This is a genomic window from Salinilacihabitans rarus (genome assembly GCF_024296665.1).
GTDB classification, from domain to species: domain Archaea; phylum Halobacteriota; class Halobacteria; order Halobacteriales; family Natrialbaceae; genus Salinilacihabitans; species Salinilacihabitans rarus.
Window position 1 is genome coordinate 1,607,136 of sequence record NZ_CP100762.1, and the last position, 54,390, is coordinate 1,661,525.

General features: G+C 65.2%; 60 protein-coding genes (2 of these 60 running past the window's edge). 32 read left to right on the top strand and 28 right to left on the bottom strand.

Features of this window, described 5'->3' with window-relative positions:
- Window positions 1-231, bottom strand: the 5' end (the start) of a protein-coding gene (locus NKG98_RS08405) for a deoxyhypusine synthase (RefSeq protein ID WP_254769208.1). It extends 855 nt beyond the left edge of the window; only the first 231 of its 1,086 coding nucleotides appear in the window; its start codon is at window positions 229-231; its stop codon lies beyond the left edge, outside the window.
- Between the two features lie 310 nt (window positions 232-541).
- Window positions 542-1,507: an alpha/beta fold hydrolase gene (locus NKG98_RS08410; RefSeq protein WP_254769209.1), complete on the bottom strand. Its 966-nt coding sequence runs from the start codon at window positions 1,505-1,507 to the stop codon at window positions 542-544.
- Window positions 1,508-1,691: 184 nt separating this feature from the next.
- Between NKG98_RS08410 and NKG98_RS08415 the strand changes: the two genes are divergently transcribed.
- Entirely contained in the window at window positions 1,692-2,135 is a 444-nt protein-coding gene (locus tag NKG98_RS08415; protein WP_254769210.1) for a hypothetical protein, read from the top strand.
- On the opposite strand, the gene NKG98_RS08420 is transcribed toward NKG98_RS08415, so the two are convergent.
- Window positions 2,108-2,875 (bottom strand): Nif3-like dinuclear metal center hexameric protein, encoded by a 768-nt coding sequence (locus NKG98_RS08420; RefSeq protein WP_254769211.1) that lies wholly within the window; start codon window positions 2,873-2,875, stop codon window positions 2,108-2,110. The genes NKG98_RS08415 and NKG98_RS08420 overlap by 28 nt on opposite strands.
- Before the next feature lie 91 nt (window positions 2,876-2,966).
- Between NKG98_RS08420 and NKG98_RS08425 the strand changes: the two genes are divergently transcribed.
- The 5 genes from NKG98_RS08425 (at window position 2,967) to NKG98_RS08445 (ending at window position 7,256) form a co-directional block, all read left to right on the top strand.
- Entirely contained in the window at window positions 2,967-3,875 is a 909-nt protein-coding gene (locus NKG98_RS08425; protein ID WP_254769212.1) for an acetamidase/formamidase family protein, read from the top strand.
- A gap of 149 nt (window positions 3,876-4,024) precedes the next feature.
- Window positions 4,025-4,948: an ABC transporter substrate-binding protein gene (locus tag NKG98_RS08430; RefSeq protein ID WP_254769213.1), complete on the top strand. Its 924-nt coding sequence runs from the start codon at window positions 4,025-4,027 to the stop codon at window positions 4,946-4,948.
- Between the two features lie 7 nt (window positions 4,949-4,955).
- Window positions 4,956-5,702: an ABC transporter permease gene (locus NKG98_RS08435; protein ID WP_425504401.1), complete on the top strand. Its 747-nt coding sequence runs from the start codon at window positions 4,956-4,958 to the stop codon at window positions 5,700-5,702.
- Window positions 5,699-6,475, top strand: coding sequence for an amino acid ABC transporter ATP-binding protein (locus NKG98_RS08440; protein WP_254769214.1), 777 nt, complete (start codon window positions 5,699-5,701; stop codon window positions 6,473-6,475). Before NKG98_RS08435 ends, NKG98_RS08440 begins: the two co-directional genes overlap by 4 nt.
- 40 nt (window positions 6,476-6,515) lie before the next feature.
- Entirely contained in the window at window positions 6,516-7,256 is a 741-nt protein-coding gene (locus NKG98_RS08445; protein ID WP_254769215.1) for a TOBE domain-containing protein, read from the top strand.
- On the opposite strand, the gene speB is transcribed toward NKG98_RS08445, so the two are convergent.
- From speB to NKG98_RS08480, 7 genes are all read right to left on the bottom strand, one after another.
- Complete coding sequence (gene speB / locus NKG98_RS08450; protein WP_254769216.1) at window positions 7,253-8,143, bottom strand: agmatinase; 891 nt, start codon at window positions 8,141-8,143, stop codon at window positions 7,253-7,255. The genes NKG98_RS08445 and speB overlap by 4 nt on opposite strands.
- Complete coding sequence (locus NKG98_RS08455) at window positions 8,143-8,517, bottom strand: translation initiation factor IF-5A (protein WP_254769217.1); 375 nt, start codon at window positions 8,515-8,517, stop codon at window positions 8,143-8,145. The genes speB and NKG98_RS08455 overlap by 1 nt, the downstream gene beginning before the upstream one ends.
- A gap of 144 nt (window positions 8,518-8,661) precedes the next feature.
- Entirely contained in the window at window positions 8,662-9,759 is a 1,098-nt protein-coding gene (locus NKG98_RS08460; protein WP_254769218.1) for an aminotransferase class I/II-fold pyridoxal phosphate-dependent enzyme, read from the bottom strand.
- Between the two features lie 61 nt (window positions 9,760-9,820).
- On the bottom strand, window positions 9,821-10,885 hold the full coding sequence (locus NKG98_RS08465) for a hypothetical protein (RefSeq protein WP_254769219.1): 1,065 nt from the start codon (window positions 10,883-10,885) through the stop codon (window positions 9,821-9,823).
- Window positions 10,886-10,934: 49 nt separating this feature from the next.
- On the bottom strand, window positions 10,935-12,545 hold the full coding sequence (locus NKG98_RS08470; RefSeq protein ID WP_254769450.1) for an ABC1 kinase family protein: 1,611 nt from the start codon (window positions 12,543-12,545) through the stop codon (window positions 10,935-10,937).
- Between the two features lie 76 nt (window positions 12,546-12,621).
- On the bottom strand, window positions 12,622-12,999 hold the full coding sequence (locus tag NKG98_RS08475; RefSeq protein ID WP_254769220.1) for an Hsp20/alpha crystallin family protein: 378 nt from the start codon (window positions 12,997-12,999) through the stop codon (window positions 12,622-12,624).
- 85 nt (window positions 13,000-13,084) lie between these two features.
- Window positions 13,085-13,921: a GIDE domain-containing protein gene (locus NKG98_RS08480; RefSeq protein WP_254769221.1), complete on the bottom strand. Its 837-nt coding sequence runs from the start codon at window positions 13,919-13,921 to the stop codon at window positions 13,085-13,087.
- A 94-nt stretch (window positions 13,922-14,015) separates the two neighbouring features.
- Here NKG98_RS08480 and NKG98_RS08485 point away from each other — a divergent pair, with 94 nt between their 5' ends.
- A complete protein-coding gene (locus NKG98_RS08485; RefSeq protein WP_254769222.1) occupies window positions 14,016-15,254 on the top strand; it encodes a molybdopterin molybdotransferase MoeA in 1,239 nt (412 codons plus the stop codon).
- Window positions 15,255-15,262: 8 nt separating this feature from the next.
- Here NKG98_RS08485 and NKG98_RS08490 read toward each other — a convergent pair whose 3' ends face one another.
- Window positions 15,263-15,790 carry a hypothetical protein gene (locus NKG98_RS08490; protein ID WP_254769223.1) on the bottom strand — a complete coding sequence of 176 codons (528 nt, stop codon included), beginning with the start codon at window positions 15,788-15,790 and terminating at the stop codon, window positions 15,263-15,265.
- A 224-nt stretch (window positions 15,791-16,014) separates the two neighbouring features.
- Here NKG98_RS08490 and NKG98_RS08495 point away from each other — a divergent pair, with 224 nt between their 5' ends.
- Together NKG98_RS08495 and NKG98_RS08500 are read left to right on the top strand one after the other, a co-directional pair.
- On the top strand, window positions 16,015-17,868 hold the full coding sequence (locus tag NKG98_RS08495; protein WP_254769224.1) for a molybdopterin biosynthesis protein: 1,854 nt from the start codon (window positions 16,015-16,017) through the stop codon (window positions 17,866-17,868).
- A gap of 85 nt (window positions 17,869-17,953) precedes the next feature.
- Entirely contained in the window at window positions 17,954-18,607 is a 654-nt protein-coding gene (locus NKG98_RS08500; protein ID WP_254769225.1) for a helix-turn-helix domain-containing protein, read from the top strand.
- Here the strand turns inward: NKG98_RS08500 and NKG98_RS08505 are convergent.
- Together NKG98_RS08505 and NKG98_RS08510 are read right to left on the bottom strand one after the other, a co-directional pair.
- Window positions 18,604-19,233, bottom strand: a complete 630-nt coding sequence (locus tag NKG98_RS08505) for an HAD family hydrolase (protein ID WP_254769226.1) — start codon at window positions 19,231-19,233, stop codon at window positions 18,604-18,606. The genes NKG98_RS08500 and NKG98_RS08505 overlap by 4 nt on opposite strands.
- 70 nt (window positions 19,234-19,303) lie before the next feature.
- On the bottom strand, window positions 19,304-20,302 hold the full coding sequence (locus NKG98_RS08510) for an ABC transporter permease (RefSeq protein WP_254769227.1): 999 nt from the start codon (window positions 20,300-20,302) through the stop codon (window positions 19,304-19,306).
- Window positions 20,303-20,443: 141 nt separating this feature from the next.
- Here NKG98_RS08510 and NKG98_RS08515 point away from each other — a divergent pair, with 141 nt between their 5' ends.
- The 3 genes from NKG98_RS08515 to NKG98_RS08525 are packed head-to-tail and all read left to right on the top strand — an operon-like array spanning window position 20,444 to window position 23,947.
- Complete coding sequence (locus NKG98_RS08515; RefSeq protein WP_254769228.1) at window positions 20,444-21,655, top strand: ABC transporter permease; 1,212 nt, start codon at window positions 20,444-20,446, stop codon at window positions 21,653-21,655.
- A complete protein-coding gene (locus NKG98_RS08520) occupies window positions 21,652-22,659 on the top strand; it encodes an ABC transporter ATP-binding protein (RefSeq protein ID WP_254769229.1) in 1,008 nt (335 codons plus the stop codon). Before NKG98_RS08515 ends, NKG98_RS08520 begins: the two co-directional genes overlap by 4 nt.
- Window positions 22,652-23,947, top strand: coding sequence for an oligopeptide/dipeptide ABC transporter ATP-binding protein (locus NKG98_RS08525; RefSeq protein WP_254769230.1), 1,296 nt, complete (start codon window positions 22,652-22,654; stop codon window positions 23,945-23,947). Before NKG98_RS08520 ends, NKG98_RS08525 begins: the two co-directional genes overlap by 8 nt.
- 5 nt (window positions 23,948-23,952) lie before the next feature.
- On the opposite strand, the gene lwrS is transcribed toward NKG98_RS08525, so the two are convergent.
- The 6 genes from lwrS to NKG98_RS08555 form a co-directional block, all read right to left on the bottom strand.
- The gene (lwrS, locus tag NKG98_RS08530) at window positions 23,953-24,324 is read right to left on the bottom strand and encodes an LWR-salt protein (protein WP_254769231.1); all 372 of its coding nucleotides are present in this window, start codon (window positions 24,322-24,324) and stop codon (window positions 23,953-23,955) included.
- On the bottom strand, window positions 24,325-24,603 hold the full coding sequence (locus NKG98_RS08535; RefSeq protein WP_254769232.1) for a 4a-hydroxytetrahydrobiopterin dehydratase: 279 nt from the start codon (window positions 24,601-24,603) through the stop codon (window positions 24,325-24,327).
- Window positions 24,604-24,689: 86 nt separating this feature from the next.
- The gene (gene hemA, locus NKG98_RS08540) at window positions 24,690-26,000 is read right to left on the bottom strand and encodes a glutamyl-tRNA reductase (RefSeq protein WP_254769233.1); all 1,311 of its coding nucleotides are present in this window, start codon (window positions 25,998-26,000) and stop codon (window positions 24,690-24,692) included.
- Window positions 25,997-26,653, bottom strand: a complete 657-nt coding sequence (locus NKG98_RS08545) for a precorrin-2 dehydrogenase/sirohydrochlorin ferrochelatase family protein (RefSeq protein WP_254769234.1) — start codon at window positions 26,651-26,653, stop codon at window positions 25,997-25,999. Before NKG98_RS08545 ends, hemA begins: the two co-directional genes overlap by 4 nt.
- A gap of 7 nt (window positions 26,654-26,660) precedes the next feature.
- Window positions 26,661-27,740 (bottom strand): siroheme decarboxylase subunit beta, encoded by a 1,080-nt coding sequence (gene ahbB / locus NKG98_RS08550; RefSeq protein ID WP_254769235.1) that lies wholly within the window; start codon window positions 27,738-27,740, stop codon window positions 26,661-26,663.
- A gap of 62 nt (window positions 27,741-27,802) precedes the next feature.
- The gene (locus NKG98_RS08555; protein WP_254769236.1) at window positions 27,803-28,207 is read right to left on the bottom strand and encodes a DUF5778 family protein; all 405 of its coding nucleotides are present in this window, start codon (window positions 28,205-28,207) and stop codon (window positions 27,803-27,805) included.
- A gap of 160 nt (window positions 28,208-28,367) precedes the next feature.
- On the opposite strand from NKG98_RS08555, the gene uppS reads away from it, so the two are divergent.
- Both uppS and NKG98_RS08565 read left to right on the top strand, forming a co-directional pair.
- Window positions 28,368-29,300 (top strand): polyprenyl diphosphate synthase, encoded by a 933-nt coding sequence (gene uppS / locus NKG98_RS08560; RefSeq protein ID WP_254769237.1) that lies wholly within the window; start codon window positions 28,368-28,370, stop codon window positions 29,298-29,300.
- A gap of 49 nt (window positions 29,301-29,349) precedes the next feature.
- On the top strand, window positions 29,350-29,601 hold the full coding sequence (locus NKG98_RS08565; RefSeq protein WP_254769238.1) for a hypothetical protein: 252 nt from the start codon (window positions 29,350-29,352) through the stop codon (window positions 29,599-29,601).
- A 1-nt stretch (window position 29,602) separates the two neighbouring features.
- Here NKG98_RS08565 and NKG98_RS08570 read toward each other — a convergent pair whose 3' ends face one another.
- The gene (locus tag NKG98_RS08570; protein WP_254769239.1) at window positions 29,603-30,208 is read right to left on the bottom strand and encodes an undecaprenyl diphosphate synthase family protein; all 606 of its coding nucleotides are present in this window, start codon (window positions 30,206-30,208) and stop codon (window positions 29,603-29,605) included.
- 104 nt (window positions 30,209-30,312) lie between these two features.
- Between NKG98_RS08570 and NKG98_RS08575 the strand changes: the two genes are divergently transcribed.
- Window positions 30,313-31,641: a DUF92 domain-containing protein gene (locus NKG98_RS08575; protein WP_254769240.1), complete on the top strand. Its 1,329-nt coding sequence runs from the start codon at window positions 30,313-30,315 to the stop codon at window positions 31,639-31,641.
- On the opposite strand, the gene dnaG is transcribed toward NKG98_RS08575, so the two are convergent.
- Both dnaG and NKG98_RS08585 read right to left on the bottom strand, forming a co-directional pair.
- A complete protein-coding gene (dnaG, locus tag NKG98_RS08580) occupies window positions 31,638-32,927 on the bottom strand; it encodes a DNA primase DnaG (protein WP_254769241.1) in 1,290 nt (429 codons plus the stop codon). The genes NKG98_RS08575 and dnaG overlap by 4 nt on opposite strands.
- A 137-nt stretch (window positions 32,928-33,064) precedes the next feature.
- Complete coding sequence (locus NKG98_RS08585; RefSeq protein ID WP_254769242.1) at window positions 33,065-33,889, bottom strand: ArsR/SmtB family transcription factor; 825 nt, start codon at window positions 33,887-33,889, stop codon at window positions 33,065-33,067.
- A 184-nt stretch (window positions 33,890-34,073) separates the two neighbouring features.
- Between NKG98_RS08585 and NKG98_RS08590 the strand changes: the two genes are divergently transcribed.
- From NKG98_RS08590 to NKG98_RS08600, 3 genes are read left to right on the top strand one after another with little or no spacing between them, the layout of a single operon-like run.
- Window positions 34,074-34,316 (top strand): DUF3311 domain-containing protein, encoded by a 243-nt coding sequence (locus NKG98_RS08590; protein ID WP_254769243.1) that lies wholly within the window; start codon window positions 34,074-34,076, stop codon window positions 34,314-34,316.
- Window positions 34,313-35,905 (top strand): sodium:solute symporter family protein, encoded by a 1,593-nt coding sequence (locus NKG98_RS08595; protein WP_254769244.1) that lies wholly within the window; start codon window positions 34,313-34,315, stop codon window positions 35,903-35,905. Before NKG98_RS08590 ends, NKG98_RS08595 begins: the two co-directional genes overlap by 4 nt.
- Window positions 35,906-35,949: 44 nt before the next feature.
- Window positions 35,950-36,603, top strand: coding sequence for a DUF6517 family protein (locus NKG98_RS08600; RefSeq protein ID WP_254769245.1), 654 nt, complete (start codon window positions 35,950-35,952; stop codon window positions 36,601-36,603).
- Here the strand turns inward: NKG98_RS08600 and NKG98_RS08605 are convergent.
- Window positions 36,597-36,992, bottom strand: a complete 396-nt coding sequence (locus NKG98_RS08605; RefSeq protein ID WP_254769246.1) for a hypothetical protein — start codon at window positions 36,990-36,992, stop codon at window positions 36,597-36,599. The two genes, NKG98_RS08600 and NKG98_RS08605, sit on opposite strands and share 7 nt — an antisense overlap.
- A 195-nt stretch (window positions 36,993-37,187) precedes the next feature.
- Between NKG98_RS08605 and NKG98_RS08610 the strand changes: the two genes are divergently transcribed.
- From NKG98_RS08610 to NKG98_RS08640, 7 genes are all read left to right on the top strand, one after another.
- Window positions 37,188-38,204 carry a tyrosine-type recombinase/integrase gene (locus tag NKG98_RS08610; protein WP_254769247.1) on the top strand — a complete coding sequence of 339 codons (1,017 nt, stop codon included), beginning with the start codon at window positions 37,188-37,190 and terminating at the stop codon, window positions 38,202-38,204.
- A 205-nt stretch (window positions 38,205-38,409) separates the two neighbouring features.
- Window positions 38,410-38,823 (top strand): hypothetical protein, encoded by a 414-nt coding sequence (locus tag NKG98_RS08615; RefSeq protein ID WP_254769248.1) that lies wholly within the window; start codon window positions 38,410-38,412, stop codon window positions 38,821-38,823.
- Window positions 38,824-38,846: 23 nt separating this feature from the next.
- On the top strand, window positions 38,847-39,068 hold the full coding sequence (locus tag NKG98_RS08620; protein WP_254769451.1) for a DUF8139 family protein: 222 nt from the start codon (window positions 38,847-38,849) through the stop codon (window positions 39,066-39,068).
- 68 nt (window positions 39,069-39,136) lie between these two features.
- Window positions 39,137-39,631 (top strand): hypothetical protein, encoded by a 495-nt coding sequence (locus tag NKG98_RS08625; protein WP_254769249.1) that lies wholly within the window; start codon window positions 39,137-39,139, stop codon window positions 39,629-39,631.
- Between the two features lie 136 nt (window positions 39,632-39,767).
- Entirely contained in the window at window positions 39,768-39,905 is a 138-nt protein-coding gene (locus NKG98_RS08630) for a hypothetical protein (RefSeq protein WP_254769250.1), read from the top strand.
- A gap of 82 nt (window positions 39,906-39,987) precedes the next feature.
- On the top strand, window positions 39,988-40,599 hold the full coding sequence (locus NKG98_RS08635) for a hypothetical protein (protein ID WP_254769251.1): 612 nt from the start codon (window positions 39,988-39,990) through the stop codon (window positions 40,597-40,599).
- 168 nt (window positions 40,600-40,767) lie between these two features.
- Window positions 40,768-41,181: a TRAM domain-containing protein gene (locus NKG98_RS08640; RefSeq protein ID WP_254769252.1), complete on the top strand. Its 414-nt coding sequence runs from the start codon at window positions 40,768-40,770 to the stop codon at window positions 41,179-41,181.
- Here NKG98_RS08640 and NKG98_RS08645 read toward each other — a convergent pair.
- A complete protein-coding gene (locus NKG98_RS08645) occupies window positions 41,172-41,939 on the bottom strand; it encodes a hypothetical protein (RefSeq protein WP_254769253.1) in 768 nt (255 codons plus the stop codon). The two genes, NKG98_RS08640 and NKG98_RS08645, sit on opposite strands and share 10 nt — an antisense overlap.
- A 214-nt stretch (window positions 41,940-42,153) precedes the next feature.
- On the opposite strand from NKG98_RS08645, the gene NKG98_RS08650 reads away from it, so the two are divergent.
- Together NKG98_RS08650 and NKG98_RS08655 are read left to right on the top strand one after the other, a co-directional pair.
- Window positions 42,154-42,552: a hypothetical protein gene (locus NKG98_RS08650; RefSeq protein WP_254769254.1), complete on the top strand. Its 399-nt coding sequence runs from the start codon at window positions 42,154-42,156 to the stop codon at window positions 42,550-42,552.
- Window positions 42,553-42,608: 56 nt separating this feature from the next.
- Window positions 42,609-42,995 (top strand): hypothetical protein, encoded by a 387-nt coding sequence (locus tag NKG98_RS08655; RefSeq protein WP_254769255.1) that lies wholly within the window; start codon window positions 42,609-42,611, stop codon window positions 42,993-42,995.
- Between the two features lie 237 nt (window positions 42,996-43,232).
- Here the strand turns inward: NKG98_RS08655 and NKG98_RS08660 are convergent, their stop codons facing one another.
- Window positions 43,233-43,622, bottom strand: a complete 390-nt coding sequence (locus NKG98_RS08660; RefSeq protein ID WP_254769256.1) for a hypothetical protein — start codon at window positions 43,620-43,622, stop codon at window positions 43,233-43,235.
- Window positions 43,623-45,679: 2,057 nt separating this feature from the next.
- The gene (locus tag NKG98_RS08665; protein ID WP_254769257.1) at window positions 45,680-46,084 is read right to left on the bottom strand and encodes a hypothetical protein; all 405 of its coding nucleotides are present in this window, start codon (window positions 46,082-46,084) and stop codon (window positions 45,680-45,682) included.
- Between the two features lie 83 nt (window positions 46,085-46,167).
- On the opposite strand from NKG98_RS08665, the gene NKG98_RS08670 reads away from it, so the two are divergent.
- Window positions 46,168-46,941: a hypothetical protein gene (locus NKG98_RS08670; protein ID WP_254769258.1), complete on the top strand. Its 774-nt coding sequence runs from the start codon at window positions 46,168-46,170 to the stop codon at window positions 46,939-46,941.
- A 55-nt stretch (window positions 46,942-46,996) separates the two neighbouring features.
- Here the strand turns inward: NKG98_RS08670 and NKG98_RS08675 are convergent, their stop codons facing one another.
- Window positions 46,997-47,545, bottom strand: a complete 549-nt coding sequence (locus NKG98_RS08675; RefSeq protein ID WP_343230445.1) for a TATA-box-binding protein — start codon at window positions 47,543-47,545, stop codon at window positions 46,997-46,999.
- Between the two features lie 108 nt (window positions 47,546-47,653).
- Between NKG98_RS08675 and NKG98_RS08680 the strand changes: the two genes are divergently transcribed.
- From NKG98_RS08680 to NKG98_RS08695, 4 genes are read left to right on the top strand one after another with little or no spacing between them, the layout of a single operon-like run.
- Window positions 47,654-49,159, top strand: coding sequence for a type I restriction-modification system subunit M (locus NKG98_RS08680; protein WP_254769260.1), 1,506 nt, complete (start codon window positions 47,654-47,656; stop codon window positions 49,157-49,159).
- Window positions 49,152-50,540, top strand: a complete 1,389-nt coding sequence (locus tag NKG98_RS08685) for a restriction endonuclease subunit S (RefSeq protein ID WP_254769261.1) — start codon at window positions 49,152-49,154, stop codon at window positions 50,538-50,540. The genes NKG98_RS08680 and NKG98_RS08685 overlap by 8 nt, the downstream gene beginning before the upstream one ends.
- A complete protein-coding gene (locus tag NKG98_RS08690) occupies window positions 50,533-53,508 on the top strand; it encodes a type I restriction endonuclease subunit R (protein ID WP_256558482.1) in 2,976 nt (991 codons plus the stop codon). The genes NKG98_RS08685 and NKG98_RS08690 overlap by 8 nt, the downstream gene beginning before the upstream one ends.
- Complete coding sequence (locus NKG98_RS08695) at window positions 53,501-54,223, top strand: M48 family metallopeptidase (protein ID WP_254769263.1); 723 nt, start codon at window positions 53,501-53,503, stop codon at window positions 54,221-54,223. Before NKG98_RS08690 ends, NKG98_RS08695 begins: the two co-directional genes overlap by 8 nt.
- On the opposite strand, the gene NKG98_RS08700 is transcribed toward NKG98_RS08695, so the two are convergent.
- A protein-coding gene (locus tag NKG98_RS08700; RefSeq protein ID WP_254769264.1) for a TATA-box-binding protein crosses the window boundary here: on the bottom strand, window positions 54,224-54,390 show its final stretch. Its footprint extends 382 nt past the window's final position; 167 of the gene's 549 nt are visible here — the last part of the coding sequence; its start codon lies off the right edge, out of view — the gene reads right to left on this strand; the stop codon is at window positions 54,224-54,226. It lies immediately after the preceding gene.

The following is a 54,390-nucleotide window of genomic DNA, read 5'->3' on the forward strand; positions in this document are numbered from 1 at the left end:
TCGCATCCCCGTCGGGACCATCGCCCCCGCGAGGCCGAGGAAGACGGTCACGTCGTCGTCGAACATCGCCGCGGTCACGTCGACCGCCTCGTGCAGGGTCGCCGCGCCGACGCCCGCCTTGCCGTACTCCGCGGCGAGTTCGCCGACGGTCATCCCCGCGCGCGCCTCGGCGTGGCCGACCGGGTCGTGGGAGAAGGTCTCCCGCTCGGGTTCGTGGTGCTCGTCGCTCATGGTCCGAGGTGGGCGAGCCAGCGGTTTCAACGCCGCGATTCGGCTTCGTACTCGGTTTGCGGGGACGTCGATCGTTCCTCGGTCGGGTCGGTTTCGGTCGAGCGTCGTCGTTTTCAGGTATCAGTACCATCGGTAGCATCGTGCTGAATACAGAGCGCGAATGCGGCACGAACCGAGGACGATCAACTCGGTTGGCTGACCGCTCAGTACGTAGCTGCCGGAGTGGGAATCTCCCAAAAACAGCGTCTGACACGCCTCTTTTTGAAGGACACGATTTCAATACGGAGATGGGTAGAACGGGGAAAACCACTCAGTCTACTTCGCTGATGAAGGACAGCACCTCGTCTGTGAAGCGGTCCGGTGCGACGATGTTTGCTGCGTGTCCGTGTCCATCGAAGGTAGTGAGTCGACTGCTGGGCAACGTGTCGTGGAGTTCTTCGCCTGTCTCTTTGAGGTGCCCGCTCTCGCTCCCGACGAGCAGTAACGTCGGCGTGGAGAGGTCCTCGAACGTCGTGAGATCCCACTCGTGCTCCTCGAACGTTTCGAGCCCGGGGAGAAGTGTTTGGTGGAACGTGTTCACGTGCGCGTCCCATATCGGTGCCGATCGAAGTTCATCGAGTTCGTCCGCCGTGAGCTGGGCGACGTCGCCGAGGAATAGTGCGAGCGCCCGCTCGTTTCGTCCCTCGTCTAACAGCGCTATCATCTCTGCGATCGTCTCCTCGACGTCATCTACGTCCTCGTCGGACGGGATGTAGGGTTCGTACAGAATCAGACTACGCAAATTGTCGATTCGCGGGGCCGCACCCAGTGCAAAGTTGGCTCCCCCGGAGTGCCCGAGCAGGTGTACTGGCTCGTTGATCGACTCGACGACCGAGACCACGTCGTCAAACTGGGGTTCCACACCATACGCTTCGGGATGCTCGCTGTCGCCGTGACATCGCCGGTCCATGGCGTAGACCGTGTTGTGTTCTGCGAACGTGGAGCGGACGTCGCCGAGTTCCCATACTGTGCGATCGAAGATGGCCCCGTGGACGAGCACGAGCGGCGGACCACTTCCCGACCGCTCGTACGCGATTTCAGTCCCATCCGCGGACGTAACTGTCGCCAACTCCTTCTCGTCATCCGGCGCTGTTACTTTCGGCATGTGGCATCTCACCTCTAGTCCCCTATGCGAGTCGATCACATAGCGGCAACTGATGACGGATCTGCACACGCTAAACGAAATCCAGTCGGTGATCGATATACGGATGAGTTCAGCACGGTAGTTTTGTTTCATGGACACAACTACGCACGAAATCGGAGGCACCCAATCTCCTACCGATATCTATACACTCCGCATCCGATATCCGTTCGTTCACTGAAGCGTGGGACCCCTGTATCGAGCATCGACCCGGACCGACTGCAGGTACACAGGTACGCACGCACACCGTTCAAGATGGCGGCGAACCACCACGTCAGTAATGAGAGGCGGGGGGATCTACCGGGTTCTCCGTCCGGACCGCTACGTGCTGATCGTCTCCGGGTTCTTCGTCCTGTTTCCCGCCTTCGTCGACGTCGTCACGCCGGACGTCGGCTACGGCCACGCCGGGGGGACCGTCGACGCACAGGGGAACGTCGTCGCGCGGTACGAGGGCACGACCGCGCTGCAGTACCGGTGGTACTACCCGATTCTCTACCCGTTCGTCCTCGTCTGGTACGTCGCCGTCCTGCTCTTCGACGTCGCCGACCGACTGGTGCCGGCGGCCGGGATCTGGTACTTCTCGCTCCGGGCCGCGTACTTCCACCTGCTCGCCGCTGTGCTCGTCGCGCTCCTCCGGCACGCGCTGGCCGCGGTCGGGTCACTCCGCTCGCGGCGGCTACGCGGTCGCTGGGCCGATCACAGCCCCGTCGGCACGTCGAAGTAGGTCGTCTCCAGGCCCCAGTCCTCGACTACCTCCTGTAGCGCCCGGACGCCGAACGTCTCGGTCGCGTAGTGGCCCGCGAGGGCGACGTTCATCCCCGCCTCCTTCGCCTCGTGGTAGACCTTCGCCTTCCCCTCGCCGGTGACGAGCGCGTCCGCGCCGACGGCGACCGCCTCGTCGAGCCAGTCGGTCCCGCTGCCGGTGACGATCGCCACGTCCTCGATCGCGTCGGGGCCGAAGTCGAGGACGGGGACGGGCCGGCCGCCCGTGTCGAGCGCCGACGCGAGGCGGGCGGCCAGCGAGTCGGGGTCGTAGGGCTCGCTGGCCGTCCCGCGCTGGCCGACGTACTCGGGGCCGTACTCGCCGAACGGGGCCCGGTCTTCGAGACCGAGGGCGTCGGCGACGCCCGCGGCGTTCCCGAGTTCCTGGTGGCCGTCCAGCGGCAGGTGCGAGACGTACAGCGCGCAGTCGCCCTCGATCAGCGGTGCGAGTCGCTCGTAGGTGCGGCCGGTCACGCGCTCGAACCCGCCCCACGAGAGGCCGTGGTGGACCACGAGGACGTCCGCGTCGGCCTCGACGGCCCGGTCGATTGTCTCGCCGACGCCGTCGACGGCGAAGGCGACGCGCTCGACCGTTCCCCCGTCGGGGCCGACCTGCAGGCCGTTCGCGCTCGCGTCGAGGTCGGCGTAGTCGTCGGTCCGCAACTTCGCGTCGAGTCTGTCGGCGAACTCCGAGAGGTCCATGCGCGGGGGTTCGAGCCGCGGCGGCTTGTATCCGTTCGGTTTCGACCGGCGCGGAGTCCGATTTAATACGCCGCCCCGAAAACGCCGACACATGGCACGACGGACGGTTTCCCACGAGGACGGCACGATCTACGAGTTCGCGCCCGACCTCGACGGCGTCGCGACGGTCGACCCGGGGACGCGGCTGACAGTCGAGACGGTAGACAGCCTGGAGGGGACCGTCGGGGCGGAGTCGGACCTCGTCGAGTCCGTTCCCGAGGAGGTCAACGCCGCGACGGGCCCGATCGAGGTCGCGGGGGCGAGCCCCGGCGACGTCCTGCGCGTCGAGATCGAGGCGATCCGGATCGCAGAGGACCGGGGCCGGGTGATCACGATGGAGGGGTTCGGCCTGCTCGACGGCCACGAGGGGATCGAGGCGCCGCGGACGCGCATCACGCCCGTCGAGGACGGCGCGATCGAGTTCGCGGGGATCGAGGTGCCGGTCGACCCGGTCGTCGGGACGATCGGCGTCGCCCCCGAATCGGAGTCGTACACGACGCTCGTCCCCCACGACCACGGCGGGAACCTCGACACGACCGCGATGACCGCGGGGAACGTCGCCTACTTCCCCGTCTTCCAGGAGGGTGCGATGCTCGCGATGGGCGACTGCAAGGCCGCGATGGCCGACGGCGAGATGTGCGGTACGGGGTCGGAGATCGCCACCGAGATCGACGTCACCGTCGACGTGGTCGAGACCGCCCGCGGGATCGACCGCCCGCTCGTCGAGACGCCCGACGCGTGGACGGCCCTCGCCAGCGCCGAGACGCTCGAAGAAGCCTGCGAACTCGCCAATCGGGACGCCGTCTCGTTGCTCGCGGCCGAACACGGCCTCGACGCCACGGACGCCTACATGCTCTCGAGTCTCGTCGGCGGCCTCGAGATCAGTCAGGTGGTCGACCCGCTGGTGACGGTGCGCAACGCGATCCCGAAGGCGTACCTCTCCGATCCGTTCGGCCGGTAGCGGCCCGGTCGGCGTAGCCGATTTTCGTTACGTCGCCGAGCCGACGAACCCGGTCTGCGCGGACGGAGACGGGAGGCGCCGGGCCGTGAAACCTGACGCGGTTACGTCGGATCAAAAGCTATTTGCCACGCCGCTTCGTCGAAGTATCCATGACGATACAACGCCGAGCGTTCCTCGCGACGGCCGGCGGCGCCCTCGCCGCGGGGCTGGCGGGTTGCTCGTCCAGTGAAGGTGACTCCGAGGCGGACGGGCCGACCGTCGCCGGCGAGACGCTCACCCTCGCGACGACGACGAGTACCTACGACACGGGGCTGCTCGACGAGGTGAACGCGGCGTTCGACGAGCGATACGGCGTGACCGTCGACACGATTCCGGACGGGACCGGCGCGGCCCTCGACACCGGTCGTCGTGGCGACGCCGACGTCGTGATGGTCCACGCGCGCTCGCTCGAGGACGAGTTCACGCGCGAGGGGTACGGCGTCAACCGGCGGGACCTGATGTTCAACGACTTCGTGATCGTCGGGCCGGCGGACGACCCCGCGGGGATCGACGGCGGCGACGACGCGCCGGCGGCCTTCGCCGCGATCGCCGACGCGGAGGAGACGTTCGTCTCCCGGGGCGACGAGTCGGGGACCCACACCAAGGAACTCGCCATCTGGGACGTATCGCGGGCCGACCCCGCCGGCGGGTGGTACCGCGAGACCGGCCAGGGGATGGGCGACGTGCTCGTCCAGGCGGACCAGTCCGGCGGCTACACACTCTCGGACCGCGGAACCTACCTCTCGATGCGGAGCGATATCGACCTCGAAATCCTCGTTCAGGGGCCGATCGAGGGCGGCCCGGAACTGCTCGCGAACCCCTACGGGATCGTCGCGGTGAACCCGGCGGTCCACGACAACGTCGAGTACGACCTCGCGATGGCCTACATCGGCTTCCTCACGGGTCCGGCGGGACAGGCGATCATCGAGGAGTACACCGTAAACGGCGAGCAGTTGTTCTACCCCGAGGCGCTCTCCGAGGATCCGAAGTTCCAGCAGTACGTCCCCGAGGGCTGGTCGAGCGACGAGGGGTGATCGGGCCGTGTCCGCGACCCTCGACGCGGCCGCGCTCGTCGCCCTCGCCGACGCGGCACACGCGCCGCTGTTCGTCGAGTTCCCGTACGGCAGCGAGTACGTCACGAGCATCGTGCGGGTCTCGCTGTACGTCAGCCTCGTCGCCGTCGGCCTGAGCACGCTCGTCGGGGTGCCGGTCGCGCTCGTCGTCGGCGTCGGGGAGTTTCGCGGCAAGCACCTGCTGACGTCGATCGTCACGACCGGAATGGGCTTTCCGAGCGTCGTCGTCGGTCTGGTCGTGCTGCTCGCGCTCTCGAACGAGGGGCCGTTCGGCCCGCTCGAACTCCTCTACACCCCCGAGGCGATGATCGTCTCCCAGTTCGTCCTCGCGACCCCGGTCGTCACCGGCGTCAGCCTCGCGGCGGTTTCGGGCGTCGAGGGAACCGTCCGCGACGCCGCGTTCGCCCTCGGCGGCACCCGCCTCGACGTCGCGCTCGTGACGATCAAGGAGGCCCGCTACGGCATCGCGACGGCCGTGCTCGCGGGCTTCGGCCGGGCGATCAGCGAGGTCGGCTCCGTCCTGATCGTCGGCGGCAACATCGTCAGCCCCGGGGGGACCTCGAAGACCCGGACGCTCACGACGGCGATCCAGCGCGAGGCCCGGCAGGGCCGGTTCGAGACGGCGCTGGTCCTGGGCGCGATTCTCGTCGTCCTGGTACTCGTCGTCAACGCCGTCGTCGTCCGGTGGGGCGACGGGGGAGGGCGGTACGGATGACGACCCGGACGGTCCGCGCCGTCGACGTCGGCCACGGCCACGGGAACGGCCGGCTCTTCGAGGGCGTCTCGCTGGCGGTCGAACCCGGCGAGGTCGTCGCCGTCATCGGCCCCTCCGGCGTCGGCAAGACCACCCTGTTGCGCCTGCTCGCGCTGTTCGAGCCGCCCGAGGCGGGGACGGTCCGGTTCGACGGCGAGGACGTCTGGGCCGGCTCCGAACGCCGACGGCTCGCCTCCCGCCGCCGGATCGGGATGGTCTTCCAGGAGGCCAGCCTCTTCGACGCGAGCGTCCGCCGGAACGTCGAGTACGGCCTCCGGGTCCGCGAGCGCTGGCCCGAACGGCTCCGCCGGGCCGCCGCGGACCTCCTCGGGCGGTCGAACGGCGCCCGCCCCGCCCGGGAGGCGCTCGACGTCGTCGGCCTCGCGGACGAACTCGACCGCGACGCGGCCTCCCTCTCCGGCGGCGAGGCCCAGCGGGTCGCGTTCGCGCGGGCGGTGGCCTACGACCCGGACGTGCTGTTGCTCGACGAACCCACCTCGGATCTGGACCCGCGGAACACGGCGATCATCGAGGACGCCGTCCGCGAGGCGAGCGCCCGCGGCATCGGCGTCGCCGTCGCCACCCACGACATGAACCAGGCCGAGCGGATCGCCGACCGCGTCGCGCTCCTGCTCGACGGCCGCATCGTCGAGGTCGGCCCCGCCGACGCCGTCTTCGAGGACCCGCGCGACGAACGCACCCGGAAGTTTATCGACGGGGAGTTGGTATACTGATGCGACGAGAACCGGGACGGGCTTTCCCGTCCGACCCGCCATGACAGTGGAGAAGGGCTTTCGGACCGAGCTATCGGTCGACGGCGTCACCATCGACCGGCGGGACGTCGAGATGCTGGAGGCGATCGACCGCCACGGCTCGATGCACGCCGCCGCCGAGGAACTCGGCCGGTCGTACGCCCGCCTCCAGCGGCGGATCGTCGAGATCGAGGAGGCCGTCGGGCCGGTCACCGAGCGCCGCCGCGGCGGCAGCGGCGGCGGCGGGACCGAGCTCACCTCCGCGGCCGATCGGCTGCTGCGGCGGTTCAGCCGCCACCGGGCCGAACTCGACGGGGTCGCGACGGTCACCGAGTCGGTCCTCCCCGGGCGCGTCCGGGAGCGCGACGGCGAACTCGCGACCGTCGACACGCCCGCGGGACCGGTGCTGGCGCTGGTGCCCGCGGGGGCGACCGCGGTCGAGGTCAGCGTCCGCTCGGACGCGGTCGTCCTCTCAGATCCCGCCGAGACGCCCGCGGAGGCGGGGACGAGCCTCCGCAACCGGTTCGAGGGCGTCGTGAGCGCGGTCGACGCCGGCGACGCGGTCGCTCGCGTCGGGATCGAACTGGACGGTGCCGGTGGCGATGGGCGAGACGACGACGGTGCCGCCGACGCGGACGCCGTCGAACTGGAGGCGCTGGTCACGACGCGAAGCCGGGAGACGCTCGCGCTCGACCCCGGCCGGCGGGTCGTCGCGTCGTTCAAGGCGACGGCCGCGCGGGCGATCGCCGTCGAGGACGGCTAGTCGTCGACGTCGATCGCGTTCGCGTTCGCGTTCGCGTTCGCGTCCGCGTGCGAGAAGACGAATTCGCGCAGCAACTTCCCCGCGAGCGCCGCGGCCTGCCCGTCGTCGCGGTCGTTGACCTCGACGACGTCGAAGCCGGTCGCGTGGGGCGCGACCGTACGGACGACGTCGCGGGTCTCGCGTGGGTGCAGGCCGAACGGCTCCATCGTCCCGGTGCCGGGCGCGTACGCCGGGTCGACGCCGTCGACGTCGACGCTGAGGTAGACCTCGCGGCCGTCGAGGCGGTCGCCGAACTCGAACGCGGCGACGTCCGCGGGCGGGACGACGGTCACGTCGTCGGCCGCGGCGCGCTCCCACTCCGCCTCGCTGCCGGTCCGGGCGCCGAGGACGATCGCCTCCTCGACGCCCGCGTCCTCGTCTTCGAGGATGCGCCGCGTCACGCAGGCGTGGCTGAGCGGGTTGCCGTCGTACGCCTCGCGCAGGTCGAGGTGGGCGTCCAGACAGACGAAGACGTCGGGTTCGACGGCCCGGGCGCCGGCCAGCGAGACCGTGTGCTCGCCGCCGAGCGCGAGCGGCACCGCCCCGTCCCGGACGACGTCCCGGAGGGACCCTTCGAGCCACTCGAGGTACTCCGGGACGTCGTCCCACGCGCGGACGTCGCCGGCGTCGGCGACGCCGAGGTCGGTGAATCGCCGGCCCGTCCGGTGGTCGTAGTCGTCGTAGGTCTCCGCAAACGTTCGGATGCGACGGGGACCGAAGCGGGTCCCCGGCTGAAAGGTCGTCGAGGCGTCCAGGGGCGCACCGACGACCACGAAGTTCGCGTCGCCGCGGTCCGTTCCGGCCGTGGCGGTCTCGTCCTCGCGGTAGGCGGTCGCCCCGGGGAACATCAGACGATCTTCCGCTGGCCTTCCATCTCGAGGTACTCTATGTTGTCGTCGGGCGAGACGTCGATGTCGTCGGGGATGCGCATGGTGATCGTCTCGTAGGTCTCGAGGTCCATGACCTGCATGTCGTCGCCGTCGACGGAGACGACCTGTCCCTGCTTGCGTTCGATGATCGGGACCCAGATCTTCGCGTCGACCGGCTGGGAGAGCGAGCGCTTCTTGTCGTCGAAGACGCCGCGGGCCTCGATGCGGGCCTTGGCGCTGCCGTGCTTGCCCGGTTTCGCCGTCGAGTAGGAGTTGATCTTGCACGCCGCGTCGTCGATTACGACGTAGCCGCCTTCCTGGAGGTCGCGAACTTCTTTCTGCTGTTTCGCCATAGGGGCCGGTAAACAACCGAGCGGTATAAACGGTTTGAAACCGACCGCCGCCGGGTGTCCCGCTCTCTCACCGCGTTCGAGGCGGTTCGCCGTTCCCGCGAGGGCGCGGGGTTCGGGAGCGGTTCGACCGGAGCGGCCGCGGGGTCACTCCAGCACGCGCCCGACCCGTTCGAGTCCCTCCTCCAGTTCCTCGGTCGGGAGGCCGAACCCGATCCGGAAGTACTCCTCGTAGCCGAAGCACTCGCCGGGCGCGAGGACGACGCTCTCGGCCTCGACGACCGTCCGGCAGAACTCGCGGCCGGTCTCGAAGCCGTCGGGAACCGTCACGAAGCCGTTGACGCCGACGGGGTCGTGCCACGTCAGGCCGTGTTCGTCGAGGAACTCGCGTACCCGCTCGCGGTGGTCGGCGACGAGGGCGCGGTTCTCGGCGAGGATCTCGTCTTCCTGCTCTTCGAGGGCCTGCGCGGCGACGTGCTGGCCGAACAGCGGCGGCGAGATGGTCGTGTAGTCCTTCCAGTTCCACGCCTCGTCGACCACCTCGCGGTCGCCGACGAGCCAGCCGAACCGCGCCCCGGCGAGGCCGTAGGACTTCGTCACGCTCGTCGTCGACAGTCCGTGCGGGCCGAGGCTCGCGACCGGCGGGAGGGGCTCTTCCGCGAGCAGGCGGTAGACCTCGTCGCAGAGCAGGTAGGCGTCGTTGTCCGCGGCGAGGTCGTACAGCGCCTCGACCGTCTCGATCGGGTGGTACCGTCCGGTCGGATTGTTCGGGTTGTTGAACACGATCACGCGCGTCTCCGGCCGGATCGCGTCGGCGACGGCGTCGACGTCGAGTTCCCACTCGGGCGGGTCGAGCGGGACGCGGGTCACCTCGCCGACCGCGTCGGGGACGGCGTGTAGCGCCTGATAGGTGGGCGTGACGGCGACGGCGTGTGCGTTCCGCCCCGCCGAACGGGACGACGAGGCGCCGTCGCCGTCCCCCAGCAGCGAGAGGAACGCGAGGAAGTTCGCCTCCTGGGCGCCACACGTAAAGAGCACCTCGTCGGCCTCGCGGCCGTACCGCTCGCCGACGGCCGCCCGGAGGTCGGGGTCGCCGTTGGTCGGGATCACGTAGCCGAGGTCGCCGGGGTCGGTGTCGAACCGGCTCGCGGGGAGACTCCGGATGCCGCTCTCGGCGAGCATGAGGTCCGCCTCGTGTTCGTACTCCGCGAACCAGCGTTCGAGGGCGAATGGCTCGATCTGCATACGCGGCCGTTGGCGGGCCCGGGAGAAATACCCGCGGGCGCCGGCAGGGAACCGGCGCCCGTTACCACCGAAAGCCGGTCGACTCCGCTGGCGGGTCGAGCGGGGGCCGGGGCAGTCCGTCCCCGAGTTCGGGGTCGTTGTACCGCCGCGGCGCGACGTCGTTCGGCCCGTCGGGGTAGAAAAGCGACGCGAGCGCCTGGATCTGTCCCCGGCCGACGCCGAGTTCGAACTGGCCGCCGCCGTACAGCCGGATGCCCCGCTCCCGGCAGTAGTCGAGCGTCTCGAACAGCGATTCGACCGAGCCGAACCGCGAGGGCTTGATATTGAGCCACGACGGCTCCCACGGCAGGGCCTCGACGTCGTCGACGCCGTGGATCGGCGCGTCCCAGGAGACCCGCTCGCGGACGGCGGGGTCGTCGAACAGGTTCCGCGTCCCGTCCTCCAGCGCGGGGTCCTCGATCACCGCGTCGGGGAACCCGTCGAGCACGAGTCGGTACAGGTCGGCGTCGGCCGCCACGTCGACCTCGGTGCCGTGGTACTGCCCTTTCAGGTCGAGGATGCGAACCGCGTCGGTCGCCGCGAGGGCCGCGACCAGCGCGTCGTCCCACTCGGGGGTCGGGTCGAGTTTGAACTCGAGGCCGGGGACCGCCGCGCGCAGGTCGTCGACGCGGTCGGTCGTCGGCGGTTCGCCCAGTCGGGTGCTCGCGACGAACCGGACGGGATCGTACGCGCGGTCGAGCGCGCTCGCGAGGTCGGTCCCCGCCTGCCGGAGCGCGAGGTCGAGCGCCGCGCTCTCAAGCCCCCAGCGCCGGTAGTTCCGGAAGACCTCCCGGTCGGGGGCGCCGGCCGGGAAGAGATCGACCGAGCCGAGGTGTGCCGAGAACGAGTCCAGCGTGTACTCGCCGGTCAGGTCCGGGAGACCGGTCTCCGCCAGCGCGTCGTGGTCGTCGGCCTCGTAGGTGACGTCCTCGCCGCGGCCGGTCGCCGGGTCGCCGTCGGGCCCCGGCCCCGTCAGCGAGAACTCGGTCGTCACGCGCGTGAAGTCACTCGACGTCTCGCGTTCGAGTCGCTCCGTGGCCGCGTCGTCGATCGTCACTGACAGGGCGGCCAGCCGGTCGTACTCCATGGGGAGTGTGAACGGGCGCCAGCGGAAAAGGAGCGTCGTCTCGCTCGGTTCACTCCTCGCGTCGCCGCCGTTTGAGGTTCTGGCGGGTGAACTGCGGCGTCGCGCGGATGCCCCGGCGGCCCCGCTTGAACGAGCGGTAGAGGACGACGATCAGCAGCAGCGACAGCGCGCCGGAGACGATCACGGCGAGGTCGGGGCCGCGGAACGCGTAGATGATCGCCGTCGAGATCAGCCCGACCGAGAGCAACAGCCCGTAGATGAGCCGCTTCGCGAGGCGGTCGAACACCCGGTTGGGATCTTCGAGTTCGATCTGGACCGTGAGGTCCTCGCGGTCGATCCGGTCGAGGGTGCGCTCGACCTTCGGGGGGACGCGCACGATCGACTCGGTCGACCGGCGCAGTTCGTCGCCGGTCTCGCGGACGTACTGGCGGACGGTCTCCTCGCGGTAGCCCTGTTCGGTGAGATACTCCGTCGCGGTCGCGATGAAGTCGAACTCCGGATCGAGCGTCACGCAGACCCCCTCGACGACGGTCGCCACCCGGAGGACGAGCGCGAGGTTCTTCGGCAGGCGGAACGGAAACTCGTAGATCGAGTCCTCGATCTGGCCGACGATCTGCTGGACGCGGTACTGCTCGATGTCCTGACCGCGGGCGTTCTGGATCGCCAGTTCCATCACGTCGGCCATCACCGCGCGGTCGGCCTCCGGGCTGAGGGTACCGATCTCGATCAGCGCGTCGAGGATGGCGTCGATGTCCTGGTTCGCGACGGCGACGTAGAAGTCGACGATCTTCTCCTGGACGAACGCGTCGACCCGCCCGGACATCCCGAAGTCGTAGAAGATGATCTCGCCGTCGTCGGTCACCGAGAGGTTGCCCGGGTGCGGGTCGGCGTGGAACACCCCGTCGTCGATGATCATCTGCAGGTACGACCGTTCGAGGTTCTCCGCGATCCGGTTGCGGTCGATCCCCTTCGCTTCGAGTTCGTCGACGCGGGTGATCTTCGTCCCCGCGATGTACTCCATCGTGAGCACGCGCGGCCCGGAGTGGCTCTCGACGACGGCGGGGATGACGAACCGGTCGTCGCCGTCGAAGTTCCCGCGGATCTCGGTGAGCATGGTCGCCTCGCGCTCGTAGTCCATCTCCTCGCGGATCGTCCGGGCGAACTCGCCGGCCAGGTTCTCGAGCGAGAACGCCCGCGACTCGTCGACGAACCGCATCAGGATCGGCATCGACCACCTGATCACCCGCAGGTCGGCCTCGACGAGCGGTTCGATCCCCGGTCGGCGGACCTTCACCGCGACCTCGCGGTCGCCGGTCCGGGCCCGGTAGACCTGCCCGAGGCTCGCGCCGCTGATCGCGTCGGTGTCGAACTCGTCGAAGTGTTCCTCGACGGGCCCGAGTTCGTCCTCGATCACGGCCTTCGCGTCGGCCCAGTCGGCCGGGGGCACCTCGTCTTGCAGCGCCGAGAGGACGTCGATGTACTCCGGGGGCAGGACGTCCGGGCGCGTCGACAGCAACTGGCCGAGTTTGATGAACGTCGGCCCCAGCGTCAGCAGCGAGTCGAGCAGCACCGTCGCGCGCCGGCGGTGGGTCTCGGGACCGACCCGCCGGCGGGAGCCGAACAGCAGGAACCGTCGCCTGTCGCGCGCGTACGCGAGCAGCAGCGGCAGGAAGTGCCACGCGACGACGACGAACCGTCTGTACGCGCGGAGGAGCGCCAGTCGTGGTCACCCCGCGTTAGGCGTCCTCGTCTTCGGTTTCGTCGTCGACGATGTCGATCGTGGTCTCGTCGGTCGCCTCGCGTTTTGGCAGGCGCAACTCGAGGACGCCGCGGTCGACCGCGGCCTCCGCGTCGCTCTCGGTCGCGTCGGCGGGCAAGGGGAGGTCGGCGTCGAAGAACAGCGACCGGTTCTCCTCTACGTACCGGAACCCGTCGGGGACGGCCTTCTCCCGGCGAGCCTCGATGGAGATGCGACCGTCCTCGACGACCACGTCGAGCGTATCGGCGGAGACGCCGGGGACGTCCAGTACGAGCAGGTACGCCTCCTCGCCCTCGAGCAGGTCGAAGAACGCGGCGTCCGAGAGGTCTCGCAACGCGTCGCGCAGCGCAGACATAGCTATACGATTCGAACGGCGATACGAAAAAGGCCGCGGTCGCGGCGGGTTCCGACGGCCGCGCGAGCGGCGACGCCGCGGGGGCCTACAGGAGGACCAGCAACACGAAGCCGGCGGGGACCACGCCGAGTGCGAGCGCGCCCAGCCCGCGCGCCGCGACCCGCAGCGCCGTCCGCCGCTCGGAGGCGTCCGAGACGAGAAACGGCGGGCCGAACAGCCGGTGGCGGAGTCGTCCGGGAAGGCCCGCCTCGCGCGGCGGGTCGGCCGCGCCGATGACGGCGTTGACCTGACCGGACGCCCGGGCGGCGCTCGTGTCGAAGTGGGCGACGCCGAGGACGTGGGCCGTCTCGCCGACGTCGAGGCGCCGCTCGCGGTAGCGCCGGTCCCGTCCGGTGGCGAACTCCAGCGGGCCGATCCCGATCGACCGGTTCTCGTCCGGGACGTCCTCGTTCTCCCGGACGAACCGCGCGATCGGCTCCGGGGGCCGCTCGCCGCCGCGCACCCGGATCGCCCCCTCGCTCGAAAGCCGGAAGTCCGCCCCGGCGGGGTCGACCAGCGCGCTCCCGCTGCCGTCGTCGATCCGGAACGGAACCGCCGCCCGCCCCGAGTCGATCGTCTCCCACGTCGTACGCGTGGCGGCTCCGGTGCTCGTCGAACGCGTCTTCCGGCGCTTCTCCTCGACGGCGTACTCGTAGGCGACGCAGGCCGTCCCGGTGAACGGCGATTCGAGGGGCTCCCGGTCGGGTTCGACGGCCCCGCCGACCTCGACGGGGCCGCCCCGCGGGGTCTCCAGCACCGAGACCGGTTCGTTCGCGTAGATGCGGTAGGCGAGGCGGAGTTCGAACAGCCCCCACGCCGCGACCGCGACGCCGCCGAGCGCCACGAGGCCGAACAGCAGGGGGACCAGAAGTTCGAGGGCCATGCACCGCCGATGCCGCTCGGCCGTCGAAAACCGCTCGGTTTCCCGCCGCCGTCGGCCCCGCACGCTTTTCACCTCCGCCCGCCCCACTTCGCGTATGAACGGTGCCGACCGCGAGCGGAAGGCGTCGGGGTTCAAAGTGCGCACGGGCGTCGACGAGGCGCGATCGATTCTCGGGGACGCGGTGGCCAGTCTCGACGCCGACTCCGAGCGGGTCCGACTGGAGGAGGCCGACGGACGGGTCCTCGCGGAGTCGATCGACGCGGCGCGTGACGTCCCCCACTACGAGCGAGCGGCGATGGACGGCTACGCCGTCCGCGCCGCGGACACGTTCGGGGCGTCGGCGCGCTCGCCCGCCGTCGTCCGGACGGACGAGGGCGACGCCCTCGAACCCGGAACCGCGATCCGCGTCCACACCGGCAGCGCCCTCCCCGAGGGGGCGGACGCCGTCGTGATGATCGAGCACGTCGAGGAGGTCGAGTCGACGGGCGAACTCGAAGTCGAGGACGCGGTCGCCGAGGGCGAGAACGTCGCGCCCGTCGGCGAAGACGTCGCGGCCGGCCAGCACCTCTACGAGGCGGGCCACCGGCTCCGGCCGTCGGACCTCGGGCTGTTGCGGTCGGTCGGCCGCGAGCGCGTGGCGGTCACACGCCGCCCGACCGTCGGCGTGATCCCGACGGGCGAGGAACTCGTCCGCGAGGACCCCGGCCCCGGCGAGGTGATCGAGACGAACGGGCTGACGGTCTCGCGACTCGTCGAGCGCTGGGGCGGCCGGGCGACCTACCGCGACGTGGTGACCGACGACGCGGCGGCGCTGCGAGCGGCGATCGAGCGCGACCTCACGACGGACGTGATCGTGACGACCGGCGGGTCGTCGGTCGGCCAGCGCGACCTCCTGCCGGAGGTGCTCGACGACCGCGGCGAGGTGCTCGTCCACGGCGTCGGGCTCAAACCCGGCCACCCCGTCTGTCTCGGGATCGTCGAGGACACCCCCGTGCTCGCGCTACCGGGCTACCCCGTGGCGTGTATCGTCAACGCCGTGCAGTTCCTCCGGCCGACGCTCGCGTGGCTTCAGGGACGCGAACCGGCACCCATGCCGACGGTCGCGGCGCGCCTCGACCGCAAGATCGCGAGCGAGCCCGGCACCCGGACGTTCGCCCGGGTCTCCCTCGAAGCGCGCGACGGCGAGCGCGTGGCGACCCCGACGCGGGCCGGCGGATCGGGCGTCCTCTCGAGCGTCGCGCTCGCGGACGGCTGGGTGGTCGTCGCCGACGACCGCGAGGGCATCCCCGAGGGCGAGACGGTGCCCGTCGAGATCTGGGAGGCGAATCCGTAGGGCCGCGATCAGTGCAGCGTCCCCTCGCGGTGTTCGGCGTCGTAGGCGAACAGCGCGTAGCCGACCTCGGCCGGCGAGAAGCCGGTTCGGGCGGCGATCTCGCGGATCGGTCCGATCATCGCGACGTAGTCGGCGGCGTCGAACGACTCCTTGCGGCCGTCGAGGTAGTCGAACCGGTCGAGCGTCGCCCACACCCGCGTGTCGACGACGGCGTGGCGCGACGGGTCGAGCGCGGTCAGCACGCAGGAGGCCGTCGGCGCCTTGAACCCCCGCAACCCCGAGAGCAACTGGATCTTCGAGAAGTCGTCGTCGACGGCGAGGACGTTCCCGGTGACCGTCCGACACCGCTCCCCGGGGTTCGACTCGACGTGGTAGGCGCTGCGCGTCGAGGACTCGGAGGCGATCTCGTACAGTTGCTCGCGGGTGAGATACCCCTGCTCGCGGTACCGCTCGCCGAAGGCGTCCAGTCGCTCGGGCAGCACGCCCTGCGTCTCGGCGTACCGGTCCAGATACTCCGCAACGAGGTCGCGGTCCATGCGTCGAGTAACCGGACCGACGGGTAGAGAAACTGTTCGTTTCGGCTCGTCGGCGGGCGCCCGTGGGTGGACGGGCAGGCGACACGCGGGACCGCGTGTCGCGCGACCGCGGCCCGCACCGTGGCCGTCGTCGGGGCACGCTCCGTCCGGCCGCGCTCGTATACGACCCCGCCGCCGACGGGACGGCGACGGACGTTTTTACTTCCCCGACGCCAACGGCCAGTATGGACCGCAAGGAGTTTCGCGACCTCGCCTCGCCCGCCGACGCGCGCGAGGCGATCCGTGCGCTGTCGCTCGGGGCCGGGACCGAACGCGTCCCCCTCGCGGAGGCGCGCGGGCGGGTGCTCGCCGAACGGATCGACGCCGACCTCGACGTCCCCGGCTTCGACCGGGCGAGCCTCGACGGCTACGCGCTCCGGGCCCGGGACACGTTCGGCGCCGACGAGGCCGATCCGGCCGACCTCGCGGTCGTCGGCGAGGTACACGCCGGCGAGGAGCCGTCGCTCGACGTCGGCGATGGCGAGGCCGTCGAAATCTCGACCGGGGCGGTGATGCCGCCGGGCGCGGACGCGATGGTGCCCGTGGAGCGAACGGATCTCGACGACGGACGCGTCCGCGTGCGCACCTCGGTCGCCCCCGGCGACAACGTCATGTTCGCCGGCGCGGACGTCGCCGCGGGCGAGCGCGCGCTCGGCCCCGGCACGCGGCTCACCCCCCGCGAGGTCGGCCTGCTGTCCGCGCTCGGGGTCGAGGAGGTCCCCGTGCGGGCACGGCCGCGGGTCGGCATCGTCTCGACGGGCGACGAACTCGTCCGGCCCGGCGAGAAACTGCGCAGCGAGCGCGGGGAGATCTACGACGTCAACAGCTACAGCATCGCGGCGGGCGTCGAGGACGCCGGCGGCGAGGCCGTCCTCTACCCGCACGCGGGCGACGACCGCGAGGAGATGGAACGGCTCCTCCGGGAGGCCGCCGACGAGTGTGACCTCGTACTCTCGTCGGGGTCGACCAGCGCGAGCGCCGTCGACGTCATCTACCGCGTGATCGAGGAACGCGGCGAGTTGCTGCTCCACGGCGTGAGCGTCAAGCCGGGCAAGCCGATGCTCGTCGGCCGACTCGACGACTCCGCGTACGTCGGCCTCCCCGGCTACCCCGTCTCGGCGATGATGGTCTTCCGGACGTTCGTCGCGCCCGCGATCCGCGGGGCCGCGGGGCTGCCCGAACCCGCCGCGGCGACCGTCGCGGGCCGGATGGCGATTCAGGCGCGCTCCGAGCAGGGCCGGCACCGACTGCTGCCGGTCGGCCTGCTGGCGGACGGCGACGGCGGGACGCTCGTCTACCCCGTCGACAAGGGCAGCGGCGCGACCACCACCCTCGCCGAGGCCGACGGCGTCGTCGAGGTCGACGCCGGCACCGACTACCTCGAAGCGGGCGAGTCGGTCGATGTCGCGCTGTTCTCGGCGGACGTCCGCCCGCCGACGCTGTTCGGCGTCGGCGAGGACGACCCCACGTTGAACCGGCTGCTGGATCGCCTCGGGAACCCGCGGTACCTCCCGGTCGGCTCGCGGCCGGCGCTGCGACGGCTCCGCGAGGGCGTCCCCGACGTGGCGGTCGTCGCCGGCCCCCTCGACCGCGCGGTCGAGGGGGCGAAACTGGGCGGGTGGAGCCGCGAGTGGGGGCTGGTCGTCCCCGCGGACGACCCCGACGGGATCGGGGGGCTCGCGGACCTCGTCGAGCGCGACCTCCGGTTCGTCAACCGGACGACCGACTCCGGACTGCGGACGAGCCTCGGGAACGCCGTCGCGGAACTGGCGGACGAGCGCGACACCGAGCGCCGCGCGCTCGTGGCGGCGATCGACGGCTTCGACCTCGGCCTGCGCGCCCACGAGAGCCCCGCCCGGCGGGTGCTCGCCGGCGAGGCCGACGCGGGGCTGGGCCTGCGCGAGACGGCCGACCGCCTCGACCTCGGGTTCGTCCCGCTGGGCGAGCAGCGCGTCCGGGTTCTCGCGAACCCCGAGCGGCGCGAGAAACCGGGCGTCCGCGAACTCGCGGCGGCCCTCGACGAGGTAGGCGGAGCCTGAACGCGGCGCCGGCCGCGTATCACCGTCGACGACAGTCAGACGGCTCGAAGTAGCGGTTTTACCTGTTCGCGGTGTACGACCCTTGATGTCGACGATCGCCGAGTTCCGTATCCCGGCGGCCGACAGCGTGATGTCGGCCACGTTCGAGCGCGCGCCGGAGGCTACGTTCGAGTTCGAGTCCTCCGTGTCGAAGTCGCTCCCGTCGCTGTGGGTCTCCGGCGTCGACCCGGGTACGATCGAACCGGCGTTCGAGGCCGACCCGTCGATCGAGTCGTCCGAACTGCTCGTCGAGACCGACGACCGCCTGCTGTACGACGTCGAGTACGCCGACTCCGTCCATCTGTACGACGACCTGCTGGCCGACGGCGGGTCGCTGCTCGACGTCTACGGCGCCGACGGCTGGTGGCGGATCAAGATGCGATTTCGGAACCGGGAGGAACTCGGCCGGACCCACGACCGCCTCGTCGAGCGTGGCGTGAACGCCGACCTCGCGCGCGTGACGAACGTCGAGCGGCTGACGACCGCCGACACGCAACTGACGGCCGAACAGCAGGAGGCGCTCGAAGCGGCCCTCGAGTACGGCTACTTCGAGATCCCGCGGGGCATCTCGATGGAGGACCTCGCGGCGGAACTCGGGATCTCCCACCAGGCGCTCTCCGAGCGCCTGCGACGGGCCTACGAGACGCTGGTCGACGCCGAGTTGCGGGTGCAAAACGAGCCGCCGAACACGGAGAGCTAGAACAGTTCGTCGAAGGAGGTGACGCGGTAGTCCCCGAGCACGCAGCGGCCGCGCCGTTCGTGGCCGACGCGCTCGACGTGGATGGCGTCCAGCCCGGCGTTCCAGGCGGCGCCGACGTCGCAGGAGCCGTCGCCGGCGAGGACGCCCGCGTGGCCGTTGTGGCCGACGCCGATGTCCGTCATCGCGCGCTCGACCGGCGTCGGGTCGGGCTTCCACCCCGTCTCCTCCGTACAGCAGACGGTCGTGTCGAACCAGTCGCGGATCCCCACGTGGTCGAGCACCGGGTCGGCGAGGAACTGCTGGCAGTGCGTGACGAGGCCGACGGGGACGTCGAGGTCGCCGACGAAGGCGGCGTCGTCGTGGAGGTAGGTCTGCTCGGCCCGGACCATCGGGTCCTCCTCGGCGTGAAACGCCGTCCAGAACGCCGCCGGGTCGATCCCCCACGCCTCCAGCTGGCGGTCCCGAGAGCCGGTCAGTCCGTTCCAGAGGACGTCGGCCTGCTGGTCGGTGAACTCGACGCCGAGACGGTCGCCGACGCGGTCGAACACCTCACGGGTGTAGGACCACTCGACGTCGACCAGCGTTCCGTCGAGGTCGAGCAACCAGAAGTCGTACTCGGAGACCATCGGGACGGTGCAATAGCACCTTCCGGTGTAAGTGTTTATCGCCTGCGCCCGACGCGGCTGCCCCCGCTCGCTACCTCGCCCCGGTGTCCACGCGCGGGTCCAGCACCGAGTACGCCAGATCCTGCAGGACGTTCCCCACGACGCCGGTCGCGACGATCACCATCGTCCCGCCCATCAACACGGGGAGGTCGCGCGTCCACACCGCGTTGTAGAACAACAGCCCGAGGCCGTCGATGCCGAACAGCGCCTCCAGGACGAAGACCGCGATGGCGAGCAGCGCCAGCGTCTCGGCGAACGCGAGCGAGACCAGCGGGATCGCCGCGTTCCGCAGGACGTGCCGGGCGACCGCGAGGCGGCCGCCGCCTTTCGCCCGGATCTGCTTTGCGCGGTCGGTCGAGACGTACTGCAGCGAGTACGCCCGCGAGTAGCTGACCATCCCGGCCAGCAGCGTCGACGTCACGAGCAGCGTCGGGAGGACGTACTCGTAGGCGAACGGCAACTGGTAGCTCTCGATCGTCGGCGGGTCCCGGCGGATGCTGAACGCCGGCTCGTACCGGAGGAACACGGTGCCGATCGCGGCGACGACCATCACGCCGATCCAGAAGTTCGGCAGCCCGAACGTCAGGTACGTCGCGCCGCGGGTCGTCCGGTCGCCGATGGTCCGGTCGGTCGTCGCGACGGCGACGCCGACGAGCAGGCCGGCGAGCAGCGCCAGCCCGAGCGCCGGAATCACGTACGACGCCGTCCGGAGCGTCGCCCGCATCACCGTGGGGAACGCCTCGGCGCCGGTGTGGTACGACTCGCCCCACTGCAGCGTGAACATGTTGGTCATCCAGTCGACGTACTGCTCGTGGAGGGGCCGGTCCAGCCCGCGCTCGGCGAGGTACTGCTCGCGCACCTCGGCGACCGCCTCGGGGTCGTAGTCCGGCCCGCGGCTCGCGCTGGCGAGGAGCGACCCGAGGCGGTAGTCGCGGGTCATCGTGAACATAGCGAACACCAGCGAGAGCACGGCCCAGATGGCGACCACCCCGGCGACGATCCGCCGGAGGACGAGTCGCCGGAGGCTCACGGGCGATCACCCGGCCGGGCGGCCGACGGAGGGGACATGCGTCGGCGGGAACGTCCGCCGCCCGTGACATAAGTGTTGGTGCTGAAACACCCTCAATATTTATGCTGGTCGGCTCGCGAGTACCGACGACCTTCGCCCTCGATGACCGACACGTCCCCAACCGACGTCTCCCGAGAGCCCGACGTCGCCGAGTTCGAACGGATCGACTGGGAACGCCTCGACGGCCCGTCCCGCCTGCTCTCCGCCGAGCGAATCGCCCTCGTCGTCGGCCTGTTCGTCCTCGGCGCCGTCTACCTCGCCTACCGCGTCAGGGGCAACGCCTACCTCGTGTGGCGGTGGAACGTCGGCCCCGCCGACTGGCTGCTGTTGCTCTCGGTCGTCTTCCTGATCGCCTACGGCCTCGTCCCGCTCCGGCGGAACCGCCGGACGCTCCGACGGCTCCTCGGCCGACTGCGCGCCCGCCCGCTGACGGCGCTGGCGCTCGTCTACCTCGGGGTCGTCCTCGTCGTCGGCTTCTACGGCCTCGTCGCGTTCGCCGCCGGCGAGTTGACCGACCTCACGCTGGATCGGTTCCAGCCTCCGTTCTGGAGCACCGTTCCCTACCAGGTGACCCGGACCGACTGCGCCGGCTACGTCGCCGACGGCTGGGACCTCTCCCGGCCCTGTCACGGCTCCTTGCAGTACCCGCTCGGGACCGACCGCTGGGGGTACGACATGATCGACCTCCTGATCGCGGGCGCGCGACCGGTCGTGTACCTGACGGTCGTGACCGTCGGCCTGATCGTGCCGCTGGCGACCGTCGTCGGCCTCGTCGCCGGCTACTACGGCGGCACCGTCGACGACCTCCTGATGGCCTACGTCGACGTGCAACTCAGCGTGCCGGCGATCGTCGTCTACCTGCTCGCGTTCATGTTCGTCGGCAACTCGATGTTCCTGCTGCTGGCGGCGTTCGGCCTGCTCTCGTGGGGCGGAGTCGCGAGACTCGTCCGCAGCGAGGCCCTCCAGCGCCGCGAGGAGGGGTTCGTCCTCGCCGCGCGCGCCGTCGGCGCCCCGTCGCGGTACGTCCTCCGCCGGCACCTCCTGCCGAACGTCGCCGACACCGTCGTCCCCGCCGCGGCCCACCTGCTCGCCGTCCTCGTGCTCACCGAGGCCGGCCTCTCCTTTCTTGGGTTCAACCCCTCCTTCCAGTCGTGGGGGATGACGGTCGCCGAGGGGCTATTCTACCTGCGTCCGCCGACCATCGTCTGGTGGACCTCGACGTTCCCCGCGCTCGCGCTGGCGACGACCGTCGCGGCGGTCAAACTCGCCGGCGACGGCCTCCGTGACGTCCTCGATCCGAGGTGGGAGCCGTGAGCGACCCGCTGTTGACCGTCGACGACCTCCGCGTGCGGGTCGACGCCGACGACGGCCCCGTCCAGGCCGTCGACGGGGTGGGCTTCCGGGTCGACCGCGGCGAGACCGTCTGCCTCGTCGGCGACAGCGGGAGCGGCAAGACCGTCACCTGCGAGTCGATCACGGGGCTGCGATCCGGCGCCGCGGTCGACGTCTCGGGCGAGGTCCGCTTCGACGGCCGCGACCTCCTCGCGCTCGACGAGGGGGCGCGCCGGCGGCTCCGCGGCGACCGGATCGCCTACGCCTTCCAGAACCCGCGGAGCGCGCTCGACCCGGTCTACACCGTCGGCGACCAGATCGTCGAGGCGGTCGCCTTCCACCGCGACGTAAGCGACGCGGTGGCCCGCGAGCGCGCCGTCGACCTGCTCCGGCAGGTGGGCATCTCGCGGGCGCGAGAGCGCGTCGACCGGTATCCACACGAGTTCTCCGACGGGATGTGCCAGCGGGTCGGGATCGCCATCGCGCTCGCGGCCGAACCCGAGTTGCTGATCGCCGACGAGCCGACGTCGGCGCTCGACGTGACGATCCAGGCCCGGCTGATCGAACTGCTCGACGACCTCCGGCGCGAGCGCGCGCTGTCGATGCTGCTCGTGACCCACGACCTCCGGGTCGTCGCCGCGCTGGCCGACCGCGTCGTCGTGCTGTACGAGGGGGCGGTCGTCGAGCGCGGCCCCGTCGAGCGCGTGTTCGACCGGCCGGCCCACCCGTACACGCGGGCGCTGTTCCGGAGCTTCGCGGGCGAGCCGACCGACGGCCCGCCGGCGTCGCCCCCCGACGACGGCTGTCGTTTCCGGGCGGAGTGTCCACACGCGATTCCGGCCTGCGAGGACGGGCAGCCCCCGCTCGAACCGGTCGAGGGTGACGACGCGCACCGCGCCGCCTGCGTCTACCACGGCCCCGGTCGCGACGCCGCGACGGTGCTGGGAGACGACGCGACGGCGAGGTGGGAGGGAAACCGTGACTGACTCCGAGCCGCTGCTCTCGGTTCGAAACCTCGAAAAGCACTACCCGATCACCGAGGGGCTGCTCCGCCGGGAGGTCGGCACGGTCCGCGCCGTCGACGGGGTGAGCTTCGACGTCCGCCCGGGCGAGGCGGTCGGCCTCGTCGGCGAGTCGGGCTGTGGCAAGTCGACGACGGCGCGGGCTTCCCTCCGGCTGGAAGAGCCCACCGGCGGCGAGATCCGGTTCGACGGGGCGGACGTCCGGGCCTACGACGACGCCCAGTTGCGACGCTTCCGGCGCCGGGCTCAACTCGTCTTGCAGGACCCGGACTCGGCGTTTAACCCCCGGCTGACCGTCGGCGAGGCCGTCGCCGAGCCGCTTTCCGTCCACGGACTGTCCGACCGCGACCGGCGCCGCCGCGTCGTCGAGGACGCCCTGGAGCGGGTCGGGCTGTCCGCCGACGACGCCGACGGCTACCCCCACGAGTTCTCCGGCGGGGAGAAACAGCGGATCGCGCTGGCGCGCGCGCTGGTCCTGAACCCGGACCTGATCGTCGCCGACGAGCCGGTGAGCGCCCTCGACGGCCGCGCGAAGGGCGACGTGCTCGGCCTGCTTGCGGACCTCCGCCGGGAGTTCGACGTCGCCGTCCTGCTCATCAGTCACGACGTCGACGTCGTCCGCCGGTTCTGCGACCGCGTCGCGGTGATGTACCTCGGGCGGATCGTCGAGCGCGGCCCCGTCGAGCGCGTGTTCGACGACCCGCGACACCCCTACACGCGGGTGCTGCTGTCGTCGGTGCCGTCGCTCGACCCGAACGACCCGATCGGACGGACGGGACCGGAGGCCCCGACCGACGAGCCCCCCGACGCCTCCGACCTGCCCGCCTGCTGCCGGTTCCACCCGCGGTGTCCGGCGATCGTTCCGCCCGACGAGGTCGACCTCCCGCGCGAGCAGTGGCTGGGCGTCGTCTCCCTCCGACTCCACCTCGACCCGGCGGCCGACGCCGACGCGTTCCGGGCGTCGCTGCCCGCGGCGGGCGAGGCCGGCCTGCGAGCGCGGTTCGACCTCCCGGAGCGGCTGGCGGACCCGGCGGTCGACGAGGCGGTCTCGGCCGCGGCCGCGGCCGTCGAGGCGGGCGACCTCGCGGCGGCCCGAGAGCGACTCGCCGAGGCGACGACGTCGGTCTGCGAGCGCGAGTCGCCCGCGCTGACCGACGCGCACGCCGACCGCCCCGTCGCCTGTCACCGGTTCGATCCCTCGGTCCCCGGGGAGCCGGAGACGGGCGTCCCGGTGCGGTCGCTCGAGGACTGAGTCGGTTACCGCTCCATCTGGACGCTCGACCCGAGGTACTTCGAGAGCACCTCGGTCACGTCGTCGGCCTTGAACGCCTCGAGGTCGGCCGCGATCGCCTCCTTCAGCGCCGCGACGTACGCCTCGTCGGCGTGCAGGCCCGCGAACTCGACGGACTCGACCGGGACGCCGATCCTCTCGGCGAACACCTCCCGGGCGTAGGCCCGGTCGTTGACCTCGCCACGCCAGAGGAAGTCACGGAAGAACAGCCACCCCTCCTCGCCGGGTTCGGCCGCGTCGAGGTAACAGCGCGTCTCGAAGGTCGCCGGCTCGAGCGAGACGTCGGCGGCCGCGGGCTCGATTCGCAGACGCACCCGGAAGGCGTACCGCGCGTCCATCTAGGTGCGCTCTGTCTCGATCAACTCCGCCATCTCGATGTCGTCGTCGGTGATGCCGCCGGCCTCGTGGCTCGTCAGACGGATCTCGAGTTCCTCGTAGCGGACGATCATCTCGGGGTGGTGGTACTGCGCCTCGGCGATCTCGCCGATCATCTGCGCGAAGTTGACCCCGCGCATGTAGTCGTCGAACTCGTAGACGCGAACGATCTCGTCGCCGTCGCGCTCCCATCCCTCGGGGAGCCGTTCGGCGACTTCGTCGTCCGAAAGCACGTCGGCCATGATCGGCCGAACGCGAGCCAGTCAAATAACGATTGTGCCCACGGCGAACGGACGAACAAACTAGCCGAGGCGGCGGCGATGGCCGCTCAGTCGTCCTCGGCCGCGCTGACCGGCACGTCGCCGGCGGCGGCCAGCAGCGCCGCGGCCGGCTCGGACTCGGAGCCGAACTCGGGGTCGAACAGCTGGAGGGCGGTGTTGATCGTCCGCCAGTCGTCGTCGGCGGCGGCCTCGCGCAGGCTCTGGGTCGGCGGCGCGAGCAGCTGGTTGACGAGCGCGTCGGCCATCGAGGCGACGACCTCGCGTTGCTCCTCGGAGAACGAGTCGTCGTCCAGCCGGGCGAGTGCGGTCTCGAGTTCGCGGCGCTTGATCCGCTCGGCGGACTCGTACATCGTGGCGATGGCCTCGTCCGCGCGGGTGCGCTTGAACTGCTCGACGAGCAGGTCGTACTCCTCGTCGATCATCGCCTCGACCTCGCGGGCCGCGTCGGCGCGCTGCTCGCGGGTCTCGGCGGTGAGTTCCTCGAGGTCGTCGAGGTCGTAGACGGTCACCTCGGGGAGGGCGGCCGCGCTCGGGCAGACGTCCCGCGGCTGGCCGAGGTCGACGACGACCTGCTCGCGGTCGCCGAGGTGGGCGGGTTCGAGCAGCGGGTCGTCGCTGTCGGTGGCGGCGACGACGACCGTCGCGCGCTCGGCCGCCCCTTCGAGCGCCGAGAGCGGAATCGCGCGTCCGTCGGCGTCGAGGTCCTCGACGACGTGTTCGGCGTGCGGGACGGTCCGGTTCGCGACGACCACCTCCTCGACGCCCGCGTCGGCGAGGCTGCGGGCGGCGAGCCGTCCCATCTCGCCGGCGCCGACGACGAGCGCGGTCGCCCCGTCGAGGGCGACGTCCGCGGCGGCGAGGCGGGTCGCGGCCGACCCGAGCGAGACGACGCCCTCGTTGATCGTCGTCTCGGTGCGGGCGCGTTCGCCGACGTGGATGGCCTTCGTGACCGCAAGCTCCAGCAGCGGGCCGATCCCGCCGGCCGTGCGGGCGTCCTCGTAGGCGTCGCGCACCTGGCCGATGATCTGGTCCTCGCCGAGGACGACCGACTCCAGGCCCGCGGCCACCCGCAGGAGGTGACGCAGGCTCGCGTCGTGGCCGCTGTGGACGACGGCGTCGTCGTCGACGCCCGCGAAGAACTCCCCGAGGACGCCCTCGCCGCCGGCGGCCTCGGGGGTGACGACGTACGCCTCGACCCGGTTGCACGTCGAGAGGACGAACGCCTCCTCGACTGCCGGCCGGGAGAGCAGGTCGGCGACGCCGGCACGGTGGCTCTCCGGACTGGCGGCCGAGAGGTCGTCGACGCTCCCGCTGTCGTGGGTGACCCGGGCACCAGAGACGACGCCCGCGGGGGTCACGTCGGCTCACCTCCGGTAGCGCGTTCGTCGGCCAGCACGTCCGCTATCACTTGTTGGCTCTTGGCGGTACCCGTACGTAAAGCTGTCCAAACGGCCGACGAATTGACGACCTCGGTAACCAGTTCGCGCCGCCGTTCCGGGGGCACGTCCCGCGCTTCGAGTTCGGACCGAAGCTCCGCCAGTAGCGTCGCCATCTCGCCGGCGCCCGCGAGGCGCTCCTCGAAGTCCTCCCGGAGGTACCGGCTCAGGGCGGGTGCCTGCCCGCCGGTGGCGACGGCGACGACCACGGGGTCCTCGCGGACCGTGGCCGGGACGACGACGCTCCCCGGGTCGCGCTCGCCGGCCCGGTCCGCGCGGTTGACGAGGATGCCCCGCTCGCGCGCGGCCGCGGCGACGGCGTCGTTGACGCCCTCGTCGTCGGTCGCGGCGACGACCAGCGCCGGGTCGGCGCTGTCGAGCCACGCCGGCACGTCGTCGGGGCCGGGGGCGGCGCGGACGAACGCCGCGTCGCCGAAGTCGGCGTCGGCGAACGTCGGGCTGACGACGACGACGCGCGCCTCGCGGGCGAACCGCCGGGCCTTCCGCGCGCCGACGGGGCCGCCGCCGAAGACGAGCACCGTGGCACCGCCGAAGTCGTGGAGCAGCGGGATCATGGTCTCGTTAGCGGGCGCGCGTGTTCGCGTCCGCGCGCTCGGCCAGTCGGATGCCGGTCTTCTTCAGGATCCGCGTCGAGAACAGGGTGTCCCAGTCGTCCTCGCCGACGTCCCAGTACTCGGCCATCGTCTCGCGGACCTGCTCGACGCGCCGGCGGCTCTCGGCCTCGGTGCGGCCGTGGGTCATCGCGAAGACGTTGTACGGCCAGACGCCCTCGTGGCGCGGCCGCTCGTAGCAGTGGGTGACGAACGGGAGCGCGGCGACCGCCGGGCCGACCTCGCCGACGACGTCGTCGGGGACGTTCCAGACGGTCATCCCGTTTTCCGTGTAGCCGAGCGCGTAGTGGTTCGGCACGACGCCGATGCGGCGGATCTTCCCTTCGGCCTCGAAGCGCTTGAGGGTCGCGAGGACCCACTCGCGGTCGCGGCCGACCGCCTCGGCGACGTCGGCGTACGGCGTCTCGGTGAGCGGGAGGCCGTCCTGTACTTCGAGGACGAGGTCCCGTTCGGCCGGCGAGAGCGTCCGGTCGTCGGTCGGTGCGACCTCCGGGCCGAGCTGCGAGAGGTCGATCCCGGCCTCGCCCGGTTCGTCGCCGGCGAGCGGGCCGTCGACGTAGAACTTGGCCTCGACGCGGAACTCGCGCTGTTTGGGCAGGTCGTAGGTCTCCTGGCCCGTCTCGGCTTCGATCTCGGCGAGCACCTCCTCGATCCGTTCGTCCTCGGCGACGCTCACCACGAACCAGACGTTGAGGTGGGGGTGCTCGCGCTCGTAGTTGTGCGCGACCTCGCGGCGGGCGTTGATCGCCTCGACGACCTCGTCGAAGCGGTCCGCGGGCGCGTGGGTGGCGACGAGCGTCGCCGCGCCGCCGATCTCGCTCGCGTTCACGAGCGGCCCGAACCGCGAGAGGACGCCCCGCTCGTCGAGGTCGCGGATCGTCTCGAGCAGTTCCGCGGCAGTGACGTCGACCCCGCGCTCGCGCATCGCCGCCGCGGCGGGTTCGAACGGCGCGGCGACGACGGGAAAGCCCCCCTGAAAGGCGTTGACGACGGCCCGCTCGCGCTCGGTGAGGTCGGCGTCGGAGTCCATACGCGTTCGTCGGGACCGCCGCGGCATAAGAGCCTCGGGACCGTCCCGCCGGGGGCCGCGACTCAGTCGCCGCGGACGCCGGTGACCTCGAAGCCCATCTCCCGGACGTCTTCGAGGATCGCCTCGTGGTCGGCGCTCGCCTCGTAGTAGATCACGACGTCGAACGTGCCCTCGCGCAGCAGTTGCTGGCACTCCCAGACGAACGCCTCGTCCTCCAGAGTCAGCCCCTGGTGCTGGTTCGAGGAGAAGTCCGGGTCGTCGTTGCCGGAGTAGACGTAACAGTCCCGCGGGTCGTGGCCCGCGTGCTCGGCGATGACGTCGCCGACGTCGATCGTCGCCTGCATCATCTGTACGTCCTCCTGGGAGCCGAAGTCGGTGTGAACGATCGCCCCGTTGAGTTCGATCTCGCCGGGTTCGAGCAGCGCCCTGGTCCGCTCGTAGAGGTCGTCGTCGATTGCGTCTGCCATCGGTGGACCTCGACCCCCGGACGCCAAAGCGGTCACGATTCCCGCGTCGTCCGGCCCGACCACGTTCGGCCTCGGACACGGGTGCTACGTCTTCACGTACCAGTCGACGGCGACGACGGACACACAAAAGACATAGTGTTCCGTCCACTCACGTCGTGTGATGAGCGGGTGGCTCCGGCGCCGCGCCCGGACGGCCTACGAGCGGTTGCTCACGCGTGAGATCACCGGCGCGCCGACACACGTCGCGGTGATCCAGGACGGCAACCGGCGCTACGCCAGACGGAACGGACGGGAGGCGCCGGACGGCCACCGTGCCGGCGCCGAGACGACCGAGCGCGTCCTCGAGTGGTGTCAGGACGTCGGCGTCGAGGAACTCACCCTGTACGCGTTCTCGACGGAGAACTTCGAGCGCCCGCCCGACGAGCGCGAGGCGCTGTTCGACCTCCTCGAGGAGAAACTCCGCGAGTTCGCCGACGCCGACCGCGTCCACGAGAACGAGGTCTGCATCCGCGTCATCGGCGACGTCGACCGCCTCCCCGGCCGGGTTCGGGCGGCCGTCGACTACGCCGAGCGGCGCACCCGCGAGTACGACCGGTTCGTCCTCAACGTGGCGCTCGCCTACGGCGGACGCAACGAGTTGCTCGAGGCCGCCCGCAGCGTCGCCCGTGACGTCGAGGCCGGCGACCTCGACCCCGAGGACGTCGACGTCCGGACGATCGAGCGCCGGATCTACGACCGCCCCGTCCGCGACGTCGATCTGATCATCCGCACCGGGGGCGACGAGCGCACCTCGAACTTCCTGCCGTGGCACGCAAACGGCAACGAGGCCGCCGTCTTCTTCTGTACCCCCTACTGGCCGGAGTTCTCGAAGGCCGACTTCCTGCGCGGGATCCGCACCTACGAGTCGCGCGCGGAGTCCTGGCGGCGCACCCGCGCGCGCCGTGCGCTCGCGCTCTTGCGGGCGGTCAGCGAGACCGAACTCGCCGAGGCGCGGGCGGTCGTCGACCGGTTTCGCGACTCCCTCCCGAGCGGCGAGCGCCCCGACGACGACGAACTCGAAGGTCTCGACGCGGAGCGGCGGACCGCCGACTGAGGCCCGCACCTCCGCAGTCGTTATGACAGCGCGCGAGTAACTCGAACGCATGCCGCTTTTCCCTCCGATCGCCTCCCGCCGGTCGGCGCTTGACGGGGCCGTCCGCGACCTGTTCGAGCAGTCGTACGACCACGCGGTCGTCTACGGCGACCGCGACGGCGAGGACGTCCTCCACGAGGGCCCCGTCCGCGTCCGCGCGAACGGCTGGCTCGAACTCGACGGCGGGCGACTGCTCTCGCCGGCCGCCGTCGACCACGTGGACGTCTACGACCGCGACGCGCCGGGGCCGGGCGAGGGCTGACCTACCGGCCGAACCGCCGCGAGCGGTTGCAGAACTCGAGGACCGCCCGCAGGAAGTCCCGCTCGCGGAAGTCCCGCCAGTTGACGTCGGTGAAGTAGAGTTCCGAGTAGACCGACTGCCAGATCATGAAGTCCGAGAGGCGCTCGGCGCCGGTCTTGATCACGAGGTCGGGTTCGGCGGGGAAGACGAGGTGTTCCTCGACGCGCTCGGCGTCGATCTCCGCGGGCGCGAGGTCGCCCGCGTCGACGCCCTCGGCGAGCGTTCGGACGGCGCTCGTGAACTCGTGTTTGCCGCCGAGGCCGATGCCGACCTGGATCGGCGCGTCCGCGCGCGCGTCGTCGTCCGGACCGCGAACCGCCACCTCGCGGGGGGCCTCGACCGCCTCTAGCTGTCGCCGCAGCGTCGGCACCGCGGCCGCGTCGAGGACGCTCACGTAGACGGTCACGCGGCTGGCGTACTCCAGCGCCCACTCGAAGAAGGCCGTCAGCGTATCGTAGGCGCCGCGTTCGAGCAGGTCGCGCTCGGTGATGACGAGCGCGACGTGGTCCGGCGGCTCGCCGGCGTGTCGGCGGATCCGGAGGGCGAGGTACCGTTCGTACAGTCCCACGGGGGAGCGGTTCCCGGCCGGCGACCAAACCCGTTACGGTCGAGCGGGCGTCGGCCCGCCCTTCGAGAACCTTAAAGTAACCCCCACAGAAAGGATCGGATATCGTGACAGCGTCCGTCCGGCGTGCGGGAGCGTTCGCCGCGCTCTCGACACTCTCGCTCGCCGCCCCCCTCTTCGGGCCGGTGCCAGCGGCGACGGTAGCCGCCGCCGCGTTGCTCGTCGCGCTCGCCGTCACCGACGGGCCGCTGTTCGACCTCTTCGCGTTCCCCTCCGACTACGAGGACGGCCGCCTCTACGGGCTGCTCACCTTCGTCCTCGCGGCGGCCACGCTCGGCCTCGTCGCGACGCGCTGGCCGACGATGGATCTCGGCATCTTCGTCGGCACCGTTTTACTGATCGGGTACGGCGTCCTCGCCGAGCGGGTCGTCGCCGGCCGCACCGACGCGGACGTCCCGCCGGTCGCGGCGTTTACGGTCGTCGGCCTGCTGGCGGCGGTCGGCGGGCAGGCGGCCTCGCGCGCGCTCGTGGGAGCGCCGATCGAGTCGGCGCTCCCGGAGATCGTCTTCCTCGCGGCCAGCGGCGCGTTGCTGGCCGCGCTGTTGCGGGACGTGCTGATCAGCTACGACGACCCGATCGTCATGCTCGCGGTCGGCCTCGTGCTGTGGCTGCTCGCGGCGCTGGAGCCGGCGATCGGGACGACCGGCATCGCGCTCGCGCTCGCGGTCACCGTCGCGATGGGGTCGATCTCCTACGTGCTCGGGGCCGCCTCGGTCACCGGGATGCTGACGGGCACCCTGCTCGCGCTGCTGACGATCGTCCTCGGCGGCTACGACTGGTTCGCGGTCCTCATCTCCTTTTTCGCGATCGGGAGCCTCTCGACGAAGATCCGCTACGAGGAGAAAGCCGACCGCGGCGTCGCCGAGGACAACGACGGCGCCCGCGGGGGCGGGAACGTCCTCGGGAACTCCGCGGTCGCGCTCGCGGCCGTCGTGGGGTACGCGGCGAGTTCGGCGGGGTTCGTCCCCGGCGCGGCCGACCTCTTCCTGTTCGCGTTCGCCGGCTCCGTGGCGACCGCGATGAGCGACACCCTCTCGAGCGAGATCGGCGGCATCTTCGACTCGCCGCGGCTGATCACCACGCTCGAACCGGTCGAGCCGGGGACCGACGGCGGCGTCACCTGGCAGGGCGAACTCGCCGGACTCGCCGGGGCGAGCGTCGTCGCCGCCATCTGCTACGCCTTCTTCCCGGAGGTCGACGCCGCGGCCGCGGCGGTCGTCGTCGCCGCCGGCGTCGTCGGCATGACGGTCGACAGCATCCTCGGGGCGACCCTCGAAGGGTCGGTGCTCGGTAATCAGGGCGTGAACTTCCTCGCGACGCTCGCGGGGGCGTTCGCGTGCGCGCTGCTCGTCCTCTCGGCGGCGATGCTCGGCTAGTCGGGCGGGCGCTCGGCGACGTCGTCGATCGCGTGGATCCGGACGCCGACGGGCCGCTTCGTGAACTGGCCGAGCGAGCGGGCGACGATCCGCTCGACGCCGCGGTCGGCCGCCAGATCGAGCAGGCGCTGGCCGAGGATCGCGTCGAGCAGGACCGTCGTCGGAACCTCGTCGAGGTCTTCGAGGACGTCGTAGGCCTCGCCGGCGTCGGCCTCCTCGAGTATCTCGCCTGCCCCGTCGAGGAACCGGACGCGGTCGGTCCCCTCGCGGACGACCGCGCTCGCGTGCTCGTAGACGGTCTCGGGGGCGGGTTCGGCCTCGCTCTCGCTCTCTTCGTCGGCGTCGGCGTCGTCGCTGGTGCAGGTCGGTGCCGCGTCGGGGACGACGGGGCGGCTGGCGGGCGCGGCGGGCGCGTCGTCGACCGCCGGGGCGGGCGTCGCGCTGCCGTCGGTGGCGGCGACGGCGTCCCGCGGGGTGTTCGTCTCGGCGACGGCGTCGTACGGCACCTTGTTCCGGAGGGCGGCGAACAGCTGGTGGTGGTCGAGGTCCTCGACGGAGGTGCCGGCGGGGGCGAACGCGACGAAGTCGACGTCGCCGACCTGCGAGAGTTCCTCGAGGATGAGTTCGCCGCCGCGGTCGCCGTCGAGGAAGGCGGTGACGGTCCGCTCGCGGGTGAGGTCGGCGACGGCGTCGGGGACGTTCGTCCCCTCGACCGCGATGGCGTTTTTGATGCCGTACTTGAGGAGCGTGAGCACGTCGGCCCGCCCCTCGACGACGACGATCGCGTCGCTGTCGGCGACGCGCGGGCCGGCCGGCAACCCCCCGTACTCGGTGATGTCCTCGACGCGGACGTACTGGCGCACCTCCGCGAGGATCTCCTCGGAGGACATCACGGAGTCGTCGAAGCCGGTCCGCAGGAGTTCCTTCGCCCGGTCGACGACCGCCCTGCGCTTGGCCGCCCGGACGTCCTCGATCTCGGTGACTTCGAGGTCCGCCCGGCAGGGGCCGACCCGGGTGATCGTCTCGAGCGACGCCGCGAGCGTGGCGGTCTCGACCTTGTCGAGTCCCGTCGCGATCGTCAGGTGGCCGTGAGAGGTACCGTTCGAACTGGAGATTTCGACGTCGATGCGGCCGACTTTGCCGGACTGGCGCAGGTCGCGGAGGTCGAGTTCGTCGCCGAGCAGACCTTCGGTCTGGCCGAAGATCGCGCCGACGACGTCACTCCGTTCGACCACCCCGTCGGCCGTGACGTCCGCGTGAATGAGGTATTTCGCAGTGTCTTCCATGTGAGATCTGCCCCGACGTGGGGCGCGGTGACGCGTGAACCGCGTACATGACCGTTCTGTGTGAAATTGGTTCGTGAGCGGCAAATATGTGTTGACACGCGGGAGCCGGGGGGCCGACCCGCGGGTCGCGGCCGCGGTCAGTACGAGCGGCCGTACCAGTAGGCCGTCAGGGCGATCAGGATCACGAGGCCGATCAGGAAGAACAGCGCTCCCGGCGGGATCATCGAGACGACCGCGTCCGCCGTTTCGAGCGCGCCGTCGAGGGTCACGCCGCCGTCGTCGGCGAAGATGGGGTCGGGCTCGCCGCCGTCGGCCGTGAAGTTGTCGGCCGACACGTCGACGTCCGTGCCGGCGTCGGCCGAGTCCTCGGTCACGTCGTACGTGTCCACGTCGTCGGTCGACTCGGCGGCGTCCTCCTCGGCGTCGGCCGTGCCCGCCCAGTCGCCGCCGCTGTCTCCCCCGCCCCCGCCCCCGTCGTCGCCCCCCGCGGGGGCGGCCTCGTCGTCCGCGCCCATCGTCGGCGAGAGGAAGCGTCCGAGGCCGTACTGGACGAGCAGGCTGCCGCCGGCGAGCGCGACGACGCCGCCGATGAACCGCGAGAGGGCGTCTTTCAGCTTCTCCGCGGTCGAGCGGTCGCTGGTGACGATCAGTGGCCCGTCGGCGGTCGCGTAGACGCTCATCTCGTTGCCCCGCGAGGAGTACCACGTGTCGACGACCTCCACGAGGCCCGCCTCCTCGAGTTTCTCGAGGTGGTACCGGACGTTCTGGATCGAGGAGTCGATGGCGTCGGCGACGTCGCTCGGCGTCCCGGGTTCGTCGTTCAGCGTCGTGTAGATCTGGCGGGCCGTTCCCGAGGAGAGCGCGCCGAACACCGCGTCGGCGTCCTCGTCCCCGAGGTCGACGACCCGTGGCTGTCTCTCCCGGTTCGGGGTCTCCGAGCGGAGAGGAAACAGGCGGGCCATATCGGTTCTCTTCTAGTTCTCTCACCGACACATATACTCCTTTCCATACGTGAAAGAGCCGTTTTACCTTGGGGAATCGGGCGAGGGCGTGGGGGTAGCGGCGAACGCGTGTTGATGAAGATCAGTCTTCAACCGCGCGGTCCGAACAGAAACAGTTACCAACGACGGTCCGTGAGCTACCCCCATGCGACACGCCGAACTGGTCGGATGGATCGCTGCCGCGATCGTCCTCGCCGCGCTCGCGGTCCCCTGGTTCCTGTGGGGGTCGACGACGGTCGTCGCGGGCCTGCCGCTGTGGCTGTGGTGGCACGTCGGCTGGATGCTGCTCGCGGCGGGCGTCTTCTGGCTGTTCGCCGAGCGAGCCTGGGGGATCGGCGTCGAACCCGAGCGCGACGGTCCCGGTCCGTCGGGGGGTGAGCTCCGGTGACGGTCGGCGTCCAGCTCGGGATCGTCGTCGGCTACCTCCTGCTGGCGCTCGCGGTCGGCCTCGTCGCCTACCGGCTGGCCGACCGCACCGCCGAGGACTTCTACCTCGCGGGGCGGACCCTCGGGACCGTCGTCCTGCTGTTCACGACGTTCGCGACGCTGCTGTCGGCCTTTACCTTCTTCGCCGGGCCGAACCTCGCGTACGCGTACGGCCCGGAGTGGATCCTCGTCATGGGGCTCATGGACGGGATCATCTTCGCGATCCTCTGGTACGCGATCGGCTACAAGCAGTGGCTACTCGGCCGCCAGCGCGGCTACGTCACCCTCGGAGAGATGCTCGGCGACCGCTTCGGCTCGCGGGGACTGCGCGGGTTCGTCGCCGGCGTCAGCCTCCTCTGGCTGTTCCCGTACGTGATGCTCCAGCAGGCCGGCGCGGGGACCGCCCTCGAAGCGCTGACCGAGGGCGCGATCCCCTACGCCGCCGGCGCCGCGCTCATCACCCTGTTCATGATCCTCTACGTGGTCGTCGCCGGGATGCGCGGGATCGCCTGGACCGACACCCTCCAGGGGGCGTTCATGCTCGTAACGACGTGGGCCGCCGCCGCGTGGGTGCTCGCGTCCGTCGGCGGCCCCGGCGCCGCGACGGACGCGCTCGCGGCGTCCGAGGTGGGAAGCGAGTTCCTCGCGCTCGGGACCGACTACTACACGCCCCAGTGGATGCTCTCGACGGCGATCACGATCGGCTTCGGCGTCGCGATGTTTCCGCAGGTGAACCAGCGCTTCTTCGCCGCGGGCTCGAAGACCGTCCTCAAGCGGTCGTTCGCCCTCTGGCCGATCCTCTGTGTGTTGCTGTTCGTCCCCGCGTTCATGCTGGGGGCGTGGGGCCGCGGACTCGGCGTCCCGGTGCCCGACGGCGGCAACGTCCTGCCGGTGATCCTCGGCGAGTACACGCCCGCCTGGTTCGCCGCGCTCGTCGTCGCCGGCGCGATGGCCGCGATGATGTCCTCCTCGGACTCGATGCTGCTGTCGGGGTCGTCGTACTTCACGCGCGACCTCTACCGGCCGCTCGTCGCGTCCCTCGGCCGGGACCTCTCTACGCGCCGCGAGGACCTGCTCGCCCGCGCCGGCGTCGTCTGTTTCGCGCTCGCGACGTTCGTCGCCAGCCTCTACAACCCCGCGACGCTGTTCGAACTCGGCAACGCCGCCTTCTCCGGCTTCGCTCAACTCGCGTTGCCCGTGCTGGTCGCGCTCTACTGGCGCGGGACGACTCGCGCGGGCATCGTCGCCGGCGTGGCCGGCAGTCAGGCGTTCTACCTCGCGACGCTGTTCCGCTGGGTGATCGTCTGGACGATCGGCGCCGTCGACGCCGCGGTGCAGGCCGTCCCGATCCTCGGCCCCGTCCTCGGCGGCTTCTCGCCGGCGCTCGTGACCGTCGTGACGACGGTCGTCCGGGACTCGTACCTCGGGTGGACGCCGGGGATCGTCGGCATGCTGCTCGGCCTCGTGCTCACCGTCGGCGTCTCGGTGCTGACAAGCCCCGCCGCCGCCGAGGAGCGGACGCTCTACTTCGAGAGGCTGCGCGCCGACTGACCACATCGTCACACCGAAAGGGGCCGGCCGCGTAGCCGGTCCCGATGGCCGAACTCGTCTTGCCGGCGTCGATCCGCGACGCGTGGCGCCCGCTGGGGACCCGGACCGACGAGCGCCGGATCGCGCTGGCCGCCATCGTCGCCGAGACCACCCTGTACGAGCACGTCGCGACGGCGACGGCCCTCGACGACGTCCGGGGGAGCGACGTGCCGGTCCGCTCGCTGTTCGCGATCGACCTCTCCTTTCGCCCGTCGCTGTCGTCGCTCGGCGTCTCGCCGGCGGCCGTCCTCTCGATGGCGGCCCCGCAGGCCAAACGCCAGTTCGTCGACAGCGTCGAGGACGACGGCCTCGTCGTCGACGGGGAGCGGTCGTCGGGGCGGTTCGAGCGTGCCGACGGCACCGCGGGTCGGCGGTACGTCCTCGACGTCTCGTACCCGCTCGACCCCGCCGACGGCGGGGAAACCGCGTGGATCGACGCCGAGACCCACGTCGCCGTCTGGCCGACCGACCGCGCCTACCGGATGGCCGGCGGGACGTTCCCGCTCGCGGACGCCGACGGGGTCGCCGGCGCCGAGGGTCTCGTCGCCGACCCCGAGCGGGACCGCGAGACGGTTCTCGACGTGGTCCGGACCGTCGAACTCGCGGACGACGGGGACGTGGCCGACGAAGACGAAAACGAGGTCGACAGCGGTCAGTAACCGTCCGCCGTCGGGCTGTAGTCGACGACTTCGACCGCGCCGAGGGTGAGCGCGTCGGGATAGAACTCGCCGTCGGGGGAGTGGTAGCCGGTCGGTTCGAGGACCGCTTCGAGGACGACCTGCTCCTCGGCGCGGACGGACATCGTCTCGGCGACGCGCTCGACGGCGTGACGGGGACAGCGAACGTCGGCGAACTCCCAGCTGTGGCCCTCGTAGCAGGTGGCCGCCGCGACGACCGGGTCGCCGGCCTCGAGGACCGTCGGCTCGTCTCCCTCCTCCCGGGCGCAGGCCGTACAGGTGACGGTGCCGCCGACGACGTCGGGTTCGACGGCGAGGCTGGCGACGACCATCCCGGTAAACTCCCGGCGCAACGCGGCCTCTTCGAGCATTCGAGCGTACTGAGACGGGAGTCGGCTTGAGCCTGTCGCCAAACTGCAGGGCACGATGCCCGGCGGACGAATGCCTTTAGGCTCGATCCTCCCAACGCGGAGGTATGCAGACCCACATCGTCCCGGTCGGCTTCGACTACGACCGGCTCATCGCGCCGCTCGCGGCCTCTGTCGGGCTTTCAGAGATGTTCACCAATGCCCGAAACCACGCTCGAACCCATCGCTCCGAACGAGGCAGTTCGCCTCTACCTGCGTGACCGTCAGAACGAATTAGCCGACGCAACCATCGACTCCTACCGGTATAAGCTCGAAAAGTTCGTGGAGTGGTGCGAGACGGAAGACCTAGAGAACCTGAACTCGCTTTCAGGGCGTGACCTACTCCGATTCAAGCAGTACCGTGCCCAAGACCTGAACAGCGTTTCGCTCAAGGGCCAACTCGACGCCCTGCGAGCGTTCGTGAAATGGTGCGAGTCCATCGACGCCGTCGAGCAAGACCTTCACAACAAGGTTCTCTCGCCCTCACTGAACGATGGCGACCGAGAGCGCGACGTGTTGCTCGACTCTGACGCCGCGACAGACATACTCGACCACCTCGCACGTTTCGAGTACGCGTCCCTTCAGCACGCGCTCTTGACCCTACTGTGGCGCTGTGGAGCGCGGTCGGGGACTGTCCGGTCGTTCGACCTGCAGGACTATGACCGAGAGAACCAGTGGCTCCGTGCAAAGCACCGGCCCGAGACGCCGCTGAAGAACAAGGAGAAGGGCGAGCGTCTAATCGCCTTGAGTTCCGACGTGTGCCAAGTCCTGAACGACTACATCGACCACAACCGCGAGGACGTGACCGACGAACGGGGACGGAAGCCACTACTCACCACGCAGTTCGGGCGCGTCTCGAAATCGACCATTCGGGAAACCTGCTACCGGTGGACGCACCCCTGCCAGTACAATGGTGGTCACTGTCCCCACGGTCGGGACACCGACACCTGCCAAGCGCTGAATCCACCAGAAAAGGCACCGTCGGTTTGTCCCTCGTCTCGGAGTCCGCACGCGTGGCGACGAGGGGCAATCACCCATCACCTCACCGAAGACGTGCCTGTAGATGTGGTGTCGGATAGGATGAATGTCTCTCGTGAGGTGCTTGAGGCCCACTACGACCGACGCGACGAAGAGGTCAAAGTCGAACAGCGTCGTGGCTACCTCGAAGGAGTGTAACAGACTCATGCCCCTCGCTCGACGCGTAGACGCGACCTGCCCGGACTGCGGCGATGACAGCGACGTGTGGATGTTCGAAAAGGACGAACCGACCATCATCAAGGAACACTACACCTGCGAGTCCTGCGGGTGCGAGTGGACGGAGAAAGTGTCTCAATAGTCGCTGTCCGGAGATTCTTTCTATTAGGGGTTTGTTTTTGTGAATATGCCTGACCCTCGACAAGACGATATGCCTACGACCACGGTTGGATGGGAAGACGATGAATTTGATGTTCGAATCTCCTATTCAGTGTTTGAAGGCGATATGGGAAACTATGACACTCTAATCTCAAGCACGCGGCAGATTGAAGCCGAAATCACCAATGAAGACGACGATTCCTTCGAGGTTAATCTAAAAGTGACAGACAACACTAATCGAGGTGTGTTCGCTCTTGGTGGCGTTGCTACCAATCATCCGGGCGGGGAACACGCAGAATACGAATCAACCGAGACGTTCGACAAATCGGATATTCCCTACTATCAGGACGATTTCCCTAATGTTCAGTCGCACATTCCGAAAGGCGAGAGAATCGTCCCCGTGATTAAGGAATGGAGCGACTCACAGCCGTTCCAAGCCTGATTAGAATAGATTTAGACAGCCCAATGCAACGGTTCTCCGAGGGCGACCGCGTTCGAATGGACATTCCCGACGAGACTGACCCCGACCACGAGCGCTACCACAGGATTCGCGGGACGGTCGTCGCTGTCCTCGAAGACGACGCTGGTCAGGCTACTGGTGACGAACGCGATTCACTGCTATTTCGTGTTGAACTCGAAGACGGCAACGTAGAGGACTTTCGCTGGCGAGACTTGAGGCCACGATAAGAAGGACAGTAGCACGAGATGGCAGGTATGTCGAAATTAGTTAACCGACGGAAGTTGGTTCCCTGATTATGAGTGTCAATACCGTTCTGACCCTGTTAGAATACGTAATGCTCGCTGTCCCTGCGATTGCTATCTATATGCAGATTCAGTACGATATTGGTAAACCAAATCCCGATGATGATATTCAACTGAACCACGGACAATCCCGGATGGGATACCAATTGGGGAAAGCGAGTATCATCCCACATCTGGTGGCCGGCGGGTTTCTCGTCGCATGGCTACTGGCAAAGCAACCACCAACCGTGTTACCTTCTTGGGCCAGCAGTCTCTTACTGACTGCCCTTATTTACGGGGCTATCCTCTCGATAGGGGTTGGAATATATCTCTTTGGGAGTGCCGCAATGTACGGCAATGTGATTGCTCCGCAGACCAGCACAAAGCAAGCAGTTCTGATTCATCTCGATAACCGGATACCGTGGGTCAACCTGTACGAGCGTCAACCCACCAACGCGGCACATCCTGCCCATCCATCGAATCAGGATAGGGGCAACGAACAGAACTGAACCGGCATAGACCCTATCGGCTATCAGATTAGTACAACTTGACTGGCTTGCGTTGGCGCTATCTGCGTCCACAGTGGATGTAGCCTGTCAGAGACGTGGCGAAAGAAGTTCACGTATCCCGGCTGATAGCACTGGTATGAGCGACGAACAGAAGAAGAACCCCGAGGTACGCCTACCCGCTGACGAGGACGAGGTAATCGACATGGCGGGCGCAGAGACAGACAAGGAACAGTACCTCGCAGTGACGCAGGCGAAATTGATTGGCGACCTGTGAAACCCCATCTGTCAAAAGCGACGCTCTTTCGTCGGTTTCTGGTTACGAATGATTAAGTGACAGCTAGTCGTTACCCGTTCTAATGGCCGCAGATGAATATTACGACGCAATCGGAGAAGTACTATCATATGTACTGAGCGCCGAGGATTTTGTAGTTGGACAAGAAAGAGCGAAGAATGGTACATATTTCTTAATTAATAGAGATAATACCAATTTGGAGTTTTACGCGGCCCCGAATGAGAGATATTTCACTCTTATTCGCCAACATTCGTTGAGGCGGCGGGTTTCTCAGGCATACAGGGAAAATAATCAGTTGTTGAGCAAACACATGGAAGAGTATGAGATGGATGAGTCCACCATTCGAGACGAAAATCTACATGAAAGGGTAGCCGCAGAGAGGATTCGAGACGTGAGCGAGGAACAGGCAGAAAGAGTTGTTAATGATGTGGAATCATTCATGATTCATTCGGACTGTCGGATTCGGAATCGAACGATTAGTGACCCGGAGAGCAGTGGTGAAGACGAAATTTGGGACGGTGTACAGATTATTGGGCTTCTTTATCCCTATGAAGACAACTTCAGTCCAAGAGACTACGAGCAGGCGGCTCAAGAGGTAATTAGCGTCGGAAGTCAAATTGAAGAAGCGATGAACAAGATGGATGTATTGCAAGAGATTGAGAGCGCGAGGACGTAGATATATTCTGGCATTCTAACTATCTCTGTACCTTACAGCCATGGCTATCAATCTCCTCAACAACCTCACCCCTGAAACAGTGCTGAGGGTCAACAGTGAGTCCGACAACACCGGTCGGACAGCAGAGTCAAGTATTCTCCCTTGTGTATCTCGGTCAAGACACCGCTAATGGAAATTTCCGACCAACTTCGCTGTCTGTTCTCTGCCACTATCGAAGAGCGAGGCGACTCCTATGTGGTCGAAGTCCCCAAGCAAGAGATTCGCCTTGGCGACATTCGGGAAGGCGAGACGTATCGCGTGGCTGTTCTCCCTTCATCGTCCAATGACGACACCAGCGACATTGAAACCAAACCAGAACGCGAACGTAGCCCACCGAAGCCACCGGTCGAAGAGGGAGAACAGCGCACCGTCGAAATCGAGGACATAGGCGAACAGGGAGACGGTATCACTCGTGTCGAGCGTGGCTTCGTCGTCATTGTTCCCGACACTGAACAGGGCGAGCGCGTTACCGTCGAGATTACTGATGTGCGAGAAAACGTCGCCTTCGCTGAAGTGGTTGAGCGGCTAAGTTATTACGAATAGTCCGAGGTATTTTCTTTCCGCTTTCTAATTTCAGCTTCACTGATATTGTACTGTTCTTTGAGCTTGGCCTTTGCCTCTGAACTTTGTTCCTGAATTTCCCTATTCTTCGTAATTAGGTCCTCTTGGAGTGTCTCTAACTGCTCAAATTCGTCCGAAAATTCTTCTAAAGACCGTAACTCAATCAATGTATCTCGGATGTCGCTTATGTTGTCAGAAATCCACCCTTTAGTGACGTCTGGTCGTTCCCCCCTCAAAGTCACATATGCTAAATCGTCTGAATACTCCGAAAGTCTCTGATAGAACGAATCTCCTTCTTTATGCGGACGTGTTGATTCCAAACTTGAGCCAGTGGCATTCAGTAACTCGTCTAACCGGTCTTCCGTCAGGCCATCGGGTATATACTGGATAAGCTTTTCTTTGAGTTCTTCTCTCTGTTTCGCATACTCATTCCGGTATCTGAAGTACTCTCGAAAGTCCGCTGTTATCTCCGGATATACTGGTGAAAGGTCCTGAAGCAATTCTTCTTCTGGCTCTTCCGCAGTCTTGAGGACGGGATATGTCACTGGAGCCTCTTGGGCCTGCTTCAATCGGATTTCGTCGATTTGTAACTGGTCATTGGTAGTCTCTATCAGTCTAACAATCGTCTCGATAATTCCGTCCTTCCGATACTCGGCAAGTGTTTGACGAGTCAGTCGTCGTTCCTTCCTCGCTTCGAGGAAACCTAACCCGCTCAGACCGATATTGATGAGCGTAACCAATACCAATAGGAAAGGTCCGGATTCTACGAGTGTACGAGGTATATTCTGACCAGTGGCCCACGCGTATCCCACCCAAGCCACACCGACAATACCCGCGATAACAAAGGAGACGAGAATAGTAGCCCAAAACGAATCCCGTGTCAGGTCGATACTCTTAGACCCGTCCATCTGTTTCTGTATTCTTGTTCCTGCTGGTGCATTATGAAAATGGTCGGTGAGCGGTGGTTTCTTGATTCAAGTGAGTCAATCGGCAGGTGGTAAAATGGCTATTCATCCTGTCTTCGACCGAGGGGACTTGCTTATCCATACGAAAGACCGGAATCTCGAAAACGAGATATTTGAGGATTCTGACAGCGTGAGTCCGGGCGGCGAAGTCACGTTACAGAACAACGGGACGTACATCAAGAAAGACGCTATCTCCCCGTCTACGGTCATGGTTCTCGTTGATTTCGGTCGGGACGTGGGTACCGGAATCGCCGCCGCTTGGCTCTATGACAAACTGAAAGATAAGGAAGTCAGCATTGAGACAGCGAAAGGCTCCTACGACAAGACGAAAGATGGGATTCAGCAGGCCCTCAAAGATATTGCCGAAGAGAAGAAAGAAGACGAGTAGGGTTGAGGACGCCGCTACCCGTTGGATACACCTACGGAGCCTGCGTATTTCTGGCAATGACCTTCCGCCTTCCTGAAGAGCGCGTTCCCGAATCCGAGCCGTGGCGCGACCGCGACTTCCTTGAATGGGCGATTCACGAACGCGGACTGTCGCCCCGAACTATCGCATTTGAGTTGGGGACTGAAGTGAGTCGTGTCACCGTTCACGCCGAACGCCTCGGCGTCCTTCGGCCTTGGCGGCATGAACCGACACTGCGCCGTCTCTACGCGGAAGAGGAACTGTCGCCCGAGGAAATCGTGGCCCGTGACGAGTTCGACTGTTCCGCAACGACCGTCCGGAAGTACCTCGCAGAGTACGAGCTGACTCACGAGGACCCCGACGAAGTAACCTACGGTCGGTTGGACGAACTCGGTGAGACAGAACCAGAACAGACGAAGGCGTAGGTACGTGGTTTCCGAATCGTTACTCCCAACTCTTCCCGCAGTCCTTGCAACTCTTCATACCGCGCGTTCGGGTCACGTTGAAACTGCCACAACAGGGTATTTCGGATTTCTTGCCATGTTATCCGAAACATGGTCACAGGCTATAATAAATCCACACGGCGGCTAACTTCTACGAGCCAACCTGCTGGTCGCTTGGACGAAACGGTGTAGCAGAAGAGTACCTTGCTCGGTGTTCCCCTATGCTACAGTGTGTATGAGTTCAGGATTCGCTATCAGGACGACACCAAGTCCGTAGATAGGAAGGGACTTAATGTCGAAGAAGTTCCACTCCGCCGCTTTGTTGACCCCGAGCATACCGAGGACGAGAATCGTTCCGAGTAGTTGTCCGGGCGGAATGTGTGGAAGAGCCTGTTCCCACAGGTTGCCCACCATCGGGGTTATGAGAGACGCACCGAAGAGCGTCCCCACGAATATCAGCAACGCACCGTACTTCCCTCGGAAGTCTCCATTGAACAGGAAGAATCCGTCTCTTGCTTCGTAGACACTGATTCCAACCACTGCCATAGTCAGGCCAGTCATGATGGTGTCGAGGTGATTCGACACGTATTGAAGGGCTTCTGCTACCATGTCCGTATCTGACGAGCCACTGGCAAATAAGTGTTCGACAACCAAGGTGAAAGTGGAACCAAGTGTATCCGGAGTCTCGGAGCCGAGCCTGAAAAACCACTTAACCGCCACCACACTCGAACTGCGCGAAGAGGCCGTTCCTGAAGGACGCCACCAGCATACTCTCGGCCCGTAGTCCGCCGCTTCCGCCCTCAAAGTTCGACGCCGACGAGTGGGCCATGCTGTCGAAGGCGACTGTCATGACCGGTACACGGCCAGCAGGGTAGCACGAACGCGGTCAATCACCCCGCGAAATCACGTATCGAGAGAGCCAGAGAGCGCTTGAGAAAAAATCGCCCCCTCTCGAACCCCCACCCTGCCCCCGGCTGTCCCGGCCTGACCCGGACTACCCCCGCCCCCACCGGGCCAGTCCCCTCGGCCTCTCGTACCCCCTACCAGCCCACCCGGCCTACGAGGTGCCCCCACCCCTGCCTCTCTGTGCGCTCTACTGGTGTCTGTCTCTGCTGCATGAGTGTGTGGGCAGTGTAGGGCGGGCAGACACCCCCGGAGAGACGGCCCCACAGGGCCGTAGCGTCCTGCTATGACCTTCTCCAACGCTCCCTAAACACGCATTAGAGTGCCTGAAGAGCCGGTTTTCCCCATATATTATTTTCTTGATATACTCAAAACGCTTCACAGAGCCGACGACCTCTAAAATACCATTCCACCCCCCTCATTCCGATATAGGGGATGAACAAGGAGACGCCCCGGTGTCGAATCGAGAGCGTCGGTAGTAGTCACACCCCCAACACTCTGAAAACCGGCTTCGAAATTAGTCATTCCGAAATAAGGAATGAAGAAGAACACCAGATTCAGCCGGTTGTCCTACGGCTCGTCCAGCGGCGAGTTCTGTTCGAGTTCGTCTTTGACTTGCCCCGGCACCACCGCAAAACTACCACTATACATAGTATATAGATATTATTATGTATTTGGCCAAGTTCCAAGTCTGAATTGGCCAAGCCAGTAACTCATCCTGATACCCCTATCAGAATAGCGTCTCACGCTATCTTATAGCGTTATAACTTCTTAACTCGATTCCAAGGCAGTCTATGAGTGGCATTGTAAGCGCCTTCGATACTATACGAACCCAACGCACTCGGTCACGAAAGCAGTCGCTTGTGACCTCGCTCACGCCGCTCTGAACGGCACTGACTTCCACGATGCGCCTACAAATCCGGATAGAACCATCAATCAGCGCTCTATAAAATTATAAAACTTCTTATGGCTTGTGAGCGAGCCATAGAGCGCGTTCAGATTTACGTGACCCATACCACTTGGAGCGGAACGAAGTGGCTCACAACCCATCTCACGCTCGTCAGAACGGCCTGAGGCGTAGGCGGGGCAGTTCGCCATTTCTTTAGCGGTATATTGGCTTTACTTGTCGTTTCGAGGTTGGGAATGAGCGGGAAACTGGTGCTGAAGCCGCGACCGTTTCGGCGGTGGCTACGGTGCTGGTTGCCTTTGTCGTAGTAGTTGGTCTACTATGGTAGTACTATGTATTATATAATATAAATTATGTTAGAATAGTATAGAGTATGAGAAGAGAAAGGGGACTATAGGGGATAGAGTAGAGAGCGCTGTTGTAGTATAGTAGTACTGTAGATAGTATACCTATAGAACGAAAAAACCTACTGTACAGTCTATAGTAGACGAAGAACGAGTGGTATAGTGGTGTACGAACGAACCGTAACAGTCTACACTATCTACCAGTACCACGAACGAACCATCACCACGTAGTACACTGCTATACGGTGTTGTCCGACGAAACTACGTGGTCACTTGCCCGTAGTTGTCCGTGTTGTCCATGAATCCCACTTGTCTCTGTAGGCCCTGTTGTCCGGATTGTCCGACGAAGTTCACAAGCAATCTGGCTCCGATATCACACGCTATGAGGTTGCAGAAAGTGATGAAAATATACTACTAATACCATATACCATAAATTCTGATAAGATGGTCACCGAGCTGTGCGTCTCATTATCTAAACACCTCGAAAACCTCGCGCTCGTCGGTTGAGTTGATTAGTATCGTCCACCAGAGTCAAGAATCGCTTCCAATACCTTCCCCCAAGGGATTGGCGCACCGACCGTCACCAGTCCTGCTCCGAAAACAATCATCCAAAAGCCCGCCTCGCTCTGGTGATAGAGTAACTGTGTAGCCCCTACTGTTTCAAGTAACGCACCGAGAAATCCGAGCGGCCCTGCGAGAATTGTCGCGCCAATAATCCCGGCAAGAGAAACGAGGCCCGGAAGCGAAGTGATGAGTCCTACAGTTAGGTCGATAGACAATGACGTAGCGGGTTCAGTTGTCGGAGTGGCTTCCCGAGCGGAGCGAATAACAACGCCCCCAACGGTCGCCATCAGAGTCAGAATCATCGCACCGAAGGCTTCAGCGACGCGAGTACGGAAGCGGTCAACATGGTTCATGAGAGGCGACATGTTGTGAACACAAATAATCCCTTCCGGTAGACACGACTAGCTCAGATGACGGTAATCGCGGGGATTGAAGAATGTCTACCGAGGTATGTAACTCAATGGGTAATGAGATTGTATCTCGTGTAACTCGCGGTCTTGTAGAGCGCTATAATCGCGGACGGGAACGTATTGGCTTGAACAAAATCGGGCCACGAAAACAACGGCACTACCGTAGACTCCTTGTATATCTTGGAACTGGCGGCATATTGATTCTAACTTTGACCGCTATCTTCGCGTTCTTTCCATCCCCTGTACTTTCTCTCGTGAGCCTCACACTGGCGATTTTATCGATTTCTCTGGCAATTTTCTCGTTCACCCAACCCGAATACTGGTACCCCCGTGATGTGGAACACCTGATTAAGTCCACGGAACCCGATGAATGGGAGTACCAAGAAATAGATGAGGAAAGCCGGACTCAATTCGTCTACAAGAATAATAGAGATATAGTGCTGAAATTTCAACCATATAGTGAACGTGAAGATTTCCACGAAGAGTGGGTAGAGAACTATATGGATGAAACAGCGTACAAACGGCAACTCGAAGTAACCCATAGAGGGCGTCGTTTGGATAATGTGTACATAGTATCAGTTGATGGCGGGAGTGATGATATTCCAATCCCTTCCCGCTTTGACTTAACTATCTCTGAATACGAGTATGAGTTGGGACGCATACTCAATTGCGCTCAAGCGGAACACCTCGCACGAGATTTAGAGGATTATGACCGAGAGTACCACCAAGCGCTCAAGCATGGTGGAATATCGGCTGAAAACGATTCGTTCGAGATTAATTGGAATAAGACAACATACTGACAATTTTCAGAAAGGGTTAGAATAGGATTCTCCGACTTCCAATCCCGCGCTGAATTCAAGCACTATCCAACACAGCGAGTTCGTCTTTCAACTGTTTAACAGCAGATTTCGCCTCGCTCCTATCGGTCGTTCCACCGACGATGATTTTCCCGCTAGCGAAGACCAGTAGAGCCACTTCGTGTTCGGGCGGTCGGTAAATGAGGCCGGGGAATTGCTCGGGTCCGTACTCGGTGTCTTCCATCCCGAGCGCGATAGTGAGCGCTTCCAAGTTCACCTCTCGCCCGAGGTCTTCCATGAAGACCGAGGTAACGTGCCTGAACTCGTAGTCGGGAACCTCGACGCCGATTTCGGATAACACCTCTCGGAATCGGTCAGCCGCTTCGGTCAGATGGTCTTCGTCCGTCGCGCCCCGAATCTGAAACGTTCCTGTCCGATAGAGAGTGTACGCGGGACCGTCTTCTTCCAACCGAACCGTAGCCATGCCGTTGCTCGTGAAATTAGCGTCTACAGAACCGCCAAGATGGTTCTCAAGCTCGGAGACGAAGGTGTCTAAATCTAATTCTCGACCGAGAGAGCCGCTCCCCATCGTACTGACGATTTCCAGATTGGGCTGTTATGATAGACTGTAGAACCCAAGTGCTGTATATATCCCCATCTCTCGGTGTCGAAATCCATCGGAGCAAATATCACGCTCGCGTGAAAGCAGACGAGTATGCCCATCTCCTTGGACGAACTCGAAAACCATCTCTTCAAGTGTGCAGATATTATCCGAGACGCTGTCGACCCGACCGACTACAAGGAATACATTCTGCCGCTCGTCTATTACAAGTCCATATCCGACGAGTTCGAGAAGCAGTACGAACAGAATCTCGAAGAGTACGGTGAGGACTTCGCCCGGCGGAAGAACCTCTACGACATTCCTGTGGTCCCCGAGGGCTACCTGTGGGACGACCTTCGTGCAGTGAACGACAACGTTGACGAGGCGCTGAATAACGCGTTCGACGCCTTGGCAGACGAGAATCCCGAGCTAAAGGGCCTGTTCCGAGCCAACTACATCGACGCGGACGCGCTCGACGACGACCGTCTTGGGAGGCTGGTCGAACACCTCTCGAAGTATGATTTCGACCGAGACAGCATTCCCCCGGACATGCTCGGAGAGGCCTATATGGACCTCGTTCGCCACTTCGCGGAAGAAGAGGGGAAGTCTGGCGGTCAGTTCTTCACCCCGCCCCACATCGTCCGTCTCTGCGTTCGTCTCGTGGACGAGTTCGAGGACGGCTATACGTTCCACGACCCGACCGTCGGCTCCGGTGGCATGCTCGTTGAGGCCGCCCACTACTACCGTGAGGAACAGAGTGGCGACCCCTCGAAGCTGAAGTTCACTGGTCAGGAAATCAACCCCGACATTGCGGCGATAGCGAAAATGAACCTCTCGATTCACGGGCTTGATGGAACTATCGAGCGCGAGGATTCGCTGTCAAGTCCGGAGTTCACCGACGACGAAGCGAACGAACTCACTCGCTTCGACCGTGTGCTGGCAAATTTCCCCTTCTCGGCTGATTGGGCCAAGGACGAGCTTCAGGACGACCCGTGGGGTCGCTTCGATTGGCACGAGAAACTCCCCCGCGCCGACCGAGGCGACTACGCCTTCATCATGCACATGGCCGAGCAACTGAAGGACCCCGACAGAGGTGACGAGCGAGGTGGGAAGGCCGCTATCGTGATTCCTCACGGTGTGCTGTTCCGAAAGCACGAATCCCGGTATCGGGAACACATGCTCGAAGAGGATATGGTCGAGGCAATCGTCGGCCTTCCCGAGAACCTCTTTCAGAACAATTCCATCCCGAGCGCCATTCTCGTCTTGAACACGGACAAGGCTGACGAGCGTGAAGACGAGGTACAGTTCATCCACGCCGCCGACGAAGCGTTCTACCGCGAACTCTCGAATCAGAACGAGCTGACCGACGAAGGGCTTGACCACATTGTCGAGAACTTCCGAGAGTGGGCAACCGAAGAGCGTGTCAGTCGAACGGTTCCGCTTGACGAGATTCGAGAGAACGACTACAACCTCAATATTGCGCTTTACGTTGATACGACCGAGCCTGAAGAAGACATTGACGTAGAGACTGAGCTGGCTAAATTGCGAGAATTACAGGCAGAACAGGACAAGCTTGAGAGTAAAATAAGCAACCACATGGAGGAACTGAATTATGAGTGAAGACGCAAGTTTAGACCAGTTCATTGGAGAGGAAGATGATGAAGACTCTGTGCAGGAATCGAGAGGATTAGAACAAGAGCAGTTTGGACCATTTACGCTATCAACACCTGGAGAGTGGACAGCAAAGCGGCTCGGTGATATTAAGAATCTGATTACGAGAGGGAAACAGCCTACATATGCTGATGAGGGAGTCCCCGTTATCAATCAGGAATGTATCTACTGGGATGGATGGCATTTTGAGAATCTACGATTTTTAGAGCCTGAGGTTGCAGAAGATTGGAAGGAAAAATATTTCCCAAATCCCGGAGATGTAATTCTGAACTCTACGGGTCAGGGTACTCTTGGCCGGGCACAGGTTTATCCCGATAATGAGCGTCGAGCGATTGATTCTCACGTAACCCTCATTAGGACTGAAAGAGAGCTGAATCCATATTTCCACAGGTATTTCTTAGAGAGCCACCTTGGTCAGGCCCTTCTCTATTCCATGTGTGTAAACGGGTCAACTGGACAAATTGAACTCTCAAAAACTCGACTGGACTTACTTCCTACTCCACTGCCCCCTCTCGAAGAACAGAACAAAATTGCAACTGTACTTGACAATCTTGACCAAGCAATTTTGAAAATAGATGAGCTACTTGACCAAGTTTTACGGTTGAAGAAAGCAGTCGCTCAGGACCTATTCCATGAAGGCCTGAGGTCATCTGAAACCAAAAGTACCTGGCTTGGTGAACTCCCTGAGGAATGGGATACTGTCAAATTTTCTGAGTTAATTCAGTCGAGTCGAAATGGTGTATATAAAAAACAAGACGCGTATGGTAGTGGAGTCCCCATATTAAAAATGGGCGACATGTTTGGGGAAATAACGTTTGGCGGGGCCGATATGGAGCGGGTTGAAATGGAGAACGATGAGATTGACAAATATAGATTGAAACAGGGAGACTTGTTGTTTGCAAGGCGGTCGCTCAATGTTGAAGGAGCTGGGGAGTGTACATTGATTGGCGAGTTAGATGAACCAACTGTATTCGAATCTTCTCTCATAAGAGTGCGTCTAAATAACGAAGTGGACCCTATGTTCCTCGCTCAATATTTCGAAGGACCAGTTGGCTCCAAATCCATAGAAAGAATTGTTACTACTACTACTGCTTCAGGAATTGCAGGAAGTGATTTGAAGAAATTACCAGTTCCTCACCCACCTAAAGAGGTGCAAAAAGAGATTGCGTCAAAACTGACGGTTTACGATAAGAAGACTACTGTCTTGGAAAGAAGGAAGAAGAATCTACAGCGTCTGAAGCAAGGGCTCATGCAAGACCTACTTTCAGGAACAGTCCGTACAACCAACACCAATATAGAGATACCTGACAAAATCGCACAGGATGGTTAGTATTCCGTCTGAAGGTGGTGTTGAACGCTCTCTCCTATCGTGGCTCGATGGAGTGGGATGGGAAACCCACGGGCAGGACGGGGACCGAGGTGCGAATACTCTCGATGAGGCCTACAACCGGCATAGCCACGAGGTAATCTATTGGGACCTTCTGGCCGAGCAAATTGTTGCGCTCAATGACGATGTGACCGAGGAAAACGTCGAGAAATTCACCTCGTCGCTAAAGCGCGACCTCGACGCCGAGAGCCTGATGGACGGAAATCGGGCATTCTACCAACTGCTAACTAAGGGTAAGAGCTTCTCCGTACAAGGTGACGACGGCTCCACAGAATCGGTCTACGTAGACCTTATCGACTACGAAAACCCCGAAAACAATCGTTTCCACGCAGTCAATCAGTTCTCCGTTTCCCGCGAGACGACTATCCGCCCGGACGTGAATCTCTTCGTGAACGGGATTCCGCTGGTCACGATGGAACTCAAGAGCCAGGCACAGGACAACGACTGGCACGACGCTGTGCGTGACCTACGGGCCTACGAGGACGACGTACCCTGGCTGTTCATTCCCGGTCTGTTCAACATCGCCGCCGATACGTTCGAGCTTCGCTACGGTGCTGTCGGCGCACCAAAGGAGTTCTACGAACCGTGGAACGACGCCCCCGAAGAGTTCGAGGACAGCAACGACGTGAGACAGGCAATCAAGGCCCTCTGCAATCCCGAATCTATCCTTGACCTGCTGAAGAACTTTGTCTTCTACGAGCGTCGAGCCGGTGGAGACGCGAAAATCGTCCCACGCTACATGCAGTACTACGCGGTGAACGCGATTCTTGACCGCGTTCGTGAGGGCGTCCACAAGCGCGGCCTCATCTGGCACACCCAAGGCTCGGGCAAGTCGTTCACCATGCTCTACGCCGCCGAGAACCTGCTGTCACGCGATGTAGCCCGCAACCCGCAGGTGTTCATCATCGTCGATACGGACAAGCTCAACTCCCAAATGCGGGACCAACTGGCGAATCTCTCCCTCGAACAGTGGACCGAGGCCGAGAGTATTGCCCACCTCGAAGAACTCATTGAACAAGGCCAAAGCGAACTCGTCCTCACGACCATTCAGAAGTTCGAGGACGTTGACCCCGACGAACAGGGCAACGACGAGGTAGTGGTCATGAGCGACGAGGCCCACCGGTTCATGGAAGCAGACCTCGGGAGTCGCCTCGACGCCGCCCTTCCTGACTGCTACCACTTCGGTTTCACCGGGACGCCCGTCCGTGAAGGCGAGCGCCATGAAGACCGGAACACGTTCCGCGAGTTCTCCCCCGAGGACGAGGACTACCTACACCGCTACTCGGTCAAGCAGGGTATCGAGGACGGCCTGATTCTCCCCGTCTATTTCACGCTCCGTCATGAGATGGAGTGGGAGATAGACGAAGCGGGCCTTGACGAAGAGTTCGAGCGCGAGTTCCGGGGGCTGAGTACGGACGAGAAACGTGAGTTCATCCGGAAGAACGTCACCGCGACCACGCTCGCAGAAATCGAGCCTCGGGTGGACAAAGCGGTCGAAGAAATCGACCAGCACTACAACGAACACGTCGCGCCGAACGGGTGGAAGGGAATGGTCGTCACGCCGAGTCGCCGGTCAGCCGCCATGTACGGCGAGCGGCTCATTGAGCGTCGTGGCGAGGACGAAATAGAAGTCCTCTACACGGCGACTAACGACGACCCCGACCTGATTCAGCAGTTCCATACTGACTCCGAAGAGCGCGACAGTATCATCAAGGCGTTCAAGCAGACCGACGAGGAAGCCGAGGAAGTGACGCCGAAACTGCTGGTCGTCCACAACATGCTTCTGACGGGCTTCGACGCACCGATTCTGAAGACGATGTATCTCGACCGCAACCTCAAGAACCACAATCTCATGCAGGCTATCGCCCGGACGAATCGACCTGCCGAGGGGAAGGAGAACGGTGAGATTGTGGACTTCCAAGGTGTTTTCGAGAACATAGACGACGCCCTTGACTACGACGCCGAGACGAAGGCCTACGCCGCCCGCGATAAGGACGAACTCTTCGAGGACCTGAAAGACCAGTTGGAAACGGTCATGGGTATCTTCGATGGTATATCCAAGGACGACACCCAAGAGGCCGCCTACGAGGCAGTAGAGCGCATTAGCACCCATCCGGAACGCCGCGAGTTCAAACAGGGCTTCCGCCGTCTACAGAATCTCTATGAAGCCGTCGCTCCGGACAAACGGCTAATCAACGAGGGTATCGAGCGCGACTACAAGTGGTTGAGCCGGATTCACGTCGCATTCAAGCGCACAACCGGGGGCGAGGATGACCCCGAAGACGACATGCGCGAGAAGACGCGCGAGATAATCAACGAGAACGTCGAAATCACGGAAATCAAGGACGACTTCCCGACCTACAAACTCGGGGAAGAGTACCTCGAAGACGTAGAAGGGTTGGACAACCCCGGCGTCAAGGCCTCGCAGATTGCCCACGCGACCCGCGAACACCTACACCCTCGGGAAAACCAGAACCCTCGATACAAGCGATTGAGTGAGCGCGTGACCGACATAGTGGAACGCTGGCAGGGAGATGAAATCAGCGACCCCGACGCCGTCGAGGCACTGAAGTCGGTCGAAGAAGAGGTGCTGAACGTCGAGAAAGAAGCCGAAGAGCAGGGGATGGATGACGCCGAGTTCGCAATCTACACGCACCTCACCGAGCAGACGCCCGAGGCTATCGAGTCTGAAGAACAGGCCGAGGAAGTGGCCGAAGAAATCGTCTCACAGTTCCGCGAGCGCGTTGACCGAGGATATTACGGGTGGAAGACGAACCAGCAGACCATCGCAGAAATCGAGCGTATCCTATTGGACGTACTGGTGAAGGAAAACGAACTCGGACACCTGATTCGAGACGACGATGGGTTCGTAGACTCGATACGGAACTACCTTATCGAGAATCATGGCTAAAGCCCACAGTCGGAACATCGACCTGTTGGGGAACCCCGTCGAGTACGAGGTACGCCATAGCGCCGACGCCAGTGAACCGCGTATCGACGTTGACATTCACGGCGTGACTGTCGTCGTTCCCGAAGACGACAACGTTCAGCCCACAGAACTACTCAAGGAGAACGCGGCGTGGGTGGTAGACCAGCAACGGAAGTACGACGCCTATCGAGAGCAAGTCCCCGACCGAACGTTTGAGGCTGGCGAGCGCTTCCCATTCCTCGGTGAAGACCGGGAACTCGTTATTGAGCCACTACAGAAACACGAGGTAGACGAGGATTCGATTCGGCTCCGAAAGAGTGCTGTCGAGCAATCGTCGGTCAAGCAAGTTCTCGAAAACTTCTATCGGAGCCGGGCGCGGAGCTATCTCACCGACCGCATCGACCACTACGCCGAGCGTATGGGTGTCGAGTACGAAAAACTCGAACTCCGAAACCAGCGCACACGGTGGGGTAGTTGTTCGACTGGTGGAACGATTAGCCTGAACTGGCGGCTCATTATGGCCCCGCCCGACGTTGTTGATTACCTCGTCGTCCACGAACTCGCTCACCTGACCGAACAGCACCACGGACGAGAGTTCTGGCAGTTGGTCGGAGAACACATCCCTGACTACAAGGAGAAGGCTGAGTGGTTAGAACAGAACAGCGCCAAGTTGGTGTTTAGCGAAGAAGACGTGTAACTACACAACTACCCGTAGTCGGGATTCCATCTGTTCAATCGCGTCGGTCACATCTGCCACATCGGTCAGTCCGGTGCAAAGCAGTTTCCCGCTGGCAAAGACCAGCATGACGTAATCCTCTTCTCGGTACATGAGCGCCGGGAATTGTTCGGGTTCGTATTCGGTGT

What these genes read in the sequence shown, in the direction of transcription:
- NKG98_RS08640 (WP_254769252.1), top strand. Translation starts at nt 40,768, where the DNA reads ATGGAAATTTCCGACCAACTTCGCTGTCTGTTCTCTGCCACTATCGAA.
- NKG98_RS08425 (WP_254769212.1), top strand. Translation starts at nt 2,967, where the DNA reads ATGGCACGACGGACGGTTTCCCACGAGGACGGCACGATCTACGAGTTC.
- NKG98_RS08600 (WP_254769245.1), top strand. Translation starts at nt 35,950, where the DNA reads ATGGCCGAACTCGTCTTGCCGGCGTCGATCCGCGACGCGTGGCGCCCG.
- NKG98_RS08535 (WP_254769232.1), bottom strand. Translation starts at nt 24,603, where the DNA reads ATGGCCGACGTGCTTTCGGACGACGAAGTCGCCGAACGGCTCCCCGAG.
- NKG98_RS08465 (WP_254769219.1), bottom strand. Translation starts at nt 10,885, where the DNA reads ATGGAGTACGACCGGCTGGCCGCCCTGTCAGTGACGATCGACGACGCG.
- NKG98_RS08440 (WP_254769214.1), top strand. Translation starts at nt 5,699, where the DNA reads ATGACGACCCGGACGGTCCGCGCCGTCGACGTCGGCCACGGCCACGGG.
- NKG98_RS08495 (WP_254769224.1), top strand. Translation starts at nt 16,015, where the DNA reads ATGGACCGCAAGGAGTTTCGCGACCTCGCCTCGCCCGCCGACGCGCGC.
- NKG98_RS08480 (WP_254769221.1), bottom strand. Translation starts at nt 13,921, where the DNA reads ATGGCCCTCGAACTTCTGGTCCCCCTGCTGTTCGGCCTCGTGGCGCTC.
- NKG98_RS08690 (WP_256558482.1), top strand. Translation starts at nt 50,533, where the DNA reads ATGGTTAGTATTCCGTCTGAAGGTGGTGTTGAACGCTCTCTCCTATCG.
- NKG98_RS08500 (WP_254769225.1), top strand. Translation starts at nt 17,954, where the DNA reads ATGTCGACGATCGCCGAGTTCCGTATCCCGGCGGCCGACAGCGTGATG.
- NKG98_RS08630 (WP_254769250.1), top strand. Translation starts at nt 39,768, where the DNA reads ATGAGCGACGAACAGAAGAAGAACCCCGAGGTACGCCTACCCGCTGAC.
- NKG98_RS08430 (WP_254769213.1), top strand. Translation starts at nt 4,025, where the DNA reads ATGACGATACAACGCCGAGCGTTCCTCGCGACGGCCGGCGGCGCCCTC.
- NKG98_RS08445 (WP_254769215.1), top strand. Translation starts at nt 6,516, where the DNA reads ATGACAGTGGAGAAGGGCTTTCGGACCGAGCTATCGGTCGACGGCGTC.
- NKG98_RS08665 (WP_254769257.1), bottom strand. Translation starts at nt 46,084, where the DNA reads ATGAACCATGTTGACCGCTTCCGTACTCGCGTCGCTGAAGCCTTCGGT.
- speB (WP_254769216.1), bottom strand. Translation starts at nt 8,143, where the DNA reads ATGTTCCCCGGGGCGACCGCCTACCGCGAGGACGAGACCGCCACGGCC.
- NKG98_RS08455 (WP_254769217.1), bottom strand. Translation starts at nt 8,517, where the DNA reads ATGGCGAAACAGCAGAAAGAAGTTCGCGACCTCCAGGAAGGCGGCTAC.
- NKG98_RS08625 (WP_254769249.1), top strand. Translation starts at nt 39,137, where the DNA reads ATGAGTGTCAATACCGTTCTGACCCTGTTAGAATACGTAATGCTCGCT.
- NKG98_RS08635 (WP_254769251.1), top strand. Translation starts at nt 39,988, where the DNA reads ATGGCCGCAGATGAATATTACGACGCAATCGGAGAAGTACTATCATAT.
- NKG98_RS08695 (WP_254769263.1), top strand. Translation starts at nt 53,501, where the DNA reads ATGGCTAAAGCCCACAGTCGGAACATCGACCTGTTGGGGAACCCCGTC.
- NKG98_RS08620 (WP_254769451.1), top strand. Translation starts at nt 38,847, where the DNA reads ATGCAACGGTTCTCCGAGGGCGACCGCGTTCGAATGGACATTCCCGAC.
- NKG98_RS08545 (WP_254769234.1), bottom strand. Translation starts at nt 26,653, where the DNA reads ATGATCCCGCTGCTCCACGACTTCGGCGGTGCCACGGTGCTCGTCTTC.
- NKG98_RS08420 (WP_254769211.1), bottom strand. Translation starts at nt 2,875, where the DNA reads ATGGACCTCTCGGAGTTCGCCGACAGACTCGACGCGAAGTTGCGGACC.
- NKG98_RS08410 (WP_254769209.1), bottom strand. Translation starts at nt 1,507, where the DNA reads ATGAAACAAAACTACCGTGCTGAACTCATCCGTATATCGATCACCGAC.
- NKG98_RS08590 (WP_254769243.1), top strand. Translation starts at nt 34,074, where the DNA reads ATGCGACACGCCGAACTGGTCGGATGGATCGCTGCCGCGATCGTCCTC.
- NKG98_RS08505 (WP_254769226.1), bottom strand. Translation starts at nt 19,233, where the DNA reads ATGGTCTCCGAGTACGACTTCTGGTTGCTCGACCTCGACGGAACGCTG.
- NKG98_RS08680 (WP_254769260.1), top strand. Translation starts at nt 47,654, where the DNA reads ATGCCCATCTCCTTGGACGAACTCGAAAACCATCTCTTCAAGTGTGCA.
- ahbB (WP_254769235.1), bottom strand. Translation starts at nt 27,740, where the DNA reads ATGGACTCCGACGCCGACCTCACCGAGCGCGAGCGGGCCGTCGTCAAC.
- NKG98_RS08565 (WP_254769238.1), top strand. Translation starts at nt 29,350, where the DNA reads ATGCCGCTTTTCCCTCCGATCGCCTCCCGCCGGTCGGCGCTTGACGGG.
- NKG98_RS08660 (WP_254769256.1), bottom strand. Translation starts at nt 43,622, where the DNA reads ATGGTAGCAGAAGCCCTTCAATACGTGTCGAATCACCTCGACACCATC.
- NKG98_RS08605 (WP_254769246.1), bottom strand. Translation starts at nt 36,992, where the DNA reads ATGCTCGAAGAGGCCGCGTTGCGCCGGGAGTTTACCGGGATGGTCGTC.
- NKG98_RS08485 (WP_254769222.1), top strand. Translation starts at nt 14,016, where the DNA reads ATGAACGGTGCCGACCGCGAGCGGAAGGCGTCGGGGTTCAAAGTGCGC.
- dnaG (WP_254769241.1), bottom strand. Translation starts at nt 32,927, where the DNA reads ATGGAAGACACTGCGAAATACCTCATTCACGCGGACGTCACGGCCGAC.
- NKG98_RS08555 (WP_254769236.1), bottom strand. Translation starts at nt 28,207, where the DNA reads ATGGCAGACGCAATCGACGACGACCTCTACGAGCGGACCAGGGCGCTG.
- NKG98_RS08585 (WP_254769242.1), bottom strand. Translation starts at nt 33,889, where the DNA reads ATGGCCCGCCTGTTTCCTCTCCGCTCGGAGACCCCGAACCGGGAGAGA.
- NKG98_RS08670 (WP_254769258.1), top strand. Translation starts at nt 46,168, where the DNA reads ATGTCTACCGAGGTATGTAACTCAATGGGTAATGAGATTGTATCTCGT.
- NKG98_RS08490 (WP_254769223.1), bottom strand. Translation starts at nt 15,790, where the DNA reads ATGGACCGCGACCTCGTTGCGGAGTATCTGGACCGGTACGCCGAGACG.
- uppS (WP_254769237.1), top strand. Translation starts at nt 28,368, where the DNA reads ATGAGCGGGTGGCTCCGGCGCCGCGCCCGGACGGCCTACGAGCGGTTG.
- NKG98_RS08515 (WP_254769228.1), top strand. Translation starts at nt 20,444, where the DNA reads ATGACCGACACGTCCCCAACCGACGTCTCCCGAGAGCCCGACGTCGCC.
- NKG98_RS08460 (WP_254769218.1), bottom strand. Translation starts at nt 9,759, where the DNA reads ATGCAGATCGAGCCATTCGCCCTCGAACGCTGGTTCGCGGAGTACGAA.
- lwrS (WP_254769231.1), bottom strand. Translation starts at nt 24,324, where the DNA reads ATGGACGCGCGGTACGCCTTCCGGGTGCGTCTGCGAATCGAGCCCGCG.
- NKG98_RS08685 (WP_254769261.1), top strand. Translation starts at nt 49,152, where the DNA reads ATGAGTGAAGACGCAAGTTTAGACCAGTTCATTGGAGAGGAAGATGAT.
- NKG98_RS08610 (WP_254769247.1), top strand. Translation starts at nt 37,188, where the DNA reads ATGCCCGAAACCACGCTCGAACCCATCGCTCCGAACGAGGCAGTTCGC.
- NKG98_RS08475 (WP_254769220.1), bottom strand. Translation starts at nt 12,999, where the DNA reads ATGTCTGCGCTGCGCGACGCGTTGCGAGACCTCTCGGACGCCGCGTTC.
- NKG98_RS08415 (WP_254769210.1), top strand. Translation starts at nt 1,692, where the DNA reads ATGAGAGGCGGGGGGATCTACCGGGTTCTCCGTCCGGACCGCTACGTG.
- NKG98_RS08615 (WP_254769248.1), top strand. Translation starts at nt 38,410, where the DNA reads ATGCCTGACCCTCGACAAGACGATATGCCTACGACCACGGTTGGATGG.
- NKG98_RS08655 (WP_254769255.1), top strand. Translation starts at nt 42,609, where the DNA reads ATGACCTTCCGCCTTCCTGAAGAGCGCGTTCCCGAATCCGAGCCGTGG.